Here is a 57671-nt window from a genome sequence, read left to right on the forward strand (position 1 = left end):
TTCGTCAGGGCTTCCTGGGCGACCCTGCGCACGGCCTGCGACGCCTCCGCGGGCAGCGGCCTGTGCTCACCCGTAACGGTGATCTCGGCACCGGCCGACGAACCGACGAGCGCCGTCAGGAAGTCCTCCAGCGGGGTGAGTTCACCGCGCAGCGCGGACAGCGCCTGCCGGGTCTCGTCGAGCCCGTCGCGGGCCATGCCGCGCGCCGCCACCACCCGCTCCAGGATCTTCTCCCGGTCGGCTCCCCGTTCGATGAGCAGCCTGGCCGCCTCCAGGTGCACGAGCTGCGCCGAGAGGCTGTGGGCGAGCACGTCGTGGATCTCGCGTGCGATCCTCGCCCGTTCCGCGAGCGCCGCCGACTCCGCCTCGGCGGCCCGCGCGGCGCGCTCCTGGGCGAGCAGCCGCTGAGTGTTGCCCCTGGCCTCGGAGTCGAGGCGCAGGGTGTATCCGGCGAGTGCCAGCCCGGCCGTCGTCGCCGCGGTGGTCAGCCACACGTCGTTGTTCACGGCGGCGTAGGCCGCGAGGGAGACCGACATCACGGGCACGGCGGCGGCCAGGGGCAGCCGCTCCAGGGCGCTGACGGCACAGCCGCACCACAGGACGAGAGCCGCGGTCCTGAAGCCGGCTGCCTCTCCGGCGACGGCGAGCCCCATAAGGGCGGCCATGAGCGTGAGGGAGGGCAGCAGCCGGTGGGCGAGGGTGGTGCGCCAGAATCCCCAGGCGACGGCACCGGCCAGGAGGACGCCCGATACGGCTCCGACCGCGCCCCAGCCGTGGACGTGGGTGTTGTCGTACGCGCCCCACAGCAGCATGCCGAGCACCAGCAGCCGTACGAGCCAGGCGAGCAGCCGCCGGGGCCGCGAGACTCCCTCGCGGCCCAGCGCCTCCCGGGAGGGCCAGTGGGTCCAGGAGTTCTCCGTCACACACGCTCCTTCGCGGCCGACCGGACCGTGTGGTCACCGTACGCCGGGGCCACGGCGGGTGCCGGGGAGACGGACTGGGACCGCCACAGGAGGATTCCGGAGCGGACCAGGAGCGTGGCCGCGAGGGCGAGGAGCAGGGCGGAGCTGTTCTGGTGCACACCGACTGCCGTGCCGAGCGCGAACAGGCCGACGCGCAAGGCTATGCCGACGATCCACACGGTCCCGCTCGCCTTGGTGCTCTTGCTCCACACCGTGCCGTCCGGCTCCGCCCATATGCGGGTGGTCCAGGCCCAGCCGGCTCCGGTGGCGAGGCCGATCAGCAGCTCGGCGCCGAGCAGGACGACGGACGCGATGCGGTGGTGGGCGTCGACGATGCCGGGCTCACGCACGGCGACGAAAGCGAGGACCACGGGAACGAGCCACCAGCGCCGTCCGGTGCCTATCGGCTGGGCGCGGAACTGGCGGACGATCACCAGAACCACCACGGCCGCGATCGCCAGCGCGTTGATCAGCCCGGACATCCTTGCCTCCGTGAGCGAAGAAGGGAGAGGCGACAGCGAGTGCTGTCGACGCCTTCGACGCTACGGAAATCCGCAGGCCGGCAGATCGGAGCAGGGGTGGACCGTGGGTGGATCGGCACAGGGCCGCGGACTCCACCCACGGGTGGAGAGCCCTGCCCACCACCCGAAACCGGGCGTGGGCAGGGCCAGGGGCCACGGGCCAGGGGCCAGCAGCCAGCAGCAGGTATGCCTACGCGTCGATGCGCGAGCGGTCCAGCGTCGCCGCGGAGCTGGAGATGAACTCCTTGCGCGGCGCCACGTCGTTGCCCATCAGCAGGTCGAAGACCGTCTCGGCCGCGTCCAGGTCGGAGAGGTTGATCCGGCGCAGGGTGCGGTGGCGGGGGTCCATGGTCGTCTCGGCCAGCTGGTCGGCGTCCATCTCACCGAGGCCCTTGTAGCGCTGGATGGAGTCCTTGTACCGGACGCCCTTGCTCTCGAATTCGAGCAGCTTGTCGCGAAGCTCCCGGTCCGAGTAGGTGTAGACGTACTTGTCCTGGCCCTTCTTCGGCTGGACCAGCTCGATGCGGTGCAGCGGCGGCACCGCGGCGAACACCCGGCCGGCCTCGACCATGGGCCGCATGTAGCGGTGGAAGAGGGTCAGGAGCAGCGTGCGGATGTGCGAGCCGTCGACGTCGGCGTCGGTCATCATGATGATCTTGCCGTAGCGGGCCGCGTCGATGTCGAAGGTACGACCGGAGCCGGCCCCTATGACCTGGATGATCGCGCCGCACTCGGCGTTCTTGAGCATGTCGGTCACGGACGACTTCTGGACGTTCAGGATCTTGCCGCGGATCGGCAGTAGCGCCTGGAACTCGGAGTTGCGGGCGAGCTTGGCGGTGCCGAGCGCCGAGTCGCCCTCGACGATGAAGAGCTCGCTGCGGTCCACGTCGTCGCTGCGGCAGTCGGCGAGCTTCGCCGGCAGCGAGGAGGACTCCAGGGCCGTCTTGCGGCGCTGGGCGTCCTTGTGCTGGCGGGCGGCGATGCGCGTACGAGCGGCGGCAACGGCCTTCTCCATGACGACGCGGGCCTGGGCCGCGGCGTCACGCTTGGTGGAGGTCAGGAACGCCTTGAGTTCCTTGTTGATCACGTTGTTCACGATCCGGCGGGCCGCCGAGGTGCCGAGGACCTCCTTGGTCTGACCCTCGAACTGCGGTTCGGCGAGCCGCACGGTGACGACGGCCGTCAGCCCCTCCAGGGCGTCGTCCTTGACGATGTCGTCCTCGGCCACGCGCAGCAGCTTCTTGGCGCGCAGGACCTCGTTGAGGGTGCCGGCGACGGCCGTCTCGAAGCCCGCGACATGGGTGCCGCCCTTGGGGGTGGCGATGATGTTCACGAACGACTTCAGGGTCGTGTCGTAGCCCGTGCCCCAGCGCATGGCGACGTCGACGTCGAGCTCGCGGGTGACCTGGGTGGGGGTCATCTGGCCGTGCTCGTCCAGGACCGGGACCGTCTCCCTGAAGGTGCCCTGACCGGAGAAGCGGAGGACGTCGCAGACCGGCTTGTCGCTCGCCAGGTACTCGCAGAACTCGCTGATGCCGCCGTCGAAACGGAACGACTCCTCGCCCTTGCTGCCGCCCTCGCCGAGACCGAACTCGTCACGGACGACGATGGTCAGGCCGGGCACCAGGAACGCCGTCTGGCGGGCCCGCTGGTGGAGGTTGTCCAGGGAGAGCTTGGCGTCCTTGAGGAAGATCTGGCGGTCGGCCCAGTAGCGCACGCGCGTGCCGCTGCGGGTCTTGGGGATCTTCTTGGTCTTGCGCAGGCCGCTGGCGGCCTCGAACTTGGCGTCCGGGCCGTTGCCCGCGAAGGCGCCGGGCACACCGCGGCGGAAGCTGATCGCGTGCGTGTGGCCGCCGCGGTCGACCTCGACGTCCAGGCGGGCCGACAGCGCGTTGACCACGGAGGCGCCCACGCCGTGCAGACCGCCGGACGCGGCGTACGAGCCGCCGCCGAACTTGCCGCCGGCGTGCAGCTTGGTCATGACGACCTCGACGCCGGACAGGCCGGTCTTGGGCTCGACGTCGACCGGAATGCCCCGGCCGTTGTCCCGGACCTCCACCGAGCCGTCGTCGTGGAGGATCACCTCGATGTGGTCGCAGTAGCCCCCGAGGGCCTCGTCGACGGAGTTGTCGATGATCTCCCACAGGCAGTGCATCAGACCGCGGCTGTCGGTCGATCCGATGTACATACCGGGACGCTTGCGCACGGCCTCGAGCCCCTCGAGGACGAGCAGGTGCCGCGCGGTGTAGTTGGAACCGTCCCGCTCTGCTCCTGCCAGCAGCGCTGTGGACGACACGGACGTTTCGGCGGTCACGCGGTTCGCTCCTCGCTGAATTTCAGATGGGGCCCTTTTGGGTAAGGGCGCGGCCTTGGTTGCCGTCAAGAGGGTACCGATGCCTGGTAGAGCCGTTGTCACGCCACCCTCGTGGGGAATCACAGCCTAGTCCAGGGTCGCATGCATGTTCGATCCCTCGATGGGGTGAAGTACACATCACGTTCCCTTGGAGGCATGAACCATTTAGGCTCCGGGCACGTCCTCATGAACAAACCGGCAAGCCAGCCGGGAGGACTGACGTTGACAGCCAGAGCGAACCCGTAAGACACACAGACACGTAATACGGCACATTCGCCGCCAACCGGCAACAGACGGCCGGCCTCGAAAGATTTTTTTCGAGGAAAAGCCCCGGGCGGGAACAGTTCGGGGCTGGTTGGATGTTGACCCTGGTACGACAGCTCGTCGAGCTAGAGAAGAGGCGACGTGACTACTGTTCTGACCCCCGCGAGCCCGCTGACGGCCGCCGATCGCTGCGACCGTTGCGGCGCGCAGGCCTACGTACGCGTTGTCCTGCTCAGCGGCGGAGAGCTGCTCTTCTGCGCCCACCACGGTCGCAAGTTCGAGCCGGAACTCAAGAAGATCGCCGCTGAGATACAGGACGAGACGGAGCGGCTGACCTCCGTTCCGGCGTCCGCAGTCGACGAAGAGCGCTGACACTTCGCGTTGACGACGAGCCGACATCCGGCACAGGCCGGCGGACGGGCGGCGCGGCCCCTGATTTCAGGGACCGCGCCGCCCGCGCTTGTGCGGGAGACCCCGCAAGGGCACCGTCAGCGGCTCTCCACGGCTCTTGGGGCGCCGCTCGCTCCCGGGGCCGCCCCGAGCGCCCGTACGACCTCGGACACGCGCGTGTAGACGCCCGGGCTGCCCGCCCGGCCGCAGCCGCTGCCCCAGGACACGAGCCCGATCAGCTTCCCCTGGGCCACCAGAGGGCCGCCGCTGTCTCCCTGGCAGGCGTCCCGGCCGCCCTGGGGCTCTCCGGCGCACAGCATGCTCCCGGCGACGTAGGTGCCCTCGTCGCGGCCCGGGTAGGCCTTCTCGCACTGTGCGTCGGGCAGTACGCGTACGCGTGCGGCGTGCAGAGTGCGCGCGTAGTCACCGCCTCCCGTGACGTCGCCCCAGCCGTAGACCACGGCGTCCGTGTCGGGCCGGTACGCCGGATCGCCGGCCGCGGCCATGGCGATGACCGGGCTTCCCGGCAGCGGCTCGGCGAGGGTGAGCAGGGCGAAGTCCCCCGCGTTGGTGGCGCTGTCGTAGCCCGGATTGACCTGTACGTCGCGCACCGCGATCTCCCGCCCCCGCTCCGCGAGCAGGTCCGTGCGGCCCGTGATGACCTTCAGGTCCCGTGCACGGTTCGGCGGCGACCCCAGGACCTCCTCGCCCATGCAGTGCGCCGCGGTGAGCACGGTCGTGGGTGCGATCGCCACGCCCCCGCAGAACTGTCCCGCGCGCGTACCCCCGAACCGGTCACGGCTGGACAGTGCCACCGTCCACGGGCTCTGGGAGATGTCGACCGGGAAGCCGCCCACGACGACGTCGGCGGGCGCGGGAGCGGCGGACAGCAGCGGTATTGCGGTCGCGGCAGCCGCCAGGATCAGCGGCCGGGTCAGCGCCCGGACAGACGGACGACGCATACACGTACCTCACTCTCGGTTGCCTTGGGAGACCCAGAGTGATCCAGCGCGTGGCGCGCCGCACCCGCGCGCCGACGCGACAAGGCCCGGTTCCGGGTGAGGAACCGGGCCTTGGGTGTCGTACAGGCGCGACCTAGTCGAGGTAGTCGCGCAGCACCTGGGAACGCGACGGGTGGCGCAGCTTCGACATGGTCTTGGACTCGATCTGGCGGATGCGCTCGCGCGTGACGCCGTAGACCTTGCCGATCTCGTCGAGGGTCTTCGGCTGACCGTCGGTGAGACCGAACCGCATGGAGACGACGCCCGCCTCGCGCTCGGACAGGGTGTCCAGGACGGAGTGCAGCTGCTCCTGCAGGAGCGTGAAGCTGACCGCGTCGGCCGGGACGACGGCCTCGGAGTCCTCGATGAGGTCACCGAACTCGCTGTCGCCGTCCTCGCCCAGCGGGGTGTGCAGGGAGATGGGCTCGCGGCCGTACTTCTGGACCTCGATGACCTTCTCCGGGGTCATGTCGAGTTCCTTGGCCAGCTCCTCCGGGGTGGGCTCGCGGCCCAGATCCTGGAGCATCTGGCGCTGCACGCGCGCGAGCTTGTTGATGACCTCGACCATGTGCACCGGGATACGGATGGTGCGGGCCTGGTCGGCCATGGCGCGGGTGATCGCCTGACGGATCCACCAGGTGGCGTACGTGGAGAACTTGTAGCCCTTGGTGTAGTCGAACTTCTCGACCGCGCGGATCAGACCGAGGTTGCCCTCCTGGATGAGGTCCAGGAAGAGCATGCCGCGGCCGGTGTAGCGCTTGGCCAGGGAGACCACCAGACGGAGGTTGGCCTCCAGGAGGTGGTTCTTGGCGCGGCGGCCGTCCTCGGCGATGATCTCCAGCTCGCGCTTGAGCTTGGGGGCCAGCTTGTCGGCGTTGGACAGCTTGTCCTCGGCGAACAGGCCCGCCTCGATGCGCTTGGCGAGTTCGACCTCCTGCTCGGCGTTGAGCAGGGGGACCTTGCCGATCTGCTTGAGGTAGTCCTTGACCGGGTCGGCGGTGGCACCGGCGGCGGCGACCTGCTGGGCAGGCGCGTCGTCCTCGTCCTCGTCGGACAGCACGAAGCCCGCGCTCTCGGTGCCCTCGGGCTCGTCGCCGGCCTTCGGGGTCTCCTCGAGAACCTCTTCCTCGATGACCTCGGCGTCGTCCTTCTTGGCGCTGGTCTTCTTGGCCGCCGTCTTCTTGGCGACCGTCTTCTTCGCGGCCGCCGTGGCCTTCTTGGCGGGCGCCTTCTTGGCCGCGGCGGCCGTCGGGGCGTCCTCCTCGACCGGCGCGTCGGCGGCGGGCGCCGCCGCGGGGGCGGTGGCGGTGGCCTTCTTGGTGGTCACCGTCTTCGCCGCGACCGTCTTGGTGGCGGTGCGCTTGGCCGGACTCTTCGCTGCGACGCTCTTTCGGGTGCGCTTGGGCTCTGCGGCACTGACCATCAGCGTCACACCCTCTTCCTCGAGGATCTGGTTGAGGCTGCGCAGTACGTTCTTCCACTGAGTGGCCGGAATCTGGTCAGCTTCGAAGGCCCGACGCACATCGTCGCCGGCGATCTGCCCCTCGGCCTTTCCCCGCTCGATGAGAGCCATGACAGAGACGGACTCGGCGATCTCCGGCGGGAGCGTACGGGATGTGCTGGCCGACACGAACAACCTCTCGGAACGTTGGAAAACGGCTTCCGGCCCCGTCCAGGACGGACAGGAGCCGACCGCCGGCTTGGGGGATTGGGCCGACGGCGCGGGCGGGGGCCGGGGAGATGCACAGCGCCGTGAACGGCGTCCGTATTCCCTCCTCGGCTGTCACCTCTTAGGTCATCGCGCTGTTCCCACGAGCGTTACGCCCAATCTGCGTGGCCCGAGTCACACCCCGTAACTGCTCAAAAACGGTCAGACAAGGGCAGAGACGGCCACTCATGCCTACTACCCGGGGTCGCGCCGTGAAACACACACCCCGTCGCACCGTCGGACCCCGCGGGATACCGGAGATCCCGCGGGGTCCGACGGGAGACGGTTCGCCGACCGGGCGACGCCCCAGGAGGGAGAGGCTTCCCCGGACGTGCCGTCCGCGGGTCGGCGCTCAGTGTTCACGCGGTGCGGGAACCACGCGCTCCACCTCGGGGTGGACGGTGAGCAGTTGACGCATGGCCGTCTCGGCCGCCGTGCCGTCGCCGGCGGCGAGCGCGTCGGCGATCCTGCCGTGGTGCGCCAAGGACACGTCGTTCGGCCGGTCACAGCCCGTGACGGGGGCGCCGGAAACCTGGAGGGCGGCCGACACGATCCCGGAGAGGTGCTCCAGCATGCGGTTGCCGGCGAGCTGGATGAGCAACGAGTGGAACTCGGCGTCGGCACGGGAGAACGTCAGGGCGTCGCCCTGCCCCATGGCGTGCCCCATGATCTCGACCATGTCCGCGAGCCGCTGCTGGACGTCCTCGCGCCCGTGTCCGGCGGCCAGGCGCGCGGCCAGCGGTTCGATGGTCCAGCGCAGCTCGCTCAGCTCGCGCCGCTGATCGTCGCGCTGCGGTCCGAAGGCCCGCCACTCGATGATGTCCGGGTCGAGAAGATTCCAGTCGCTGACCGGGCGCACACGGGTGCCGACGTTCGGGCGGGCGCTGACCAGGCCCTTGGCCTCCAGGACGCGGAGCGACTCGCGGACGACGGTGCGCGAGACCTCGAAACGCTGGCCGATCTCCTCGGGCACGAGCGGGCGGTCGGCACCCAGGTCGCCGGAGACGATCATCTGGCCGAGCTGCTGGACGAGTTGGCCGTGCAGCCCGCGCCCGCGGCTGCCCGCGGCACGCCGGCCCACACGGCCCAGCTCCTGGTCCGCGCTCTCCCATACGGGGGCTCCGACGCGGTCGGCCATCGAGGCCTCCGCGTAGGGGTAGCGGTCGAGTTCGCCCGGGCCGGCGAGACCGGAGTCTGCGGAGCGGGCGGCGGTCATCATGGTGTGCGCAAGGGTACTCACGGATCCTTTGTCGGCCTCGCCCTCAACTGCCTTGAGGTCTTTGGTGAAAAGCACACGAAAGGGTGATCGCTCACCCCGTCGCAATTGACGCCTTATCGGAAAGAAATGGGCTTTCCCTGGGGAGTTGTGCGCAGGGTGGGGCGAAAGCGTGCGAGATGGTCGTCATCGGGCCCTGCTGCGCAGGGTCGTGAGCAGATACGCGCAGAGCAGCGCGGTCAGCGACAACGTCAGAGCGCCGCCCACGGGTTGGACGAGCACCCGCGCCAGCACGGACAGATAGCGCTCTCCGCCGAAGGGCCACTGCAGCCAGAGCGTCTCGCGCAGCCGCAGCGGAAACCCAGCCGCGGTCCGCACTGACGATCCCTCCCAGACTTTTTGTACGAGGGGTACGACGACGACCGGTACGGCAAGCACGGCCGCGAGCCCCGCCGTGGTGGACCGGAAGATGCCCGCCGCCAGCACCCCGGCCCAGGCGCAGCCCACGAGAAGACCCATCCAACTCGCGCTCAGCGACGGCCAGTCCGCGGGAACCCGCGTGAGCTCCCGTCCGTATACGAGGTAGAGCACTTCGGCGTCGCAGCCGACCGTGAGGAAGGCCAGGGTCAGCGCGGTGACGGCGGCGACCAGGAGTTTCGCCGTGAGCAGCCCCAGCCGGCGGGGCACGGTGCCGCGGTCCGCCGCGAGTGCGGGGTGGCGGAACTCGTCGCCGAAGGCCAGCGCGCCGAGCAGTCCGGCGCCGAGCGCCGCGGGCGGCAGGGGCAGCTCCCGGGGCCAGGCGGCCAGCAGACGCGCCTGCGGCGTGTGTCCGATCCTGGCGAGCAGGACGGCGGTGACGGCGGACACGACGAGCACGACGGCCGCGGTGAGGAAGCCGGTGCTGATGCCGGTGGCTCGGCGGAGCTCGTAGCGCAGGGGGCGGAGGGGGCTGGGGGCGGATCGGACGGAGATGGGGGGCGGGAGGGGGGTGAGGGCGAGGCTCCGGGGGTCGGCGGTATGCGGCCTCGGCGCGGGGTCGGGGTCGGGGTCGGCGGCTGAGCGCGGGGTGAGGGTGAGACTCCGGGTGTCGGCGGTATGCGGCCTCGGTGCGGGGTCGGGGTCGGGGTCGGCGGCTGAGCGCGGGGTGAGGGTGAGACTCCGGGTGTCGGCGGTATGCGGCCTCGGTGCGGGGTCGGGGTCGGGGTCGGCGGCTGAGCGCGGGGTGAGGGTGAGACTCCGGGTGTCGGCGGTATGCGGCCTCGGTGCGGGGTCGGGGTCGGGGTCGGCGGCTGAGCGCGGGGTGAGGGTGCGGCTCCGGGTGTCGGCGGTACTCGGCGCGGGGTCGGGGTCGGCAGCCGAGTCGGTCGGCGCCGAGAGGGACGCTGCGGCTGCCGTTTCCTGAACTCGGTCGGGCCCGGCCGTGGCGTGCGGTGCGGTTTCGGGCTGACCGGTGACGGGGCGCTGAGCGGTCTTGTCGGTTCCGGTCGTGTCGTCGCCGCGTTGCGCGCGCGACCGCCCCGGCGCGTCCGCGGCATCCTGCTCCTCGGAGGTGGGCGCCCCCGCTCCGGGACCCATGTCACCGATCTCGTCGGCGAGTTGATGGACCAGGATGCTGTGGCGGAACGCCGTCTCGCCGATGTCGGCGCAGGTACTGCCGTACACGGAAAGGCGGTTGCCGCTCTCGCGGACGACCTCGACGGAGCGCCGCGCGGAGCGAGCCTCCTTGGCCAGGAGGGCGGCGAGGCGCGGGGCGTGCGGGCTGCGGACGGCGACCCGGGGGCGCAGCCGCGTGCGGGCGAACTCGGTGACGTTCTGGTCGGCGACGATTCTGCCGCGCTCCAGGGTGACGACCCGGTCGGCGTTGCGGGCGGCCTCCTTGGGGTCGGACAGGGTGAGCAGGACCGTGCCGCCCTGAGCCGCGTGGGCGCGGAGCGCGCCGTGCAGCCAGCGGGCCTCGCGGGCGGAGAGGTCGGCGGTCGGGTCGTCGAGCACGAGCGTGTGGGGGTCGGCGAGCAGGGCGCAGGCCAGGCCGAGGCGGCGGTCCATGCCCCGGGAGAGGGTGCCGAGGCGCTCGTCGCGCAGACTGACGAGGCCGACCGTCTCGAGGACTTCGTCGGCCCGGCGGACCGGAACGCCCGCGGCCGCGCACAGCATGCGCAGATGGCCGCGGACGGTGCGGACCGGGTGGCCCGGTACGTCGCCGAGCAGCACACCGACCTCACGCGACGGGTGGGCGATGCGGTGCAGTGGGCGGCCCCTGAAGTAGGTGAAGCCGCGGCCCTGTTGGAGTTCGAGCATCAGTCTGAGCACCGTCGTCCGGCCCGATCCCGGCGTGCCGAGAAGTGCGGTGACGTGGCCCGCACACGCCTCGAAGGAGACGTCGTCGACGGCGGGCGGAAGGTCCTTGCGGGGGTTGCTGGTCAGTCCGAAGGCCTGGATCACCCGCAGCAAGATAGCGCGCTATGTCCGTTTTTCCGGGCAGCGCGCGGCCACCCGACCAGCCGCGATCGGTCCGCTCGGAACCGTGTTCGCCGTTCGCTCCTCAGCCCGGTACCACGACGGCCGCCCCTGCAGGACGGACCTGCCGTAGGCGGGCCCGGTCTCACACTTCGGGGCGCAGCATCGGCGGGTTGAGCAACGTGGCACCGCCTGCCCGGAACAGCTGCGCCGGGCGGCCGCCCTGACGCGTGGTGGTACCGCCGGTGGGGACGAGGAAGCCCGGGGTTCCCGTCACCTTGCGGTGGAAGTTGCGCGGGTCGAGGGCCACGCCCCACACCGCCTCGTAGACCCTGCGCAGCTCGCCGACGGTGAACTCGGTGGGGCAGAACGCCGTGGCGAGGGACGAGTACTCGATCTTGGAGCGGGCGCGTTCCACCCCGTCGGAGAGGATCTGAGCGTGGTCGAAGGCGAGGGGTGCCACCGGTTCGCCGTCGCGGCCGTACCCGCCCTGCTGCAGCAGCTCCTCGACCGGCGCCCAGCGGGCGTTGCTGGCGTCGCCACCGGCGCGGGGTGCCGGCAGGTCGGGGGCCAGGGCGAGATGAGCGACGCTGACCACGCGCATCCGGGGGTCGCGCTTGGGGTCGCCGTAGGTCGCGAGCTGCTCGAGGTGGGCGCCGTTGTCCTGGGCGGGGACCGCGGGGTCGTGGGCGCGCAGCCCGGTCTCCTCGGCCAACTCGCGTGCTGCCGCCTGCGCCAGGTCCTCGTCCGCCCTCACGAATCCCCCGGGCAGTGCCCAGCGCCCCTGAAAGGGTGGTTCGCCCCTGCGCACCGCCAGCGCGCACAAGGCGTGGCGGCGCACGGTGAGCACGACCAGGTCCACGGTGACGGCGAAGGGCGGAAAGGCTGACGGGTCGTAGGGCATGCGGCGATCATAGTCGTCTGCCTGACGATAAACACTCCCTTCGTCGGCCGCTTCGGTGACTGATCCACTTCGTTCCGGTATGCGTCTCGCCGTCTGCTGCGGGCCGTGGCGCGGTGGCGCGATGACGTGTTCTTCGAGGTCACACCCCCAGTTGCAGTCCGTCGGCGGCTTCCTCGACCATCGCGAGGCCGAGCCGGCTGACCCTCACGGAGAAGGGGGCGCCGGTGATCCGCAGTCCCGTCAGAACGATCTCGCCGAGAGGCGCGCTGCGCACGGGCCGCAGCGTGACGGTGCCGGCCGGCGCATCGGGGCGGATACCGGCGAGCGTGGACAGCAGGAACACCCCGGCGGCGGCCGCGGTGGCCGCCGGGCGGCAGGCCGCCGGGTGCGGCAGGGGGGCACTGTCCTCGGTGCGCGCCACCCCCGCGTACATCTCGGGCAGGCGGTGGCCGAAGGTCTCGGCCGCCGCGAGAACGCCCCGGAGCAGGGCGTTCGCCTCCTTGTCGTATCCGGCGGCGGCCAGGCCGGCGACCGCCACCGCCGTGTCGTGGATCCGTACGGCACCGCTCCGGTGGCCGAACGGGTTGTACCCGGCCTCCTTCGCGCCCAGTGCGCGCAGCCCCCAGCCCGAGTCCATGGCCGGGCCGCCCAGCAACCGGGCGAGCTGTTCCGTCTGCACCCGGTCCAGGAGGCCGACGGCGAGCTCGCCCCCGCCGAGCAGGCCGGTGTCGAGGAGATGGGCGGCGCCCGACCCCAAGTACGCCATCGGGGTCCCGTCAGGGGCGCGGGCCGCCACCGGCCGGCCTCCGCCCAGGTCGTCGAACCAGAACTCCTCCCGGAACGCCCTGCGCAGCTCCCGCGCCCACTGCCGCAGTCCGGCGCCGCCCGGTCTGCCGCAGGCGTCGAGGAGATCGGCACCGAGCAGGGCCGCACGATGGGCGTGGGCCTGCGTCTCGCAGCGGACGGGGCCGCCGGGGTGGGGATCGCGCAGGTAGGTGCCGTCGCCGACGGTGTTCAGCAGCCAGGTCAGGCACCGCTCGGCCGCCGGTAGCAATTCCGTCGTGTCCCGCTCGGGGAGGCCCCAGCGTCGGGCCTCAGCCAGCAGTGTGGGGAAGAGCAGCGTTGCTTCGGTACCCGTGCAGCCCGGGGGCAGATGCGGCCCGGCGTCTCTGCGGGGCCCGGGAATCATGCCCGACTGCGCTCCGGAACTGGGGAGTTGGGTGCGTGCGAGGATCCGCAGGGTGCCCACTGCGAGCCTGGTGCCGAGGGGCAGCGTCATCCTGGCCGCGGCCAGCGCCTCGGCGGGGGCAAGACCGCAGCGCCACGGGGCTCCGGCCGCGAGATACGTGTCGGAGCGATGCGTCGGATCGCGCAGCAGCAGGGCCCGCAGATCCTCGATGCTGGTCCGCATGAGCCGGCCGATCCTGGGGTCGTCGCCCGACGCGCTCGCCGCCGCGAGCGGGCTCGTCGCGGCATAACCCGCGGCGCGGAGAGGTCCCGCCCCGTCGGGCCGCACCCGCAGCTCCACGCTGGTGCTGCCACCAGGCGGCAGCTCGAACTCCCAGCGCAGCAGCCCCGCGGAGGCCAGCGCGTCCGCGGGCGGCGGATCTGCGCTGACCGACGAGGTCCCGGTGGGGCAGGACCAGCGCAGGCCCGAGTCGTGGACGCTGGCGGGCAGCTCGGGGCCTCCGGTGCCGGACGCGATGGCGCTCAGATCGGCCAGGTCCGTGCCGAGGGCAACCTCCAGCGGGACGCGCAGGGGGCGCGGGGCCGCGCTGTGCAGCGTGATCCGCTCCGTCCCGTCGGCCTGCCGGACGCGCTCGACGACGACGTCCGGGTCGGGACCGGAGTGCGGGGAGACCCGCAGTGTGCCCACGAAGAGGGCCCGGTCGGCCGCGGTCATCCTGGCCTGGACGGCGAGTGGCTCACGACCGGCCACACGGACCTGGCAACGGGAGAGCACACGCCGGCCCGCACGGTAGAACCCGTCCAGCCCCTCGCCGTTCAGCTGCCCCTGCGCCGTGGAAATGGCGAGGCCCGGCAGGGCGATGCAGACGAGCGCGGCGTGGGTGGACGGCAGCTCACCCGAGCGGCGGGGCGGTGGAGTCACCGGCGCGGGGGCGCCTCGGTGCGCGGGTAATGCTGAGGCGGGCGTGCGTCGGGGACGGCCGGTCGGGGGTGGCGGGTTGCGTTCCAGTGGTGAAGGTGCTCGTGCGGGGTGGCCCTTGCCCGGCGGGAGGTCGCTGGTGAGGTCGGAGGGCGGGGGCCGGTCCTGGCGAGTGGACGGCGCGGCGGGGCCGTCGTGTCTGACATAGGACGAGGTCTGCAGATCCTCGCTCGTGAGCCGAGGCTCGTGCGGGCTGGGATGGTTCGAGGGCCTCGGCTGGTCGGCTGCGGTCCGGAGGACGGGCTCGGGCCCGCCCATGCGGGGACGATCGTCGGCGGTGGGCGGGGGCGGCTGGTGCATACGGTCGCTTCTTCTGCGCTCTGTGCCCCTTGGGCGTGTGCGGCGCCGGGTCGGGGCTCCGGACGGACGTGGGGCATGCGGCGGCGCGGCCCGTCCGGGCGCTCCGCCACTCAGGTGAACGGGACGGGACTCCCCCGGGTCACGGCCGCGTCGGACCGACCCAGCCGAATGGCGGTGCCCGCGCGAGGTGCCTCCGGTGCATCGCCTGTGCCGGCGGTATTTCGGTGTGCAGTTGCCCTCGTATCGGCAACTCGCGCCACCCGCATGTCTGTTGCTCATACCTCTGCCTCGCCGTCCCCATCCGCGAGGCGGGCGCTCCCCGGGTGGTCGTCGTACCCGCGTACGGTCCCCCTTCCGGATGTAGGCGGACGGGTGACACCCGTCGGCCCTGTGCGGGGACGGGTGACGCCGGTCGGGGCCTTGCCCGTCCGGGCGTCGTCCGTGGCAGGTGTCCTGGGGCGTGGAACCGTTGTGCCGCTGCCCCGGACAGCCGCCCTCGCCGAGCGCGGCCGGTTCACCGCCGTACGGCTGGACCGGGAGCGGCGTCGCGGAGGAGAGGCGTCCTCGTGGACCGGGGCCGGGCCGGTGGCCTCGGACACCGACTCTTTCGGGTCGTCGCCCTGCCGATGCGGAGCGGCGCCTCGGTCCCGGCGTTCCGCTCGCAGGCAGCGGCGGACCGATTCCGGGTCGAGACCCTCGTTGCACGCCTGGTGCAGAAGGCGGGCGAAGAGATAGTCGGGGTCCGCGCCCAGGGCCATGGCGAGGGCTTCGCGGGCCTCCAGATCGTCGCCGGTGGACCATGCGACCCAGCCGGCCAGAGTCAACGGGGCGGCCGCGTGTTCGCTGTAGGGGCCGACGCAGCGGCGGGCCAGAGCTCGCCAGAGCCGTAGGGCGGGGGCGGCTTCCTCACCCTCCATCCATTCGGCGGCACGGTCGCGGGTGGCGCGGTCCTGCAGGCCGAGGATCAGCGCCGCGGCCTCGTCATGGTCGAGCAGTCCGTCGTCGCGGAGGTCCGAGGTGAGCGCGCCGGTGACCGGTGGCGCCGCGGCCAGGCGGTGCATGATCAGCTCGGCCAGCCCGAGCGTCTCCTCGGCCACTGCGGCACGGTCGGCGGCGTCCAGGATCCTGGGCACCAGGCTCGTGCTCGCCGTGTCGAGTGCGATCTCCTGGGTCAGGGCGGCCCCTGTCTCCCAGGGCTGGAGCCTCGCGCGCAGTTCGCGCAGCGTGCCCCGGACCTGCAGGCCGGCGTAGGTGGCCGCGGCGGCGAGCACAGAGGTGCCGGGCAGGCCCATCGGCCGGCCTTCGGGCGGACAGCAGCCCTCGTCGACACAGCAGTACGACCAGAAGCGACCGTCGGAGATGCACAGGGCCTCGATCACCGGCACGTCGAGCTGTCCGCATTCGACACGCAGCTTCTGGGCCAGCGGGCGCAGCCGCTCCATGACCTGGCGGCCCGACTCGCCCTTCGCCGGTTCCTGGCAGAGGTAGGCGACCATCTGCTCGGGGCGGGCTCCTCGGCGCTCGCTTCCGGTCACCAGTCCGTGCGCCAGCTGCCGAGCGGCGGACGCCCAGTCGTCGACGCTGGTGGGAATGCCGAGCCGGGCGCGGCCGCCGAACCGGCCCCGGCCCTCCCTGTCGTGCAGGGCGACCAGGACGATGCTGTCCTCGGGTCGGTAGCCGAGGAGGTACGGCAACGCGTCGGCCAGTTCCGCCGGGGTGCGCAGGGTGACCTGGTGCTCGGCGCCGTGGCTGTCGTAGGCGGTCGGTCCGATGTGCGTTTCCGGCGGCAGCGGCCGACTGTGGGTGTCGTGCGGGGCGCGGTCCTCGTGTCCGGTCGCCCTGTCGTTTTCGGAGGATCCGGTGGTTTCGCCGTGGTTCGTCATGCGCAGACGATCTCGCGGATCACGAGGGTCCGCTTGACCCTGTGGATAAGTCCGACCAGGAACACGTCAACCCAACGCCAGAAACCCTCAACCCCACCGTCCCAACAACGAGTTGGCATCCCGCAGACAGTCATACCGGCCCTTCTCCGCACAGCCCCGCACCCGCTCGACCCCGCTTGTCAGTCCCGTCCTGTTTGATGGGACGCATGGAGCACACGAGCAACGCGGAACTCCGGGCCGCCGCCGACGCGGTCCTCGCCCGCCTGGTGGGGGACGCCGGTGGTACGGCCCGGCTGCGCGAGGATCAGTGGCGGGCGATCGAGGCGCTGGTCGCCGAGAAGCGCCGGGCGCTCGTCGTGCAGCGCACGGGGTGGGGCAAGTCGGCCGTCTATTTCGTGGCCACGTCGCTGCTGCGGGCCCAGGGCAGCGGCCCGACGGTGATCGTCTCCCCGCTGCTCGCGCTGATGCGCAACCAGGTCGAGGCCGCGGCCCGGGCGGGCATCCACGCCCGGACGATCAACTCCGCCAACACGGAGGAGTGGGGCACCGTCGAGGCCGAGATCGCCGCGGGCGAGGTCGACGTCCTGCTCGTGAGCCCGGAGCGGCTGAACAACCCGGACTTCCGGGACCAGGTGCTGCCCAAGCTGGCCGCCGCCACCGGACTGCTCGTGGTGGACGAGGCACACTGCATCTCCGACTGGGGGCACGACTTCCGTCCCGACTACCGCCGGCTGCGCACCATGCTCAGCGATCTTCCGGCCGGCGTCCCCGTACTGGCGACAACCGCCACGGCCAACGCCCGGGTGACCGCCGACGTGGCGGAACAGCTCGGTACGGGCGGCACGTCGGACGCCCTGGTGCTGCGCGGTCCGCTCGACCGGGAGAGCCTGAGTCTGAGCGTGCTGCGACTGCCGGACGCCGCGCACCGGATGGCCTGGCTCGCCGACCATCTCGACGAGTTGCCGGGCTCCGGGATCATCTACACGCTCACCGTGGCCGCCGCCGAGGAGGTCACCGCGTTCCTGCGGCACCGCGGGCACCCGGTGGCCTCGTACACCGGCAAGACGGAGAACGCGGACCGGCAGCAGGCCGAGGACGACCTGCTGGGCAACAGGGTGAAGGCCCTCGTGGCCACGTCCGCGCTCGGCATGGGCTTCGACAAACCGGACCTCGGCTTCGTGGTCCATCTCGGCTCGCCCTCCTCCCCCATCGCCTACTACCAGCAGGTGGGGCGCGCCGGGCGCGGTGTCGAGCACGCCGAGGTGCTTCTGCTTCCCGGCCAGGAGGACGAGGCGATCTGGGAGTACTTCGCCTCGCTCGCCTTCCCGCCGGAAGATCTGGTACGCCGCACCCTGGACGTCCTCGCGCAGGCGGACCGCCCGCTGTCCCTGCCCGCTCTGGAACCCTTGGTGGAGCTGCGCCGTTCGCGGCTGGAGAGCATGCTCAAGGTGCTCGACGTCGACGGAGCGGTCAGGCGGGTCAAGGGCGGTTGGACCGCCACCGGACAGCCCTGGAGGTACGAGGCGGAGCGGTACGCCTGGGTCGCGCGGCAGCGCAAGGCCGAGCAGCAGGCGATGCGCGAGTACGCGTCGACGACGGACTGCCGGATGGAGTTCCTGCAGCGTCAGCTGGACGACGAGGGCGCCAAGCCCTGCGGACGCTGCGACAACTGCGCGGGCGCGCGGTTCACCGCGGACATGTCCACGACGGCGGTGGACGCGGCGCGCGCCGATCTCGGCAGGGCGGGCGTCGAGGTGGAGCCGCGCCGGATGTGGCCGACGGGGCTGCCCGCGATCGGCGTCGATCTCAAGGGGCGCATCCCGGCCGGCGAACAGGCCGCCGCCGGGCGGGCGTTGGGCCGTCTGTCGGACATCGGCTGGGGCAACCGCCTGCGCCCCATGTTCACGCCCCAGGCCGCGGACGAACCGGTGCCGGACGACGTGGCGAAAGCCGTCGTGGGAGTACTGGCCGACTGGGCCAAGGGACCCGGCGGCTGGGCACCGGGCGTGGCGGACGCACAGCCCCGCCCGGTCGGCGTGGTCAGCGTCGCCTCACGCACCAGGCCCCGGCTGATCGGCTCTTTGGCCGCGCGTATCGCGGAGGTGGGCCGGCTGCCGCTGCTGGGCTCGGTGGAGTACACGGACGATGCGCCCCGACTCTCCCGCAGCAACAGCGCCCAGCGCCTCAAGGCCCTGGCCGGCGCGCTGACCGTGCCGTCCGCCCTGGCCGCCGCCCTTACGGAGGCCGGCGGTCCGGTCCTGCTCGTCGACGACTACACCGAGACGGGCTGGACGCTCGCGGTCGCGGCCCGCGCGCTTCGCCGGGCCGGTGCGCAGGGGGTGCTGCCCCTGGTGCTGGCGGTGCAGGGGTGACCCTCCGGGCACCGCGCATCGTGACGTACGCCCTTCCTCCTCACTGCCCGTGTCCGAACGATGCGCGAACGCGAGGTGAACGGTCGCCTCATGCGTCGCAGCCGTGAGCACGGGGTAGGGATATAAACCACGTACCGTCATCTTCCGGTCAGTGGCCCCAATTGCTCGTTGCCGCATCCAAGTTCGACAGGAAGAATTGAACTCCGCTCCCCGCACGGCTCGTCCGTGGTCCGGTAGGGCTCTGCTGCGGTGCGCGCTCCCCCGAATCCGACCTCGCCCTCAGTGTGGGCGCGTAGCCGAAGGGAGGACCGTGACCTTCGGATTCGCTCCGTCCTCCGCGGCGTCCACGTCGACGTCTGCCGACCTGTCCGCCGCATCCGCCAACCCTCTCGTCCGTATGCTCGAACCGGCCGAGTGGGCCGCCGCGGGCATCCCTCTGCTGCGCAGTCCCCGAGAGGTCGTCAGCGGACTGCACTCCCGGCATCGCCCCGGGCCAGCGACGGCGATCGTGGCCGTCCTCGACCAGGACGAACGGCTGTGCGCCAGCGCCTCGTTCACCCGCCGCCCGGCCCCGGCCGACGGCTGGATGTTCCGCAACGTGCTGCTCGCCCAGCTCCGTAGGGTCATCCCGCACGACCTGCGCCGCCGCACGCCGGTGCGCACCGCCGTGCTGCTGTACTGCCGTGACGGCGACGCGCGTTGGACCGAGGAGGACGGCGCGTGGATGTGGGGCCTGCGTGACGCGTGCACACTGCACGGGTTGCGTTGCGGGGCGTACATCACGTTGACCCGGGACGGCTGGCAGGTGCTCGGGGAGGGCCGTGGCGGGCGCCGCCCGAACGCCGATTCGGCACCGGAGCCCTTCGGGTTGTCCGAGGCGCCTCCTCCGCTGCCGCGTACCGGCGGCGTCGCCTCTGAGGTCCTGCGCCGCGCGGCGGCTCGCTGAAGCACGGGCCGGCACGGCCGCGCCATCGGTCGGCCGAACGCCCGCTCGGCGCGCTCGGCCACAGCACCGGCCGGCCCACTCGGCCGGCACGCCGCCTTCTCCATACGCCCCGACGGCGCCCGATCCCTCCGAGCGCCTCGGCGACAAGGACCCGTCCAGCCGTCCTACGAGCCCGGCCAACGCTGTTTCTCAGGGCACGACTTGACGGCACGCCGTCTCTTCGGACGCCCTGACCGCGCCCGACACGAGAACGCCCATCCGGTGGCAGCACCGAGGGCACGCCAGGGCAGAGGCACTCACGGAACAGCCCCCCAGGCAACCACGGAAAGCGCCCGGCGTGACGACGGACGACGGCACGCGCAGCTACGCACCCGCGCACCCGCGCACCCGCGCACCCGCAAGCAACCCGCGGATCACACGCCCCCGCACCCGCGCACCCACCGGGCCCCGCAGCAACAACCCTCAGCACGCACAGCGACAGCCCTCAAGCACCCACTGAACAAGCCCCACGGGCATCCCGGCCCCGACCCCGCCCCCGTGCACGCCAAGGGACACACCGTGCCGGTGCCGCCGTGGCGGCACAACCGTCACTCGGGGCGGCGTTGCCGACGTCCTCCGGACGGACCCGGACGGGGCCCGAGCGGGCTCAGACGCCCGCGCCGAGCACCGAGTTGATCTGCTGCGGGTCGCCGCAGACGATCAGCAGGGCACCTGCCCGGCCGTGGGCCAGCGGCAGCGCCGTCGCGGCGGTCGAGGTGTCTCCGCCGTTGACGGCGACCACGACGACCGGGCGCGCGGCGGCACGGGAAGCGACGGCGGCGTCCGCGTAGAAGACGTCGTCGCCCGCGTCGTGCTGGGCCCAGTAGGAGGCTTCACCGAAGGACAGTTCGTGGGCGGCCCACGGGTGCTGTTCGCCGGTGGTGATGACAAGTACGTCGCCGGGCGTCCGCCCCGAGTCCAGCAGCAGGTCCACGGCCTCTTCGGCGGCGTCGAGGGCGCCTTCGGGCGAGGCCGGGATCAGCTGGATCTGCGGGGACGCCGGAGCCGCGGCGGGGGCGGCCGGGGCCGAAGGCCCGGGCTTGGCCGCGGTCACGTCACGCGACGTACGCTGCGCCGGCGCGGTGGGCCGGAGCGGACCGGGGCGACCGGGCCGTGGCGGGGCCACGGGACGGGGACCGGGTACGGGGCGAGGGGTCGGCGCGGTACGGCCACTGGCCGAAGTGGCGCGGGGACCCTGGGCACTCTCGTGAATCTGAGGCTCCTCGGGAATGAGAGGCATGAGCTGATGTTTATCAAACGTTGGTACGGCTCGCGTCGGCGGGTGGCACATGAGTGCGAGCGGAATCGTCAGAAGTCGAAGCCGAGCTGACCCTCGATCTCCGGAACGCTTCCGTCCGCCCAACTGCGGACCTTCTTGAGGTGCCGCCACTGGGGCAGCGCATCAAGATACGCCCACGACAACCGGTGATACGGGGTGGGGCCCCGCACCTCCAGTGCGGCCTTGTGCACGGGCGACGGATACCCGGCGTTGTCCGCAAAACCGAAGTCTGCATGGTCGATACCCAGTTCGGCCATCATTTTGTCGCGCTGAACCTTGGCGATCACCGAGGCCGCGGCCACGGCGACGCACGACCGGTCGCCCTTGATCACCGTGCGGACCTTCCAGGGCACGCCCAGGTAGTCGTGCTTGCCGTCGAGGATCACCGCGTCCGGGCGGACCGGCAGAGCCTCCAGGGCACGCACCGCCGCCAGCCGCAGGGCTGCCGTCATCCCCATGGTGTCGATCTCCTCGTGCGAGGCATGACCGAGCGCGTAGGACGTCACCCACGTCCGCAGTTCCTCGGCGAGCGCGGTGCGCCGCTTCACGGTGAGGAGCTTGGAGTCGGTGAGGCCTTCGGGGGGACGGCGCAGTCCGGTGACCGCCGCGCAGACGGTGACGGGGCCGGCCCACGCGCCGCGCCCGACCTCGTCGACACCGGCAATGATCTTCGCTCCGGTCGTTGCGCGAAGGGAGCGCTCGACGGTGTGAGTGGGTGGTTCGTACGGCATGGCGCCCTTAGCGTACGCCTCGCGGATCACCGGCGACACCCCGGCTCCCCGAGCCGCCTCACGATCGCCGCCCGCTCCGCTCAGCCGCTGTTCGGCCGGAGCAGCGGAAGCATCAACTGGTCGACCATCTCTTCGAGATCGTGGTCGCTCCATTCACTTCCGCGTATCTTGGAGCGGTACATCATCATGGCCGGGATGGCGTCGAAGACATAGCCGTTGGCCGCGTCGGACCGCACCTCGTTCCGCGCTATGCCACGTGTGATGACCTCGCGGAGCAGCTTCAGCGTCGGCTCCACGATGCCGTCGAAGATCACGGTGTGGAACCGCTCCGCCTGCACCGGGTTGCACTCGTGAACCACGGAGCGGACGGCGTACCCGGGGCGCGAGAACATCGCGTCGCGTGCCTGGCGGCACAACTGGAGCAGATCCTCGCGCACGCTGCCCAGATCGGGCACTTCTTCGATAGGCGGCAGGGCCGCCTGCAGGGCGTCCGCGACGAGGTCCTCCTTGGAGGGCCAGCGGCGGTAGACCGCGGCCTTGCCGGTCTGGGCGCCGGCGGCGACGCCCTCCATGGTCAGGCCGTTCCAGCCGACCGTGCCGAGCTGATCCAGCGCGGCATCGAGGATGGCGCGTTCCAGCACGGCGCCGCGCCGACGGGGGGAGGCCGCCTGAGCGGGGGCGGCCGTCCAGCGCGAGGTAACCATCTGATCTGTCTCCAGCGAGCGGGTGAGCGGGGACGTACGGGACGGGGGATGCGTCACGCGACGACAGCGGGGGACGTGCCGCGCGACACACGATTTAAGTGAACGCTTGCGTTCACTATCGGGGACTCACTACCTTTGACGCGACAGTGAACGCGAGCGTTCACTAACGCTTCCGTGGGGGACCCATAGTGACAACCTCTCAGTTGATCAAAGATCAGAAGCCAGGTGCGGCTCGCCGGGGCGGCCGTCCCGGCGTCGCGCTCGCGGTCATCGCGGCCTGCCAACTCATGGTGGTACTCGACGCGACGATTGTGAACATCGCGCTCCCGCACATTCAAGACGCGCTCCAGTTCAGCACGACCGACCTCACCTGGGTCGTCAGCGCCTACACGCTCACCTTCGGCGGTCTGCTGCTCCTGGGCGGGCGGGCCGGCGACATCCTCGGCCGCCGCCGGGTCTTCATGACCGGCATCCTGCTGTTCACCCTCGCCTCGCTGCTCGGCGGCCTCGCCCAGGAGCCCTGGCAGCTGCTCGCCGCGCGGGTCCTGCAGGGCATGGGAGGCGCGATCGCGTCGCCCACCGCGCTGGCGCTCATCACCACCACGTTTCCCGAGGGGCCCGAGCGCAACCGGGCCTTCGGCGTCTTCGCGGCGGTCTCCGCGGGCGGCGGCGCCATCGGCCTGCTCGCGGGCGGCATGCTCACCGAGTGGCTCGACTGGCGCTGGGTGTTCTTCGTCAACGTGCCGATCGGCCTGGTGATCATCTTTCTCGCACCGGTCTACATCAACGAGTCCGAACGCCACTCGGGCCGCTTCGACATCGCCGGCGCCGTGACCTCGACGGCGGGCATGGCCTCGCTCGTCTACGGCTTCATCCGCGCGGCGGACGACGGCTGGCGGGACGGCCTCACCATCGGGTCCTTCGCGGCCGCCGTGGTCCTGCTGGCCTCCTTCGCGCTGATCGAGTCCCGGGCGAAGGAGCCGATCACCCCGCTGCGGATGTTCGCCGACCGCAACCGCTCGGGCACGTACGTGATCATGCTGAGCCTGGCCGCGGCGATGTTCGGCATGTTCTTCTACATCGTGCTCTTCGTGCAGAACGTGCTGGGGTACAGCCCGATCCAGGCCGGCCTCGCCTTCCTGCCGGTGACGGTCGTGATCGCGCTCGGTGCGGGGCTGTCCCAGCGCTTCCTGCCCCGGTTCGGCCCCAAGCCGTTCATGCTCACCGGCTCCGCGCTCGCGGTGATCGGCCTGACCTGGCAGGCCATGATCAGCTCCGACAGCTCCTACGCCGGCGGGGTGCTCGGTCCGATGCTGGTCTTCGGCTTCGGCATGGGCCTGAACTTCGTGACGCTGACGGTGACCGCCGTCTCCGGTGTCGCCCAGCACGAGGCGGGCGCGGCCTCCGGTCTGCTCAACGCCATGCAACAGGTGGGCGGTTCGCTCGGACTGTCCATCCTGACGACGGTGTTCGGCTCGGCCAGCAGGGACGAGGCGACGAAGCAGCTGCCGAAGTTCCTCGCCGGCGGATCGCCGGAGCAGAAGGCGGAGTTCGCCAAGACGCAGCAGCTGCCCGGTACGTGGGGGCACGCGGTGCTCGCCCAGGGCATCTCGGTGGGCTTCATCGCCGCTGCGGCCATGGCCGTACTGGCGCTCGCGACCGCCTGGCTGGTGATCCGGGTGCGGAAAAGCGACCTGGAAGCCCTCGCCGGAACGGCGGGCCCGGGCATCGGCTGAGCCGAACCCGCCCGCACAGGGACGGCCGGACCGGGTCCAGGGGACCGACGGCGAGGACGCCGGTCCGGCCGTCCGCACACGTGCGACGCCGCACGACAAAGACGCACACGCACACGCAGCCACTGTCACTGCCACAGCCACAGCCACAGCCACAGCCACAGCCACGAACAGCATGCCCACTCACCCCCGGGACCCGCGTGTGCCACCCACCTGACGTCGTCCCGTCACCAGCAGGGCCGACACCAGCACAACGGACAGTCCATCACGCAGAGTTCCCGGCGGACACGGAGAGTTTTCAGCCTGCCGTGTCGGCCGCTCAGGCCGAAGCCGCTCGCGCCGCCGGTGTCCAGGCCGGCAGGGCCTCGGTCCGCGCCGTCCACTCCGCCGGAGGCAGTCCGGCCCTGGCGGAGGCGACCACGCCGCCCACGATCGCGCAGGTGGTGTCCACGTCGCCGCCGACCTGGGCGGTCGTCCAGAAGGCGCGCTCGTAGTCGCCGAGGGCCCGCGCGGCCGACCACAGCGCGAAGGGCACGGTGTCATGGGCCGTCGTACGCCGTCCGCAGCCCAGGACGGCCGCGACGGTGCCCGGGTCGCCGTAGTCGAGCATGTCCCGGGCGCGCCGCAGGCCCGCACCGACGGCGCTCTTGGGGACGAGGGCGACGACGCCGTCGAGGAGCGCCTGGGGGCTCGGCGGCCCGGTGGGCGCGGCGGCCAGCGCGGCGGCGGCCGCCACGGCCATGGCGCCGACGACGGCTTCGCGGTGCTGGTGCGTGGGGTAGGCGGAGATCTCCGCCTGGTGCGTCGCCTGCTCCGGGTCGTCCGCGTACCAGGCGCCCAGGGGCGCGATGCGCATGGCCGCGCCGTTGCCCCAGGAGCCCTGGCCGTTGAAGAGCGCGGCGGCCAGTTCGCGCCAGTCGCCGCCTTCGCGGACGAGGCGCAGCAGACGGTTCACGGCGGGGCCGTAGCCCCGGTCGAAGTCGTGGTGGTGGGCGAAGGAGTGGGCGAGGGCGTCCTGGTCGATGCGGTCGTGGGCGGCGAGGACGGCGACCACGGAGCAGGCCATCTCCGTGTCGTCGGTCCACTGCCAGACGCCGGGCGGCAGCTCGCGGCGCTTGAGCAGCGGGTAGTTGGCCGGCACGAAGAACTGCGAGCCCAGGGCGTCTCCCACGGCCAGTCCGCGGAGGCTGGTCAGGGCGCGCTCCAGGCGCCCGGCGGAGGAGGAATCAGGGGTCATATGCGCGCCACTCTATCCGGTGATCCCGTACGGCTCCGGGTCCCGCCAGCGTTCGAAGGGCCGGTCGAGCTGGTACCTGCCGTCGTCGCCGAGAACGAGCATCCGCATCTCCGCGTTCCCGGGGTTCGACAGCGACTCGAACTCCGCGACCGTCCAGTGGAACCAGCGCATGCAGAACAGCCGCATGGCCAGGCCGTGGGTCACCAGCAGCACGTTCGGCGGGTGGTCGGGGTCCTCGAAGCTGCGGAAGAGGCTCTCCAGGAAGCCCCCGACGCGGTCGTAGACGTCGGCGCCGGACTCGCCCTGGGCGAAGCGGTAGAAGAAGTGGCCGTACGCGTCCCGGTAGGCCTTCTGGAGGCGTACGTCGTCGCGGTCCTGCCAGTTCCCCCAGTCCTGCTCGCGCAGCCGGGGCTCCTCGCGCACCCGGATGAGGTCGGGGTCGAGGTGGAAGGAGCGCAGGGTCTCGTGGGTGCGGCGGTACGGGGAGACGTACACGCTGACGCGCTCGCGGCCGAAGACCTCCCGCAGCCGTTTGCCGGTCTCCTCCGCCTGCTCCCGGCCGCGCTCGGTGAGTGCGAGCGCGTGATCGGGTTCGCGCTCGTACACGGTGTCATCAACATTGCCCGTTGACTCGCCGTGCCGGACAAGGACGATGCGCCGTGGTCGTGCCATGCGGAAACCCTAGATCGAGTGACGGCCGATCGTTCACTCGTACGGGCTCCATACGGCGTAGGTCACACAGTTCCCACACCACCAGCCGTGTCCGGACGGGTCGGGTTCTCACACCGTCCAGGTCGGTTCGAGCGCCACGATGTCCCCGCTGAGGGCCGCCACGTCCGCCTCGATCTGGGCCCGCAGGGCGAGCCGCTCGACGCGTTCGGCGCGGTACTTGCCGTGTTCCGCGGCCTGCCGCCACATCGAGAGCACCAGGAACTCGTGCCCGGGGGCCTCCCCGAACAGCCCGCGGATCATGCCCGGCGAGCCGGCCATGGCGGGGTTCCAGACCTTCTCCTGCATCAGGGTGAAGTGCTCGGCGCGCTCCTCGTGGACGCGGCACAGGGCCACGCGCACCAGGTCGGCGTCCGTGAAGCGCGGCTCGAAGCCGGTCTTCACGTCGAAGCGGTAGTCGAAGAGCTTGACCTGGGTGTCCTTGAACGTGCCGGACTGCGACGCGGCGAGCCGGTCGTGGGAACGCGCCATGAAGGAGTCGTAGAAGGAACGGCTCTCCCAGAAGGAGAAGATGTGCGCCACGCCCGGCCGCCCCCGGCTCCAGCCACCGCCCTGTCCCCGAAACCCCGGCTCCCCCAGAAGCCCCGCCCACTTTCGCTGCCCCCGCTCGAACCCGCGGCGGTCCACCACGGTGCAGCGAATCCACTTGACCAGCACCGCGCCATCGTAAGGCCAGGAGCGTGGCGCGGGTCACGCTCCGGCGGACTGCTCCGGAGCACGCCCGCCCGCTCGCGTGGCAGGATGGACAATCGGCCTTGTGCGCACGGCAGTTCGGGCCGGACTGGGTACACGCGGGAACGGGGAAGGGGAAACCTGGTGAACGCCCTCAACAAGGGGATCCGCAAGGTCGAGATCGCGATCAAGTGGGACCCGAGCCCGGCGGGGCAGCCGCCGACCGATCTGGACGTCGTCGCCGCCACCTACCCGTCGGGCGACCCGTACGGCGATCCCGCCTATGTGGTCCACTTCGACAGCCGTTCGCCCGACGGAACCATCTACCTCAACCGGGACAGCCGGGACGGCAAGGGTTTCGGCTGGGACGAGATCATGACGCTGGAGCTCGACCGTCTCAGCGAGCGGTACGCGCGCGTGGTGGTCGGCGTCCTCATCCAGCCGCAACCGGAGCAGCGGACCTTCGTCGGCGTGCTCAACCCGGGCCTGCGCATCCGGGAGGGGTACACCGTCCTGGCCGAGGACGACTTCGGTGACGTACTGGGCGCGACGGCGGCGACGGTCGCGGAGTTCGTCCGCGACGAGTCCGGCGCGTGGGACTTCCGTCCCGGGATCCACGGCCACGAGGACGACCCGGCGACCTTCACCCGGACCATGGGCCGCGCCCACCAGCCCTGATCCGCCTCAGCCCTCCCGCCAGCCCGGAACCGTCGGCAGTACCTTCTCGGCGACGCGGAACAGCGCCGCGTCGTCGGGGGTCGCGAAGTCCTGGCGCCAGAGGGAGACTTCGTAGAAGCCGCCGCCGTCCTTCGCGTCCCTGGCCACCAGCAGGCTCCTGGCGACGCCGCCGGGGCCGCTGCTGGCCTTGCCGCCGCCCAGGTTGAAGCTGAGGGCGATGGTCCGGTCCGAGTAGAGGACCGCGGGGTGTCCGAGGACGGTCCGCCGCTGCGCGGTGGCGCCGAGGAAGGCGGCCATGTCGGCCACGGGCACGTCGTCGTCGGACAGGGAGAGCCTCAGGGAGTACGTCTTCAGGTCGACGTCCGCCTCGGGAGTGCTGGTCTTGCCGCCGTCGGCGGAGGTCATGGTGCTCACGTTGCCGTTCGCGGTCTCCGCGTACTCGTCCGGGGTGCCGAGCAGCGCGGGCAGGTCCGGGCGGTTCAGGGCCGTGCACAGCTGGGTCCCGGTCACGCTCTTCGGTGTCTTGGCGTCGTGCGCGGCCTCGCAGGTGGCCGGCTCGCTCTTGCCGGGTCCCTGGTCCAAGGTCCCCCCGAGCGCCCACAGGGCCAGTGCCAGCCCTCCGACGACCACCACGGCGGCGACCGCCTGGGCCCCCGCGCTCATGCCCTTCTCGGGCTTGTTCACTGCTCTTTCGGAGTCGGCGAAACCGTCGACCATGTCCCCCACGTTCCCCACCCTGCCGTTCGCGCCGGTCGTGCGCCGGGGGAGCCTAACCTGTGCGCACTCGCCAGGGGAACAAGTTTTCGCCTTTCGACGAAAGAGGGCGGTGGAACCGGAAACCCGGTGCCACCGCCCTCTCACTCACGGCCGGATCAGCCGCGCTCGCCCGGCGTCAGCTGCAACCGCTGGTCGAGCCGCAGCCCTCGCAGATGTAGCAGGAACCGGCGCGCTGCATCTTCGTACCGCAGGAGAAGCAGAGCGGGGCGTCGGCCTGGATGCCCAGCTGCATCTCCACCAGTTCGGCACTGGTGTGCGCCTGCTTCGGGGCGGGCTTGGCCGCCTCAACCTCGGCACGCGGCGTGGCGACGGCCTTCAGCTCCTGGGCGCGCGGCGCCGACTGGGCCAGGCCCTCGACGTCGACCTCGTCCTCGTCGAGGGACTGCTCGTACGAGCCGGTCTCCAGGTGACGCTGGCGCTCCTCGGCGGAGTGGATGCCGAGCGCGGAGCGCGTCTCGAAGGGCAGGAAGTCCAGCGCCAGGCGGCGGAAGATGTAGTCGACGATCGACTGCGCCATCCGCACGTCCGGGTCGTCGGTCATGCCGGCCGGCTCGAAGCGCATGTTGGTGAACTTCGAGACGTACGTCTCCAGGGGCACGCCGTACTGGAGGCCGACGGAGACGGCGATGGAGAAGGCGTCCATCATGCCCGCGAGGGTGGAGCCCTGCTTGGACATCTTCAGGAAGACCTCGCCGAGACCGTCGTCCGGGTAGGAGTTGGCGGTCATGTAGCCCTCGGCGCCGCCGACGGTGAACGACGTCGTGATGCCGGGACGACCCTTCGGGAGGCGCTTGCGGACCGGGCGGTACTCGATGACCTTCTCGACCGTCTCGCGGATGGTCGCCTCGGCCTTCTCCGTGACCTCGGCCTTCTCCTTCTCCTTGGTCTTGGCGGAGAGGGGCTGGCCGACCTTGCAGTTGTCGCGGTAGATGGCGAGCGCCTTGACGCCCATCTTCCACGCCTCGAAGTAGACCTCCTCGACGTCCTCGACGGTCGCCGACTCCGGCAGGTTGACCGTCTTGGACAGGGCGCCGGAGATCCACGGCTGGATCGCGGCCATCATGCGGACGTGGCCCATCGCGGAGATGGAACGCTCGCCCATGGCGCAGTCGAACACCTCGTAGTGCTCGTGCTTGAGGCCCGGGGCGTCGATCACATTGCCGTGCTCGGCGATGTGGGCGACGATCGCCTCGATCTGCTCCTCCTGGTAGCCCAGGCGGCGCAGGGCCTGCGGGACGGTGCCGTTGACGATCTGCATCGAGCCGCCGCCGACCAGCTTCTTGAACTTGACCAGGGCGAGGTCGGGCTCGAGGCCGGTGGTGTCGCAGGACATCGCGAGACCGATGGTGCCGGTCGGGGCGATGACGGACGCCTGGGCGTTACGGAAACCGTTCTTCTCGCCGAGGCGCAGCACGTCCTGCCAGGCCTCCGTGGCGGCGGCCCAGATCGGCGTGTCGAGGTCGTCCATGCGGACGGCCACGGTGTTGGCGTCGGCGTGCTGCTTCATGACGCGGTTGTGCGCCGTCGCGTTGCGGGCGTAGCCGTCGTACGCGCCGACGACCGCGGCGAGTTCGGCCGAGCGCTTGTACGACGTGCCGGTCATCAGGGAGGTGATGGCACCGGCGAGGGCGCGGCCGCCGTCGGAGTCGTAGGCGTGGCCGGTCGCCATGAGCAGGGCGCCCAGGTTGGCGTAGCCGATGCCGAGCTGGCGGAACGCGCGCGTGTTCTCGCCGATCTTCTGCGTCGGGAAGTCCGCGAAGCAGATGGAGATGTCCATCGCGGTGATGACGAGCTCGACGACCTTGGCGAAGCGCTCGACCTCGAAGGACTGGTGGCCCTTGCCGTCGTCCTTGAGGAACTTCATCAGGTTCAGCGAGGCGAGGTTGCAGGACGTGTTGTCCAGGTGCATGTACTCGCTGCAGGGGTTCGAGCCGTTGATCCGGCCGGACTCCGGGCAGGTGTGCCAGCGGTTGATCGTGTCGTCGTACTGGATGCCCGGGTCGGCGCAGGCCCAGGCGGCCTCGGCCATCTTGCGGAACAGGGCCTTGGCCTCGACCTCTTCGATGACCTCGCCGGTCATCCGGGCGCGCAGGCCGAACTTGCCGCCCTGCTCGACGGCCTTCATGAACTCGTCGTTGACACGGACCGAGTTGTTGGCGTTCTGGTACTGGACGGACGTGATGTCGTCGCCGCCCAGGTCCATGTCGAAGCCCGCGTCGCGCAGCGCGCGGATCTTCTCCTCCTCCTTCACCTTGGTCTCGATGAAGTCCTCGATGTCGGGGTGGTCGACGTCGAGGATGACCATCTTGGCGGCGCGGCGGGTGGCGCCACCGGACTTGATGGTGCCGGCGGAGGCGTCGGCGCCGCGCATGAAGGAGACCGGGCCGGAGGCGTTGCCGCCGGAGGACAGCAGCTCCTTGGAGGAGCGGATGCGGGAGAGGTTCAGGCCGGCGCCGGAGCCGCCCTTGAAGATCATGCCCTCTTCCTTGTACCAGTCGAGGATCGACTCCATGGAGTCGTCGACGGACAGGATGAAGCAGGCGGAGACCTGCTGCGGCTGCGGGGTGCCCACGTTGAACCAGACGGGGCTGTTGAAGCTGAAGATCTGGTGCAGGAGGGCGTACGCCAGCTCGTGCTCGAAGATCTCGGCGTCCGCGGGAGAGGCGAAGTACTTGTAGTCCTCGCCGGCCTTCCGGTACGTCTTCACGATGCGGTCGATCAGCTGCTTGAGGCCGGTCTCGCGCTGCGGGGTGCCGACCGCGCCGCGGAAGTACTTGCTGGTGACGATGTTGACCGCGTTCACCGACCAGAAGTCGGGGAACTCGACGCCGCGCTGCTCGAAGTTGACCGAGCCGTCGCGCCAGTTGGTCATGACGACGTCACGGCGCTCCCAGTTCACCTCGTCGTACGGGTGCACGCCGGGGGTGGTGTGGATGCGCTCGATACGCAGGCCCTTGTTCGCTGCCGCCTTGGTGCCCTTGGCGCGGGAACTCCGTGCCGGACCGCTCGCCGTCTCTGTCATGCCGCCTCCCTGTACGGGCGAAAACGCCCTGAAGTGCCACGATGTTCCCGAGGCACGGTGTTCTGTCTGGTGTTGCGGGCACCCACTCGCTACCGCCCGCAACAGGTCTTCATCGCCGCCGAACCGCCGGATCCGGGCTCCCTGACCCTCTCCGGCACGCCGTTCAGTCGGCGGCGTGGGCGGGCTCGGGGACCTGCGCGGTCCCTCCTCCTGGCCCGCCGTCGTCTTCCTGGCTCCCCGCGACAGCGTCCTTGCGGTCCTCGTCGTCCGCGGTCGCGCTGCGCGCCCCGTCCCTCAGTTCCGCGATGGCCGCCTCGAAGTCCTCGAGCGAGTCGAACGCCCGGTAGACGGAGGCGAACCGCAGATAAGCGACGAGATCGAGTTCCTGCAACGGGCCGAGTATGGCCAGCCCCACGTCGTGGGTGGTCAGCTCGGCGCTCCCGGTGGCCCGCACCGCCTCCTCGACCCGTTGGCCGAGCTGGGCGAGCGCGTCCTCGGTGACAGGCCGTCCCTGGCATGCCTTGCGCACGCCGTTGATGACCTTCGTACGGCTGAAAGGCTCGGTGACTCCGGACCGCTTGACCACCATGAGCGAGCACGTCTCCACGGTCGTGAAACGACGGGAGCAGTCAGGGCACTGGCGGCGCCTGCGGATCGCCGTGCCGTCGTCGGTCGTACGACTGTCGACGACACGGCTGTCGGGGTGCCTGCAGAAGGGGCAGTGCATGAACTCCAACCCTCCTCACGGCACAGCAGACTCAATAGCCTCGCTGGGCCTCACGGGCCCCTCGAAGCAGCCCCAAGCATAGGCGATCTCGGAGGTGCCGAAGTCACCGGGGATCGCAAAAAACACAACTTGTGGGCTGCTGTAGCTATCCAACCACTAGATGTAGGGCCCGTTTCATAAACCCAGGCCATCCCGCGTGTCGCGTGCGAAGAGCCCGACACGGGGTACCCGGAAGCGTTCGGGACAACCCCGGAGGGCGGCGACACACAACCCGGCAGCGCACAGGCGTACCGTTCCGGCACATGCGGAGATACCGTGGGCGCCGCAAGGAGAGGGCGTGGGACTCCCGCACAGATGGGGGGCCGTTCCCGGTTGACGGGATACCGGATGGCAGACTGGTCGACGACCCGCGAGGCCATCGCCCCGGCGGTGAAGAGTACAACAATGCGCCTGTTTGTCCGCCAGGTGACGCGTTAGCCATACACCCAGACACATGATCAAGTCAGGCGATCCATACTTTTTCACTCGAACGTGTGTTTGGCGCAACCTTTCGAAAGCAACTACCGTTGTCCAGCAGGGAGACCATCGAGAGGGGCCGACGTGACCACCACCGCAGACAGTGCCACCATCACTGCCCAGGACCGCTCCCAGGGCCGACTCGAGCCGGTGCATGCGATGAACGAAGCCGCGAACCCAGAGGCGCACAAGCGGTCCCTGCCGGGCCGACCTCCAGGGATCCGGGCCGACAGCTCCGGGCTGACCGACCGGCAGCGCCGGGTGATCGAGGTCATCCGGGATTCGGTGCAGCGTCGCGGCTACCCGCCGTCGATGCGGGAGATCGGCCAGGCGGTCGGCCTGTCCAGCACCTCCTCCGTCGCACACCAGCTCATGGCACTGGAGCGCAAGGGCTTCCTGCGCCGTGACCCGCACCGCCCGCGCGCCTACGAGGTCCGCGGCTCCGACCAGGGCGCCACCGTGCAGCCCACCGACACCGCCGGCAAGCCCGCCGCGTCGTACGTCCCGCTGGTCGGCCGTATCGCCGCCGGTGGCCCCATCCTCGCCGAGGAGTCGGTCGAGGACGTCTTCCCTCTCCCCCGCCAGCTGGTCGGCGACGGCGAGCTGTTCGTCCTGAAGGTCGTCGGTGACTCGATGATCGAGGCGGCGATCTGCGACGGCGACTGGGTCACCGTCCGCCGTCAGCCCGTCGCGGAGAACGGCGACATCGTCGCCGCGATGCTAGACGGAGAGGCCACCGTGAAGCGCTTCAAGCGCGAGGACGGCCACGTGTGGCTGCTGCCGCACAACGCCGCCTACGAGCCGATCCCCGGCGACGACGCGACCATCCTCGGCAAGGTGGTGGCCGTGCTGCGGCGCGTCTGACCGCCGCGGCGGGCGGTTCCTCGTGGGTACCGCCCCCCTCAGACCGGGCCCCGGAACCCCTGCGCCGGTTCCGGGGCCCTGCACTGTCCGGGGCCGGTCCGTCAGGGCGTGACGACGGACCGGCCTTCGCTCATTCGGCTTCCGCCTGCTTCGCCACCGCGTCGATCGCCGCCAGCGACCTGCGGACCTGGTTGCGGTCCGTGGTGTACCAGAAGTCCGGCAGCGAAGCCTTCAGATAACTGCCGTACCGCGCGGTGGCCAGCCGCTGGTCCAGTACGGCGACCACGCCGCGGTCACCCGACGCCCGTACGAGGCGGCCGGCGCCCTGGGCCATGAGCAGTGCGGCGTGGGTGGCGGCGACCGCCATGAAGCCGTTGCCCCCCGCGTCCTCCACCGCCTTCTGCCGGGCGCTCATCAACGGGTCGTCGGGACGCGGGAACGGGATCTTGTCCATGACGACCAGCTGACAGCTGGGGCCGGGGACGTCGACGCCCTGCCAGAGGGACAGCGTGCCGAAGAGGCAGGTCTGCGGGTCGGCCGCGAAGTTCTTGATCAGCTCGCCCAGCGTCTCCTCCCCCTGGAGGAGGATCGGGAACTCCGGGATCCGGGACCGCAGTTCCTCGGCCGCGAGCTGCGCGCCCCGCATCGACGAGAACAGCCCCAGCGTGCGGCCGCCGGCCGCCTGGATCAGCTCCGTCAGCTCGTCCAGCATGTCCGCGCGGTCACCGTCGCGCGCGGGGCGCGAGAGGTGCTTGGCGACATAGAGGATGCCCTGCTTCGGGTAGTCGAAGGGGGAACCGACGTCGACGCCCTTCCACTGCGGAAGGTCCTCCCCCTCGGTGCCCTCCGGGGCGAGCCCCAGCGAGGCACCCACGCCGTTGAAGTCGCCGCCCAGCTTCAGCGTCGCGGAGGTCAGCACGACCGAGCGGTCCGCGAAGAGCTTCTCGCGCAGCAGACCCGAGACGGACATGGGGGCCACGCGCAGGGAGGCGCCGAAGCGGTCGTGGCGTTCGTACCAGACGACGTCCCACTCCGAGCCGTTCGTGATCCGCTCCGCCACGTCGTGCACCGACTCCACCGACGCCAGTGCCTGCTTGCGCACCGCGTCCTCGTCCTGCACCGACTTGTCGCGCGTCGCGCCGATCGCGGAGATCACCGTACGGCAGGCGTCGCGCAGCGCCATGAGGGCGTAGCCGAGGTCCTCGGGGATCTCCTCCAGGCGGCCCGGCAGGGCCAGCTCCATCAGCCGCTCGAAGCCCTCCGAGGCGGTCTGGAGCTGATCGGCGGCCTTCTCGTTGACCAGCTTGGCGGCACGGCGCACCGCGCGGTTGACCTGTCCGGGGGTGAGCTCGCCGGTGGCGACGCCCGTGACCCGGGAGACCAGTTCGTGCGCCTCGTCGACGATCAGGACCTCGTGCTGCGGCAGCACCGGGGCGCCCTCGATCGCGTCGATCGCGAGCAGCGCGTGGTTGGTGACGACGACCTCGGCGAGCTTGGCGCGCTCGCGGGCCATCTCGGCGAAGCACTCGGCGCCGTACGCGCACTTCGTGGCGCCCAGGCACTCGCGGGAGGAGACGGACACCTGGGCCCAGGCCCGGTCCGAGACGCCCGGGGTGAGGTCGTCGCGGTCACCCGACTCGGTCTCGTCGGCCCAGTCGCGCATCCGCAGCAGGTCCTGGCCCAGCTTGCTGGTGGGCGCGGCGGCCTCGAACTGGTCGAAGAGCCCTTCCTCCTCGTCCTGCGGGACGCCCTCGTGCAGGCGGTGCAGGCACAGGTAGTTCGACCGGCCCTTGAGCATCGCGAACTCCGGGCGGCGGCGCAGCAGGGGGTGCAGCGCGTCCACCGTGCGCGGCAGGTCCCGCTCCACCAGCTGGCGTTGCAGGGCGAGCGTGGCCGTCGCCACGACGACGCGCTCCCCGTGCGCGAGCGCGGGCACCAGGTAGCCCAGCGACTTACCCGTGCCGGTGCCGGCCTGGACCAGCAGATGGGAACCGTCGTCGATCGCCTCCGCGACGGCTTCGGCCATGGTCACCTGGCCGGGGCGCTCCGTACCGCCGACGGCAGTGACGGCAGCATGCAGGAGTTCGGGGAGTGAGGGCTTCGTCATAGCGCGACCACCCTACGACCCGGCACTGACAAACGGGTGATCACGGCGGGGACAAGGGGCGGGATCAAGACCGGAAGCCTCCCGTCGCGGTTTCGCATCGGATCGGGCCGGATCGGCGCCGCTCGGTCCGGACCGCTTCGGACCGCTCCGGATCGGTTGGGCCGGTCGATCGGGGCGGCGATGCGCCAAAAGCGATCAGTTCGCAGCCCCGTGTCACAGCAGATCGCGCAGGGAGCGGTCCCGGACCATCAGGGCGGCCCGTTTGTCGGGCAGGTCGATCTCGGCGGAGAACCGGAACCCGGCGGTCAGGAAGGCGGCGACGGACGGGGTGTTGCGCAGGGCGGGTTCCGCGACGACCCGTGCGCACGCGGGCCGCCTGTCCAGGGCGAGGTCGGCCACGGCCCGAAGCAGCGCGCTGCCGAGGCCTCGCCCCCGGTCGGCGACCTCGCCGACGAGCAGATGGATCCCGGTGTCGTGCGGCCGCGCGGGATAGTGCCGGGCCAGTGGATCGAGGTCCGCCCGGTAGATCTCCCAGTAGCTCATCGGGGTGCCGTCCAGGACGCCGACGCACGGCACGCTGCGTCCGTCGCCGTCGAGCTGGGCCCGCAGGTGCGCGCCGGTCACGCTCTGGGCGCCGGCGAGGTCCCAGAATTCGGCGACGGCGGGGTCGTTCATCCAGCGGCTGATCAGCGGCAGGTCCCGTTCGACGACCACCGGGACGAGATGGAAGGTACCGACGGGGGTGCCGACGGGTCCCCACTCGGCGACCCCGTCGAGAAGGCCGTGATCGATCGTGGCGGCGGAGAGGCGCGGAGCCGCGGCACCGTTCGACCTCGGCTTCGGCCCCGGATCCAGCCCCGGATCCGGCCCCAGCTCCAGCCCCAGCGCCAGCCCCGGCTCCTCGTCCGGGCCGGCCTGCTCCGCGAGGAGGGCGAGCAGCTCGTCGGGCAGGCGCAGGTCCAGCGTGTCCTCGCAGTCCGTGGCCGCCGTGTCCGCGGCCTCGCGGTCCGGGGCCACCGGCCGGGCCACCGGCTCGGGAGTCGTGAGCTCCGGGATCGCGGGCTCCGGAGTCATGGGCTCCGGGGCCGTGTCGATACCGCTGTCGGCCGGGCAGGTATCGGCGATCTCGCCTCTGTCGGCGGCGGGGGCTGCGTGGGCGCTGGCGTCGGTGGGAGGCACCGCGACGCTCCTCTCAGAAGGCGGGGTGGGTCATGTTCCTCGGGGACGACGGGTGGAGGGGGTTGGCGAAGGTGACGTACACGGACTGCGTGTCGACCGGGCCGACGAGTTCGTCCAGGCCGTGCAGCCGGGTCAGCAGGTTGGCCTTGCAGCGCAGGACGGGCGAGTCCAGCAGGCGGGCCGGCAGCGGGGTGCGCAACCGGTCGGGGCCGGAGGCGAGGTCACCGAGGAAGCGGCGGAAGGCCGCGAGCAGCAGCCGCTCGTCGGCCAGGCGCTGGGAGCCCAGGGCGCCGATGAGGCCGAAGACGTTGTTGATCGCCAGGTAGTAGGCGAAGCGCTCGTCGGTGACCTCGTCGGAGACGAAGGTGTCGCTGTGTGTCCCGATGCCGGGCAGCCGGGCGTCGAGTTCGGCGCGGCGGGATGCGCGGAAGTAGTAGCCCTGGTTGTCGCGGTAGCGGCCGCCCGTGGGCCAGCCGTCCGCGTCCAGCAGGAGCAGCGTGTTCTGCTGGTGCGCCTCCAGGGCGATCCCGGCCTCCGCGTCCAGCCACAGCACGGGACGGACGACCTGTTCCAGGTAACGCAGGAACCACTCGGCGGCGACGGCACCGCACGGGCGGCCCGTCCTGCCCGCGAGGCGGGTGATCAGCAGATCCAGCCGGGACCGCAGGGACGGATGGTCCGCCGGGTCGCCCGGCCGGCCGTACGGGCGGGGGGACACGAGTCCGGCGACGCAGGCAACGTCGTCCGCGGGGGTGAACGGGTTGTGCCGGATCACCACGTCGAGACCCGTCACCGGGTCGCCGTCCGGCCCGTCGACGGCGAGCCAGGCGGGGTCGCGGACGATGTCGAAGCCGGGGTGCGCGGCCCGCCACCGCCGGGCGAGGCCGGTGCGCAGCAGGCGGTGGACCTCGACGCCGCGGTGCAGTTCCTTGCGGAGGTTCTCGCGGCGGGAGTTGGTGATCTGCAGGCCCAGGGACAGCTTGAGCATGGCGGGCGCGCCGCTTCTGTGGACCGTGCGCACGGAGGAGGTGGGGCACCAGGCGGCGCCGTGGGCGCCGAGGTCGCGGAGCAGCCCGGCGTCGAACAGGGCCGCGGTCTCCGGCCGTTGCCGGACCGCACGGGCCTGCCAGGGGTGCAGCGGAAGCGCGGCGAAGCCGTCCGGCAGCGGCAACTCGGCTGCGGCGAGGCGGGCGGTGAGCACCGGAGCGGGCACGGGACGGCCGCGCTCGGTCCAGGCCGAGTCCGTGGCCAGCAGGGCGGGGGCGACCGCCAGCCAGTGCAGGGGGAAACGGCCGCGCGACTCCGGTGAGTACCGGCCGGCCTCGGCCTCGGAGAGACCTTCACGGCTCTTCGGGGTGGGGTGGAACGGGTGCCCGAGGAGCAGTGCCTGCTCTGCCGCGAGGAAGAGGTCGGGGCCGTCGGCGGGGTCGTCCCTGCGCTCCCGGACGAAGACGGTGGTGCGGCGGACGGAGTCGGCGACTCGGGCGACGAGATCGCACCCGGCGGCTGCCGACGCGGTCGGAGGCGCGGCCCCGGCGCCATCAAGGGCGGTCTCCCTGGCGAGGAGCGCGGCGACCGTGACGGCGTCGGCGGGCGGGACCCGGTCGGGGGCTCCGGCGAAGCGCGGGAGGCCGAAGCGATGCCATCCCGTCGGGGACCGGTGCCGGACCGGTACCCGCAACTCCGTGCCGCTGGCGGGCAGCGGCAGGCGCAGGACGCCGCCGTCCGGAACCGTCACGCCGGTCTCGCGCACCCAGCAGCGCAGCAGGCTCTCGACAGCCGCGGCGTCGGCCACGACCGAGGGGTCGCCGTGCTCCAGCGGGTCGTGATCGACTCCGGCCCCCTCCAGCGCGTCCACGGAATAGGCGCCTCCCGGGCCCCCCGCCTCCTCTGGCGGCCTGCCGTCGGCGGCCGGGGTCCGCTGTTCGGGGACTCGTTCGGTCGTCGGGTCGTCGGCGGGGGCCGGGCCGGGGGTGTGGGTGCCCGTGCCGGATACGGGGGTGGTGTTCACGTGGTCCTCTTCGGTGGTTCTGGCCCGCGCGGTGACGAGCCGGGTGCTGCCGCCCTGCCTGCCTCATCGGCCTGGTGGTACGAAGTCGCGTCGGTGGGCGCGGTTCACCGCCTGCACCGCGTCGCCGAGCCGGTCGAGGACGGCGGCCGCCTGTTCGTCGCTGATCGTCAGCGGCGGCAGCAGGCGTACGGCGTTCCGGTGCCGGCCGCCCAGGCCGACGATCAGGCCGCGCCGCAGGCACGCGCGCCGTACGGAGTCCGCCAGTTCGGAGGCGGGCGGCGGTGTGCCCGGCGGACGCGAGCCCGCGTCCGCCGAGGGGACCGGCCCCGCCGCTTCCGGGTCCGCGAACTCCACGCCGATCATCAGGCCCCGCCCCCGCACGTCCCGGACGCACGCGACGTCCCGTGCGAGATCGCGAAGCCGGTCGAGCATGCGGGCACCGAGGGTGGCCGCGCGGGGGGCGAGGGCGTTCTCGCGGACGTGGGCGAGGGTGGCCGTCCCGGCGGCCAGGGCGAGTTGGTTGCCGTGGAAGGTGCCGTGGTCGGTGCCGGGTCCCCCGGCGTTGAGGTCGTCGCGGTGGACCACCACGGACAGCGGGAGGCTGCCGCCGACGGCCTTGGAGAGCACCATCACGTCCGGAGTGATGCCGCTGTGCTCCACCGCCCAGAGGGTCCCCGTGCGGCCCACGCCCGTCTGGGTCTCGTCCGCGATCAGCGGGACGGATCGGGCGGCGGTGAGCCGGCGCACGCGCCGCGTCCAGGCGTCGCAGATCGGAGCGACGCCGTCGGCACCCCCGACGGGATCGAGGATCACCCCGGCCGGCCGTGGCGTACCCGGCTCGGGGCCGTCGAGGGCGGACTCGGCTCCGGGGGCGGCGAGTTCGGCGTTACGCCAGACTCCTTCGGCTCCTGCCGGGTCCTCGGCGGACGTGTCGTCGTGGGAACCGGTCAGGTGCAGCACCGCGGTACGGCCGGTCGCGGCGCGCACGAGCCGCAGCGCGGCCTCCATCGCGTCCGTCTCGCCGGGCCCGCAGAAGCGCACGCGCGCGTGGCCGGCGAATTCCGGCGGCAGGGTACGGAAGAGTTCGGCGACGAAGGCGTCCCGCACCGGTGTCGCGAGGTCGGGTGCGTGCAACGGCGCGCCGGAGTCCAGGACTTTGCGGATCGCCTCCAGCACCACGGGGTGGTTGTGCCCCAGGGCGAGCGCTCCCGCGCCGGAGAGGCAGTCCAGGTAACGGCGGCCGTCGGCCCCCTCGATGGTCAGCCCCCGGGCGCGGACGGGCACGATCGGCAGGGCCCGCGCATAGGTGCGCGCGGCCGGCTCGCGCGCCGGCTGCCGCCTCAAAAAGCCCAGGCGCACCGGGCGCTCAGGGTGCTCCGGGCCCTCGGCGTGCTCCGGGCCCTCGGGGTGCTCCGAACGCTCCGGGCCCACTGGATACGTCGGCTGCGCCGGATACACCGGATACACCGGATACGCGGAGTGCGCCGTCCGGAGCGGCACCGGCGTCCTCCCGGCGGCCGTCCGGCCCCCGGTCGCGCCCTCCGACGCACTCCCCTCGCACGCAGACTCGGCCACGACTCGCTGTCCTTCCGCCGCACAGGCACAGGGGACCGCCCATGAACAGCAGGACCCCCACCGCTACAACCCCCGGTCGCGCTACGGGTTACGGGTCGGTCCAAGATCCTTACCGTGACGGAACCGTTGCCGTACCGTCGGAAGTCCCCCACAGCGAGCGCATAGTGTGTGGTGCCGTTCCAAGGCACACGCCGAAGCAGCCCACGGGTACACGCCGGACCAGTCCAAGGCGCGTCTCCGGTAGGGCGGTTCGGCACCCGTTCGTTCTTCTCAGGGGGAGTCTCCGACCATGCGATCCATACGGCCGTCGTTCCGCATCCGGCGAGACGGGGGTGCGCGTCGCGGAACCTCCCGCGTTCTCACCGCTGTCGCCGTCACCTCGGCGCTGGCGCTCACCGCGACCGCCTGCGACTCCGGTGGCGACAAGGCCGACGGCCGGGCCTCGGCCTCCGCGACCTACACGGGGAGCGGCGGCGACGGCAAGATCAAGATCCCGGACGACCTCAGGAACAGGCTCAAAGAGCACGGGATCGACATCGACAAGTGGAAGCACGGCGAATGGAAGAACTGGAACAAGGACGACTGGCTGCGCGAGGCCGACGAGTTCATCAACCCGATCATCAAGGGCCTGTGGAACGCGAACCGGATGCGTCGCGCCGACGACCCGCAGAAGAACGTCGACAGCAACGACCTCTCCGGTGACCAGGGCGTGACCGACCCGACGCCCGCGCCGGTGACCGCGAGGGCCGTGGCGCCCAGGTACCACGCGAACGCGGCGACCGCCGGCAAGGTGTTCTTCGACTCCCCCGAGGGCACGATGGTCTGCTCGGCGACGGTGGTCGAGGACCCGGCCCACCCGGGCAAGTCCAACATGATCTGGACGGCCGGTCACTGCGTGCACGCGGGCAAGAAGGGCGGCTGGTACCGCAACATCGCCTTCGTGCCGTCGTACAACGACTCGGGCCGGACGGCCGCCCAGCTGCGGGGCGCCACCCGGGACGAGGTCGCCCCCTACGGCGTGTGGTGGGCGGACTGGGTCAAGACCTCCCAGCAGTGGATCGAGCAGGGCGGCGAGACGGGCGGTGACGGCGCCTCGTACGACTACGCCGTGCTCCATGTGACCCCGGAGAAGGGCGGCAACGGCAAGTCGCTGGAGGAGACGGTCGGTTCGGCGCTGCCGGTCGACTTCAACGCCCCGGCCGTGCCGAAGGTCTCCGGCATCACCGCGACCGGTTACCCGGCCGCCGCGCCCTACGACGGCCAACTGCTGTACCAGTGCACGGACAAGCCGGGCCGGCTGTCGCTCAACGCCACGGACCCGACGATGTACCGCATCGGCTGCACCATGACCGGCGGCTCCTCCGGCGGCGGCTGGGTGGAGACGGGCTCGGACGGCAAGCCGACGCTGGTCTCCAACACCTCGATCGGCCCGGTGAGTTCGGGCTGGCTGGCCGGTCCGCGGCTGGGCGACGTCGCCAAGGGCGTCTACGACTCGGTGAGCAAGAAGTTCGCCGGTCGGTGAGACAGGACCGACCCTGACACCGGAACGCCGAAGGCCCGCCCCCTGTGCGGGGGGCGGGCCTTCGGGCTTCGGGCTCGGGCCGGATGTCAGACCGTGGGAACCGGGACGTACGGCTGCAGGTCCGCGGCCAGTTCCTCGTGCACCCGCGCCTTGAGCAGGGTGCCCTCCGGGGTGTGCTCCGCGGAGATCACCTCGCCCTCGTCATGGGCCCGGGCGACCAGCTTGCCATGGGTGTAGGGCACCAGGGCCTCGATCTCCACGGACGGCCGGGGCAGCTCGTTGTCGATGAGTGCGAGCAGCTCCTGGATGCCCTGGCCGGTGCGGGCCGAGACGGCGATCGAACGCTTCTCGATCCGCATGAGCCGCTGAAGGGTCAGCGGGTCGGCCGCGTCCGCCTTGTTGATCACGACGATCTCGGGTACGTCGATGGCGCCGACGTCCCTGATCACCTCGCGCACGGCGGCCAGCTGCTCCTCCGGGTTCGGGTGCGAGCCGTCCACCACGTGCAGGATCAGGTCGGACTCGCCGACCTCCTCCATGGTGGAGCGGAACGCCTCGACCAGGTGGTGCGGCAGGTGCCGGACGAACCCGACGGTGTCGGCCAGCGTGTACAGGCGGCCGCTCGGGGTCTCGGCCCGGCGGACGGTCGGGTCCAGGGTCGCGAACAGGGCGTTCTCGACCAGGACACCGGCGCCGGTCAGACGGTTGAGCAGCGAGGACTTGCCCGCGTTGGTGTAGCCGGCGATGGCGACCGAGGGCACCTTGTTGCGCTTGCGCTCCTGGCGCTTGATCTCGCGGCCGGTCTTCATGTCCGCGATCTCCCGGCGCATCTTCGCCATCTTCTCGCGGATCCGACGCCGGTCGGTCTCGATCTTGGTCTCACCGGGACCACGGGTGGCGAGGCCGCCGCCCTTGCCGCCGCCCATCTGACGGGACAGCGACTGACCCCAGCCGCGCAGCCTGGGCAGCATGTACTGCATCTGCGCGAGCGCGACCTGCGCCTTGCCCTCGCGGGACTTGGCGTGCTGGGCGAAGATGTCGAGGATCAGGGCCGTACGGTCGATGACCTTGACCTTGACGACGTCTTCCAGGTGGATGAGCTGGCCCGGGCTGAGCTCACCGTCGCAGATGACGGTGTCGGCGCCGGTCTCCAGGACGATGTCCCTGAGCTCGACGGCCTTGCCGGAACCGATGTAGGTCGCCGCGTCGGGCTCGCTGCGGCGCTGGATCACGCCGTCGAGCACGAGCGCGCCGGCGGTCTCCGCGAGGGCGGCGAGCTCCGCGAGGGAGTTGTCCGCATCCTGTGCGGTCCCCGAGGTCCAGACGCCGACGAGCACGACCCGCTCCAGGCGGAGCTGGCGGTACTCGACCTCGGTGACGTCCTCGAGCTCGGTGGAGAGGCCGGCCACGCGGCGCAGGGCCGCGCGCTCGGAGCGGTCGAACTGCTCGCCGTCCCGGTCTCCGTCGATCTCGTGGCTCCAGGCGACGTCCTCTTCCATCAGGGCATCGGCCCGAAGACCTTCGGCGTACGAGTGCGCGAATCGCTGCGTGTCCTGGGAAGGGGATGAAGAGGAGGTCATTGGATCCTTACGTCGATGGGGATGCCGATACCGGCGGTCACAGTGGACAACGCTCGAGTACCCCGGGAGATTCCCGCGACCCGTGCGCCGCCGTCCCGGCCGTCCCGAAGATGGTCGCACGGTACGCCACGTCTCGTCACCGCCTTATTTCCGGGGCGCCGCCTTCTTAAGTCCGGGGCGCGGCCTTGGCGGGCGGGGTGGACTTCCAGTCCGGGTGACCCGGCATCGGCGGGGTCTTCGCGTCGTACAGCCAGGCCTGGAAGAAGCCGCTCAGGTCGCGGCCGGAGATCCGGGAAGCGAGGTGCTCGAAGTCGGCGGTGCCGGCCGTGCCGTCGCGGTGCAGGCGCACCCAGTCGCGCTCCAGGCGCTCGAAGGCGGGCCGGCCGATCTCCTGGCGCAGGGCGTACAGGACGAGCGCGGCGCCGTCGTAGACGTTGGGGCGGAAGATGCTGATCTTCTGGCCGGGCGCGGGGGCCTTGGGGGCGCCCGGGGGCCCTCCGGCGGCGCGCCAGCGGTCGGAGGCGCCGTACGCGGCCTTCATGCGCGTGTCCATGGGCCGGTGCGCGGTCTCCTCGGCGTACAGCTCCTCGTACCAGGTCGCGTGTCCCTCGTTCAGCCACAGGTCGGACCAGGTGCGCGGACTGACGCTGTCGCCGAACCACTGGTGGGACAGCTCGTGCACCATGATCGACTCGATGTACCACTTGGGGTAGGCCGGCTCGGTGAAGAGCTCCTTCTCGAAGAGGGAGAGCGTCTGCGTCTCCAGTTCGAAGCCGGTGGAGGCCTCGGCCATGAGCAGCCCGTAGGTCTCGAAGGGGTACGGGCCGACCTTGTTCTCCATCCAGGCGATCTGGTCGGGGGTCTTCGCGAGCCAGGGTTCGAGCGCCTTGACGTCCTTGGTGGGCACGACGTCGCGCACCGGCAGACCGTGCGGGCCCCTGCGGTGCAGCACGGTGGAGCGGCCGATGGAGACCTGGGCGAGCTCGGTGGCCATGGGGTGCTGCGTGCGGTACGTCCAGGTGGTCTTCCCGCCGACGTGGTCGACGCCGGTCGGCATTCCGTTGGCGACGGCGGTGTAGCCGTCGGGAGCGGTGATCCGGATGGTGAACATCGCCTTGTCGGAGGGGTGGTCGTTGCACGGGAAGACCAGGTGGGCGGCGTCGGCCTGGTTGGCCATGGCCAGGCCGTCGGCGGTGCGCACCCAGCCGCCGTCCTCGCCGCCGGGTGCCGTGGGGTCGCTGGTGTGCCGCACGGTGATGCGCGTCCAGTTGCCCTGCTGCAGCGGGTCCTCTGGGGTGACGACGAGGTCCTCGCCGGCGGTGGCGAAGCCGGCGGGCTCACCGTCGACCTCGACCGACTCGACCTTGCCGTGCGCGAAGTCGAGGTTGATCCGGTCCAGGTCCTCGGTCGTCCAGGCGTCGATCGTCGTGACGGCCTGCAGCGGCTTGTCGTGGGAGCCGGGATAGGTGAAGGACAGGTCGTACGACGCCACGTCGTAGCCGGGGTTGCCGAGGTACGGGAAGAGGCGGTCGCCGACGCCCAGGGGGGCCGGCGGGGCGCTCGCGGCGAGGAGGCAGACCGACACGGCCGAGGCGAGGAGCGCGGTCGCCTTCAGGCGGCGCCTGCGGGGGGTGAGGAGCATGCATCACCGCTATCAGCGCACGCGCGCGTGGCGGCGACGGCGCGCGACCGGCCCACCCGAAGGGGTGGTCCGGGCGTACGGCGGGTTTCAGGCGCCGGGGGTCTGCGGCTGCGCCCGGCTCACGTCGTACACGCCGGGTACGTTGCGCATGGCCCGCATGAGGCCCGGCAGGAGTGCCGCGTCCGGGAGGGTCACGGTGTACGAGTGCTTCACGCGCTGCCGGTCCGGCGGCTCGATGGTCGCCGACACGATCTCGGCGCCCTCCGCGGCCATGGCCTCGGTGAGGTCGGCGAGGAGATGGGGGCGGCCGAACGATTCGGCGAGCAGCGTGACCCGGCATTCGCTGGTGTCCCCCCAGCGCACGCCGACTTCCGCGCGCCCCCCGCTCTTCATGCGCGCCACCGCGGCGCACTCCACGCGGTGGACGGTGACCACGCCGCCGCGCACGGCGAAGCCGGTCACCTCGTCGGGCGGTACGGGGGTGCAGCAGCCGGCCAGGCGCGCGGTGGCCCCGGGCTGGTCGACGACGACGTCGGGGGTGGGCGGGGCGACGGCTCCTTCGGGAGCGGGCCGGGGGGCCGTCGAGCGGCGGTCTCTCTCCTGGGGTGCGTCCGCCTCGGGGTGGGTCGCCAGCCAGCGCTGGATGGCGATCCGGGCGGCGGGCGTGTGGGCGTGCTCCAGCCATTCCCTGGAGGGCTCGGAGGCCGGGTCCTGGCCCATGAGGAGCTGGACGGTGTCGCCGTCCTTCAGGACCGTGCTGAGGGTCGCCAGGCGGCCGTTGACGCGGGCGCCGATACAGGCGTGGGCGTCCTCGCCGTACTGCGCGTAGGCGGCGTCGACGCAGGTGGCGCCCTCGGGCAGGCCCAGGGTGCCGCCGTCGGGGCGGAAGACGGTGATCTCGCGGTCCTGGGCGAGGTCCTCGCGGAGCGTGGACCAGAAGGTGTCGGGGTCGGGCGCGGCCTCCTGCCAGTCCAGGAGGCGGGAGAGCCAGCCGGGCTTGGTGGGGTCGACGCGCTCGCCGTCGGCCGGGTCGTCGGCGGCGGGCGCGTACGGATTGCCGAGCGCGATGACGCCGGCCTCGGCGACCTTGTGCATCTGGTGGGTGCGGATGAGGACTTCGGCGACCTGCCCGTCCGCGCGGGCGACCGCCGTGTGCAGCGACTGGTACAGGTTGAACTTCGGTACGGCGATGAAGTCCTTGAACTCCGAGACGACGGGGGTCATGCAGGTGTGCAGCTCACCGAGGACGCCGTAACAGTCCGCGTCCTCGTTGACCAGCACCAGCAGCCGGCCGAAGTCGGCGCCGCGCAGCTCGCCGCGCTTGCGGGAGACGCGGTGGACGGAGACGAAGTGCCGTGGCCGGATGAGGACTTCGGCCGGGATGTCGGCCTCGCGCAGATGACCGCGGACCTCGTCGGCGATCTCGGCGAGCGGGTCGTCGGCGCGGGAGGCGTTGTCGACGATCAACTCGCGTGTGTGCTCGTACTCCTCGGGATGGAGGATGGCGAAGACCAGGTCCTCCAGCTCGGTCTTGAGCGCCTGGACCCCGAGCCGTTCGGCGAGCGGGATCAGGACATCCCGGGTGACCTTGGCGATGCGGGCCTGTTTCTCGGGGCGCATGACGCCGAGGGTGCGCATGTTGTGCAGGCGGTCGGCGAGTTTGATCGACATCACGCGGACGTCGCTGCCGGTGGCGACCAGCATCTTGCGGAAGGTCTCGGGCTCGGCGGCGGCGCCATAGTCGACCTTCTCCAGCTTCGTGACGCCGTCGACGAGGTAGCGCACCTCCTCGCCGAACTGCTCGCCCACCTGATCCAGCGTCACATCGGTGTCCTCGACGGTGTCGTGCAGCAGGGACGCTGTCAACGTGGTCGTCTCCGCCCCGAGTTCGGCGAGGATCAACGTCACCGCGAGGGGGTGCGTGATGTACGGCTCGCCGCTCTTGCGCATCTGGCCGCGGTGCGAGGACTCGGCGAGGACGTAGGCGCGGCGCAGGGGGTCGAGGTCGGCGCTGGGATGGTGCGCGCGGTGCGCGTCGACGACGTGGCCGATGGCGTCGGGCAGGCGGTCGCGGGCGGCGGGGCCGAGCAGCGCGGCACGGCCGAGGCGGCGCAGATCGATCCGCGCGCGCCAGCGGGCCGCCGGGCCTGCTACCGAACCTGGCGTCGCAGGGTTCGTGGCCTCCGCACTCATGGGCACCTCCGGCTGCGTGGACCGGCGGACGGGGTGCCCCAGGGCGGACACGGCTCAGGGGGCGGCAACGGTCCCCCGTCCGGGCCGGTGCTTGATGCTACCGAGCCCATCACGTGCGTCCGACCGCCTCTCGCCGAGCGTGAAACGGATCACCCATTCGAGCGACCGTTTCGAGGTTTACGGTTTCGCGCCAGGCGACGGGCGGGTGTCCGTGCAAGTGAACGCCGGACGGCCGCCCCGGTAGTTGACTCCTGCACCACTGGGCGCGTCGGCCTACGATCCCAAGCCTCACCCGTTCAGGAGGCGAACGTTTCCAGCCAGTCGGAATCGATCTCCCCTTCGGCGACGATCACCGCCGGACCCGTCATCTCGATCTCGCCGTCGGGCCGTTCGGTGATCACGAGCGTCCCGCCGGGCACGTCCACGGTGTACGTGGTCGGCGTCCCGGTGACCGTCGGGTCGACGCCGTCCCGGCGGGCGGCCGCCACGGCGACCGCGCACGCACCGGTGCCGCAGGAGCGGGTCTCGCCGGAACCGCGCTCGTGCACGCGCAGGGCGACGTGGCCGGGGCCGCGGTCGACCACGAACTCGACGTTCACCCCGTCCGGGTAGGCGGAGGCGGGGCTGAACGGCGGCGGGGAGAACAGGGGGCCCGCGTGCGCGAGGTCCTCGACGAACGCGACCGCGTGCGGGTTGCCCATGTTCACGTTCCGGGCGGGCCAACTGCGCTCGCCCACGCTGACTGTGACGTCCCCTTCGGGGAGCCGCGCCCTGCCCATTCCGACCGTGACGGCGCCGTCCTTGGCGATGTGCACGCGCTTCACGCCGCCGCGCGTGGCCACCGTGAGGTCGCCCTCGGCGACGTGGCCGGCGCGCTGCAGGTAGCGCGCGAACACGCGCACGCCGTTGCCGCACATCTCCGCGATCGAGCCGTCGCCGTTGCGGTAGTCCATGAACCACTCCGCCTCGGCCGCCATGTCCCGCGCCTCGGGGTGCGCGGCGGAGCGCACCACGTGCAGCAGGCCGTCACCGCCGATGCCCGCGCGACGGTCGCACAGGGCGGCGACGGCGGCCGGGGGCAGGTCGAGTGCGTTCTCGGGGTCCGGGACGATCACGAAGTCGTTCTCCGTGCCGTGCCCCTTGAGGAAGGCGATGGGCGTACGCGTGCTCATGTCCCGATCGTACGGGAGGGCCGCGTTCGCGCCGCGGGCCGGAGGGGCCGGTCGCTCGGGACCCCGCGGGCCGGTGGGGGCTGGTCGGGCGGATGTCCGCGGGCCGGTGGGGGGCTGGTCGGGCGGATGTCCGCGGGCCGGTGGGGGCTGGTCGCGCGAGGCCCCGCGGGCCCATGAGGGTGTTCGGGCAGAGTCCCGCGGGCCGGTGGGGGCTGGTAGCGCGGATGTCCGCCGGGCGGTGAGGGCCGATCGCGCGGATGTCCGCGGGCCCGTGGGGGCTGGTCGCGCAGTTCCCCGCGCCCCTTACGGGCGCGTCAGCGCAGCCTCGCCACGCGCCAGACCGCCAGGACGACCACCGCGGCGACCAGGACCACGTAGGCCAGGACGACCCGCCAGTCCGGTCTGCGGCCGGAGCCGCGCTGCGGGAGGCCGGGCCACGTGTAACCGACGCGGCGCGCGGCCATCATGCCCCAGCCCGCCGCGCAGGAGCAGATCAGGAGCCCCAGCATGGCGATCACGGCCCCGCTGTCGCCGAAGTCGAAGGCGAGCGGGAACGCGAACATCAGGGAGCCGACCGCGGCCAGGGCCACGATGGGCGCGAGCTGCCAGATGCGCAGCCGCCGCTGCGGACGCAGCTCGACCTCGACCTCCGGGCCGCCCGCGAACATCTCCTCGGGCTCGGGACCGTCGGCGGTCACACCGCCCTGGGTGTCGTCGGGCCCGTCGGGGCTCAGACGGTCCGCGTCCTGCTCCGGTGCACCGCCGACAGCGGTGCGGGGCTCGGTGCCTTGTGCGGTGTCGCGAGGGCCGGCCTCCATCGCCACGCGCCCTCCCAACTAGGACTCCACTTGGTCGATCGAAGCTCGATGATGGCACGGCGCCGGAGGCCCGGACGGCAGCCGGAGCGTCCCGATGCCATGACGTGATCAGGCTGTGACCGGTCGTTCGACCAACGCCAGTGCAAGGTCCGGAAGTTCTGTGAGATCCGCCGCACCCCCACTCAACCAGTGCACCCGCGGATCGCGCCTGAACCACGAATCCTGGCGGCGCGCGAAGCGTTTGGTGGCACGTACGGTCTCGGCCCGCGCCTCCTCCAGCGTGCACTCCCCCGCGAGCGCCGCGAGGACCTGCTGGTAGCCCAGCGCGCGGGAGGCCGTGCGCCCCTCGCGCAGGCCCCGCGCCTCCAGCGCGCGCACCTCGTCCACGAGCCCCTCGTCCCACATGCGGTCCACCCGGCGGGCGATGCGCTCGTCGAGTTCGGGGCGGGCGACGTCCACGCCGATCTGGACGGTGTCGTAGACCGAGTCGTGACCGGGCAGATTGGCGGTGAAGGGCTTGCCGGTGATCTCGATGACCTCCAGCGCCCGGACGATACGGCGGCCGTTGCTCGGCAGGATCGCCTGCGCGGCCCCGGGGTCGGCGGCGGCCAGGCGGGCGTGCAGCGCGCCGGAGCCGCGCAGCGTCAACTCGCCCTCCAGCCGGGCCCTGACCTCGGGGTCGGTGCCGGGGAACTCCAGGTTGTCGACGGCGCCGCGGACGTAGAGGCCGGAGCCGCCGACGAGGACCGGCCAGCGGCCCGCGGCGAGCAGGGCGTCGATGCGCTCACGGGCGAGCCGCTGGTACTCGGCGACGGACGCCGTGACCGTCACGTCCCAGATGTCCAGGAGGTGGTGCGGGATGCCGCCGCGCTCCTCGGGCGTCAGCTTGGCGGTGCCGATGTCCATCCCTCGGTACAACTGCATGGAGTCGGCGTTGACGACCTCGCCTCCCAGGCGCTGGGCTAGGAAGACGCCCAGATCGGACTTTCCGGCCGCGGTCGGTCCGACGACGGCGATGACCCGGGGGGCGTGGGGTGCGGTGCTCACCGGACCAGTCTCGCAAACCCTGAAGGGTCTCCTCGAACGAGTTGCGTGACGGTACGGGGCCGGGGTCGTTGCCCGTTGCATGGTTCTCGCCGCCGGTTTCCGGGAGGCGGCGCTCCCGGTGGCGCAATCGGACGCACCGGGCACCGCGGGATTTCCCCCGCACGAGTAGCGTATGGAGTGGATATGGGCGTTTTCGCACGACTTCTTCGGAGGTCGAAGGTCACGGAGGAGGCGTCGCCCGTCGAGGTGCCGGCCGATGCACGGGCGGCCGGGCCCGAGGCGGAGGAGGCGGCAGAGGCGAAGGGGCCGGCCGGCACCGAGGAGCGGACCGCCACGGAGCCCACGGAGCCCACGGTGGCCGAGGACGGCGAGGCCGGCGAGGGCGCGGGCGTCGAGATTCCTCAGCAGCAGTCCGCCGAGACGACGGCCGACAGCGAGGCCGGCGAGGGCGCCCGCACGTGACCGGGCCGCGCGCGAGTGTGCCGAGGGGCGCACCGGGCCCGGCCTGACGAGAAGGGCGGACCATGGGTCTCCTGCACCAGCTGAAGGTCAGACTGTCCCCGGCGAAGGACAAGGTCTCGGGGCTCGCGCAGCAGCACGGGGGCACGATCGCGCACGGTCTCGACAAGGCCGCCGAGGCGGTCGACGAGAAGACCAAGGGCCGGTACAGCGACCGGATCCGGACCGGGACCGGCAAGGCCAAGGACGCGGTGGACCGACTCGCGCGCCAGGGCGACGCGGGCGCGGGCGGCGGCACCACGCCGCCGGAGTCCCCCACCGAGCCGCACTCCTGAACGGCACGGCACACCGACGGACGGCCGCGGGCCCGAGGGGTCCCCGGCCGTCCGCCGTTTCCCGTCCGCCGCGCCGCCCTCACGACCGGGCGGCCGCCCTCACGACCAGGTCGCCACCATGTACCCCACCCCGTACGGCGCGTCCTCGTACAGCAGCGCCCCGGCGAGGTCCGCGCCCTCGGCCGCGCCGGCGAGGACCTGCCAGGGGGCGCGGCCCGAAGCCCGCAGCTCGTGCGCCAGGTCGGCGTCGAGCGTCTCGAGTGCCGCCACGTCGGCCGCGCCCAGCGCACGCGCCACCTCCGCGTCGAAGGGTGCCGCACGCTCGTCGATGTAGCCGGGCGCCTTCAGGGTGCGGCAGGCGCTGCCGTCGCCCATCACCAGCAGGGCGACCCGCCCGGCCCGGGCGGCGATCTCCCGTCCGGCCTCGACGCACCGGTCGGTCGCGAGCGGTTCTCCCACGCCGAGTCCCTCGATCGGGGCGTCGGACCACCCGGTCCGCTCCAGCAGCCAGGCGGCGACGGCGAGGGAGGGCGGAAGCTCACGCCCCGGCTCCCCGTCCCCCACTCCGCCCAGCCGTACGTCGACCTCGACGCCGAAGCCGCGGAAGGAGCCCGGCGTGCCCTCGGGGTGCGGGCCGCGCCCGCTGCGGTCGGCGGGCCCGATCACCACCAGCAGGTCGGGACGGGCGGCGGCGAGCACGCCGAGCGCGTCCGCGCACGCGGCACGCACGCGGTCCAGTTCCGGAGCGGCGCCCGCGGCCACCTCCGGCACGAGGAGGGGCGGGCAGGGGCAGATGGCTGCGGCGACAAGCATGATCGGCAGGGTAACGCCGCGGCGGCGACGTTCGTCGCTCCGCGGCGCACCGCGTCACCCCGAGGCAGCGGCGTTCGTCGGCGACCCCCGTCAGTCGCAGCCGCAGCCGCTGCCCGACGCCACCGGCAGCGGCTCGGGCGCGCCGATCCTCGGCAGGCCCAGCATCACGCCGGCGGGCTTGGCGGCCTCGGCGGCGTTGCGCTTCTCCCACGCGTCACCCGCGCGCGTGCGGCGCACGTCGAGGACGGCACCCTCGGCGAGGAGGTGGTGCGGGGCGGCGTAGGTGATCTCGACGGTGACGACGTCGCCGGGGCGGACGTCCTGGTCGGGCTTGGTGAAGTGGACCAGGCGGTTGTCGGGGGCCCGGCCGGAGAGGCGGTGGGTGGCGCCGTCCTTGCGGCCCTCGCCCTCGGCGACCATCAGTTCCAGGGTGCGGCCGACCTGCTTCTTGTTCTCCTCCCAGGAGATCTCCTCCTGGAGGGCGACGAGACGCTCGTAGCGCGCCTGGACGACCTCCTTGGGGATCTGGTCCTCCATGGTGGCGGCCGGGGTGCCGGGGCGCTTGGAGTACTGGAAGGTGAACGCCTGGGCGAAGCGGGCCTCGCGGACCACGTGCAGGGTCTGCTCGAAGTCCTCCTCGGTCTCGCCGGGGAAGCCCACGATGATGTCGGTGGTGATCGCCGCGTGCGGGATGGCGGCCCGCACCTTCTCGATGATGCCGAGGTAGCGCTCCTGCCGGTACGAGCGGCGCATCGCCTTCAGGACCGTGTCCGAGCCGGACTGCAGGGGCATGTGCAGCTGCGGCATGACGTTCGGCGTCTCGGCCATGGCGGCGATGACGTCGTCCGTGAAGTCGCGCGGGTGCGGGGAGGTGAAGCGGACGCGCTCCAGGCCCTCGATCGTCCCGCAGGCCCGCAGCAGCTTGCTGAACGCCTCGCGGTCGCCGATGTCGGAGCCGTAGGCGTTGACGTTCTGCCCGAGCAGGGTGATCTCGGAGACGCCCTCGCCGACCAGGGCCTCGATCTCGGCGAGGATGTCGCCGGTGCGGCGGTCCTTCTCCTTGCCGCGCAGGGCCGGGACGATGCAGAAGGTGCAGGTGTTGTTGCAGCCGACGGAGATCGACACCCACGCGGCGTACGCGCTCTCGCGCCGCGTCGGCAGGGTGGAGGGGAACGCCTCCAGCGACTCGGCGATCTCGACCTGCGCCTCTTCCTGCACGCGCGCGCGTTCCAGCAGCACCGGGAGCTTGCCGATGTTGTGCGTGCCGAAGACGACGTCCACCCAGGGCGCCTTCTTCACGATGGTGTCGCGGTCCTTCTGTGCCAGGCACCCGCCGACCGCGATCTGCATGCCGGGACGGGACGCCTTCCTGGGCGCGAGGCGGCCGAGGTTGCCGTACAGGCGGTTGTCGGCGTTCTCCCGGACCGCGCAGGTGTTGAAGACGACGACGTCGGCGTCGCCGTCGGAGCCCTCGGGGGCGCGCACGTAGCCGGCGTCCTCCAGCAGCCCGGACAACCGCTCGGAGTCGTGGACGTTCATCTGGCACCCGTAGGTGCGCACTTCGTAGGTCTTGGGTGACTGAACGTCCACTGCCGGGCTCCGGTCGCTGCTGCTGGTCATGCGTCAAGGGTAGGCGGTCCCCGGAGGCACCCGTCCGCCCCTTGCGCAGCCCGCCGGCCGGGACGCGCTCAGCCGACCTTGACGTCCGTCTTCATGCCCAGTTGCCGGTGTCCGTCCACAGGGCAGTAGAGCTCGTACGTTCCCTTCTTCAGCGTGACCGTCACGGACGTGTTCTGGCCGCTGGAGATGTTCTTGGTCCGCACGTCGGAGACGCCGGGGCCGTCCACCTCCAGGGCGTGCGTGGTCGTGCCGGCGTTGTCGGCGGTGAAGGTGTAGGTGCCCGGGGTGAAGGAGCTGCGGGAGAGTTTGAGGGCGAACTCGGTCTCCGTCACCGTGACCTTCGTCCCCGAGCCGGCCTTGGCCGCGCCGGTGCTGTCCGAGGCCTTCCCGCCACCGCCACCGCCGCTGGAACAGGCGGCGACGAGGAGGGCGGCGGAGAACGCCAGCGCCGTCGTGCGGAATGCCGTTCGTGCGGTCTTCTTCGCGATCACCATGTGGCTCATCCCCTTCGGAGTCGCCCGCCACTCGCCGGGCTTGTCCCGGTCTGGAGCGAGAGGACCCCTATGAGGGATACGCACCGATGGGTCGTGATGTTCAGGCGGTGGCCGTCCCGGAGAGACCCGTCGGCGGCCCGGCGACGGGAACCGGGCGTCAGGAATCACCGAAAGAGGTTTCGGACGAAAACGGGAACGATAAGTTCCCCTCATGAACGCGCGGCTCGCTCTTCTCGGCACGGTGGCTCCCGGAGTCACGGAGAGCGAGGTGTTCCGGCTGGCGCTCCAGCACGCGGTCGGTGAGCTGGGCGCTCTCGGCGGCGTCGTCCATCTGCGCGGCCCGATGTCCGCGCTGCGCCTGGTGTCCTCCGTCGGCCTTCCGGCCCCTCTGATCCGCCCGTGGGAGATCGTCGACCAGGAGGGCCCGCTCGCCCCGGCTCGCGCACTGCGGCAGGGCGGCGGTGTCTGGGTACCGCTGGAGTCCGCGGCCTCCCGGCCGCCGCAGGAGTGGCCCGGTACCGGTCACGCCGCCCTCCCCCTGTTCAGCGGGAGCCGCGGCATCGGCGCCCTGACGGTCCTGACGGGTGAGCGGGGTGCGCCCACACCGGAGCAGTGGGAGTTCCTGCGGGCCCTGGTCGCCTGGGCCGAGGACCGCATGGCCAAGGCTCCGCCGCCGAGCGGGCCCGACCGGCCCGAGCTGACCGGCGAGGGTCTGCGGGACGCCCTGAAGGAGGTGCGGGTCGGCTCCTGGGACTGGGACATCCGCACCGGCGCCCTGATCTGGGACGAGGCGGCGCTGGAGCTGTACGGCACCCGGCCGGCCGAGTTCACGGGCCGGATCGAGAACTGGATGCGGATCGTCCACCCCGACGACCTGGCCCCGACGCTGGCGGCCGCCCAGCGGGCCATCGCCGACGGCACGGTCTACGAGGCCGAGTACCGGGTACGGCGCCTGGACGGCACGTACGGCTGGACCCAGGCCCGCGGCCGGGCGACGTACGACGAACGCGGCGAGCCGCTGCGGATGGTCGGCGTGGGCTGGGAGAGCAACGAGTCGCGGCGGACCCGGGACGCGCTCAGCAGGGCCCTGCGGCACATGAGCGACGGCTTCCTCGCGGTGGACGACCAGTGGCGGATCACCTTCGCCAACCTGGAGGCCGAGCGGCTGCTGGGCTTCTCCGAGGAGCAGATGTTCGGCCGTCTGCTGTGGGCCCTGCCCTCCGTCCGCCGGATACCCGGCCTCAAGGCCCGCTGTCTGCGGGCCGCCGCCGAGGAGAGGCCGGCCGGCTTCGACGTGCACCTGCCGGAGACCGGGCAGCGGTTCCACCTGCGGCTGGTGCCCGGGCCGGACGGGCGCACGCTGTACTTCCAGGACGTCACCGAGAAGCGGCGGCTGACGGAGGAGCGCCAGTCGGCCGAGCGGTCCGCCTCCGAACGCGCCCTGCGCATCGCCGAGTTGACGGCGGAGCTCGCCAAGGCGACGACCTCCCAGGACGTGGTGGACGCGGTGGCCACACGCGTGCTGCCGCCGTTCGCCGCGACCGGGCTCATGGTGCAGGTCATCGAGGGCGACCGGCTCCACCACGTCGGGGCCGTCGGCTACCCGGACGACTTCCTCGCTTCCGTCGACGGCCGTCTCCGCTCGCCCATGGACCCCGGCTGGGACCCGGCCGAGTCCGACACCCCGCTGTTCCTGTCCTCCGTCGAGGAGTTCGTCACGCGCTACCCGGACATGGCCGACCTGCCGGGGCGGGCCGGCAAGCAGTCCTGGGCGTTCCTGCCGCTGACCGCGTCCGGGAACACCTTCGGCGTGTGCATCCTGTCCTTCGACCGGCCGCGGCGGCTCACCGACGAGGAGCGCGCGCTGCTGACCACGATCAGCGCGCTGGTGGCACAGTCCCTGGAGCGGGCCCGGCTCTACGACGCCGAGCACACCCGGTCCCGCGAACTACAGCGCAGCCTGCTCCCCCAGGAGCTGCCCGACCTGCCCGCGTGCACGGCCGCCGCCCGCTACCTCCCCGCCGGGCAGGGCGCCGACGTGGGCGGCGACTGGTACGACATCATCCCGCTGTCCGGTGGGCAGGTGGCGCTGGTCGTCGGCGACGTCATGGGCCACGGCCTGCCGGAGGCGGCCACCATGGGCCGGCTGCGCACCGCCGTGCACACCCTGGCCGACCTCGAACTGCCGCCGGGCGAGATCCTGGGCCACCTCAACGACATCGTCGCCGGGATGGGCGAGGCGTCGTACGCCACCTGCCTGTACGCCCTCTACGACTCCACCACCGGGCGCTGCTCGGTGGCCCGCGCCGGGCATCCGCCGCCCGCCCTGGTGCGTCCCGACGGCACCGTGCACTTCCCCGAGCCGGACGCCGATCCGCCGCTGGGGGCCGCGGAACCGCCCTTCGAGACGATCGAGCTGCAGGTGCCCGAGGGCAGCCTTCTGGTGCTGTACACCGACGGCCTGGTCGAGTCGGCGAAGCGGGAGATCGACGAGGGTATGGCGGAACTGGCCCGGCTGCTGGGCACCGCCCACCGGGACGGCACGGCCATGGATCTGGAGCGGCTGTGCGACACACTGACGGCCGGTCTGCTGCCGACCGCGCAGCAGGCGGCCGACGACGCGGCGTTCCTCGTGGCCCGGCTGCACGCCCTGCCGGCGGACCGGATGGCCTCCTGGCCGCTGCCCCAGGACCCGCGGGCGGCCGGTCTGGCCCGCCGGCACGTCCGCGAGCAGCTCGCCGCCTGGGAGCTGGACGACCTGGCCCCCACCACCGAACTCCTGGTCAGCGAGCTCGTCGGCAACGTCGTCCGGCACGCCAGGGGCCCGGTCCGGCTGCGTCTGCTGTACGGCGCCGAGCTGATCTGCGAGGTCTACGACGGCAGCCAGACGATGCCGCGCATCCGCCGGGCGTCGGAGACCGACGAGGGAGGCCGGGGACTGCAGCTGATCGCGGCGCTGACCGGCCGGTGGGGTGCGCGCTACACCCCGACCGGGAAGTGCATCTGGGCCGAGCAGCCGCTGTCCGCCCCCGGCGGACAGGGCGAGCGGTCACTCGACGCGACGGAGCTGCTGTTCCTGGACGCGGCCGGCCTCGACGGCGACTGGGACGCCTGATCCTGAACCCCGCGGCTCACTGACCGTCCGGTGTCCAGCCCTGCCGCCGCAGCACCCCGGACACGTCCGGCGCCCGGTAGTGCTCGCCTTTGAGGACCTTGCCGTCGGCGCGGCGGGCGACGCTGCCGTCGGGGCCCAGCTTGGTCATGTTGGAGCGGTGGATCTCGGCGATGACCGCGTCGAGGTCGATGCTGTGCACCAGGGCCGTGCCGTAGGCCACGTAGACCACGTCGGCCAGTTCGTGGGCGAGCCGGTCGAGGGGTCCGGTCACCGCGACCTCGGCGACCTCCGCGGCCTCCTCGGCCAGCAGCTCGCCGCGGTGGGCGGCGAGCGCGGGCGACACCTCGGTGGGCGTGGTGCGGGCGTCCAGGCCGAAGGCGAGGTGGAACCGGCGGACCAGGTCGGCGGGCGATGAGCTCATACGGCGACTGTAGCGATCGCCACTGACGGTCACGTCCGCTCCTGCGCCGGCTCCGCCCTGGTCAGCAGCGCGTCCCGGCTGGCAGGATCGCCCGCATGTCCCACGTCTTCCACCGCATCGGCAGGCACCGCGCCCTGCAGGGCGCGGCCGCCGGCCTCGTCGTCCTCGGGCTGCTGCTGTGGTGGCTGCTGCCGCTGGGCGAGGACCCGCCGAGCGGGACGATCAAGTTCAGCACCGGCGCGGAGGCCGGGGTCTACCAGCAGTACGGCGGGCTGCTGAGCAACGCGTTCGACCGGGACATGCCGCGGCTCAAGGTGCGGCTGCAGACCAGTGACGGCTCGCAGCAGAACGTCCGGCGGGTGGCGACCGGCGTCTCGGACTTCACGATCGCCCAGGCCGACGCGGTGGAGACCTAC

Annotated in this window: 44 protein-coding genes (1 of these 44 running past the window's edge); 11 read left to right on the forward strand and 33 right to left on the reverse strand. The window is 71.8% G+C overall.

The window, feature by feature from the left end; translation table 11 throughout:
* The 3 genes from M8J74_RS21775 to M8J74_RS21785 all read right to left on the reverse strand — a co-directional run.
* Positions 1-923, reverse strand: a 923-nt coding sequence (locus M8J74_RS21775; protein WP_249838049.1) for a sensor histidine kinase, incomplete at its 3' end; no start/stop codon positions are given.
* Entirely contained in the window at positions 920-1444 is a 525-nt protein-coding gene (locus tag M8J74_RS21780) for a DUF1453 domain-containing protein (RefSeq protein WP_249838050.1), read from the reverse strand. The genes M8J74_RS21775 and M8J74_RS21780, both read right to left, overlap by 4 nt.
* A gap of 229 nt (positions 1445-1673) precedes the next feature.
* Positions 1674-3797: a DNA gyrase/topoisomerase IV subunit B gene (locus tag M8J74_RS21785; protein WP_249838051.1), complete on the reverse strand. Its 2124-nt coding sequence runs from the start codon at positions 3795-3797 to the stop codon at positions 1674-1676.
* Positions 3798-4241: 444 nt separating this feature from the next.
* On the opposite strand from M8J74_RS21785, the gene M8J74_RS21790 reads away from it, so the two are divergent.
* Complete coding sequence (locus tag M8J74_RS21790; RefSeq protein WP_058922534.1) at positions 4242-4472, forward strand: DUF7455 domain-containing protein; 231 nt, start codon at positions 4242-4244, stop codon at positions 4470-4472.
* A gap of 116 nt (positions 4473-4588) precedes the next feature.
* Here M8J74_RS21790 and M8J74_RS21795 read toward each other — a convergent pair whose 3' ends face one another.
* The 7 genes from M8J74_RS21795 to M8J74_RS21825 all read right to left on the reverse strand — a co-directional run bounded on the left by M8J74_RS21795 (position 4589) and on the right by M8J74_RS21825 (position 16126).
* Complete coding sequence (locus M8J74_RS21795) at positions 4589-5452, reverse strand: serine protease (protein WP_249838052.1); 864 nt, start codon at positions 5450-5452, stop codon at positions 4589-4591.
* Positions 5453-5585: 133 nt separating this feature from the next.
* The gene (locus tag M8J74_RS21800) at positions 5586-7121 is read right to left on the reverse strand and encodes an RNA polymerase sigma factor (RefSeq protein ID WP_058928096.1); all 1536 of its coding nucleotides are present in this window, start codon (positions 7119-7121) and stop codon (positions 5586-5588) included.
* A gap of 430 nt (positions 7122-7551) precedes the next feature.
* A complete protein-coding gene (locus M8J74_RS21805; RefSeq protein WP_249838053.1) occupies positions 7552-8439 on the reverse strand; it encodes a FadR/GntR family transcriptional regulator in 888 nt (295 codons plus the stop codon).
* 162 nt (positions 8440-8601) lie between these two features.
* Entirely contained in the window at positions 8602-10857 is a 2256-nt protein-coding gene (locus M8J74_RS21810) for an ATP-binding cassette domain-containing protein (protein WP_249838054.1), read from the reverse strand.
* A gap of 160 nt (positions 10858-11017) precedes the next feature.
* Positions 11018-11776 (reverse strand): NUDIX hydrolase, encoded by a 759-nt coding sequence (locus M8J74_RS21815; protein ID WP_030939512.1) that lies wholly within the window; start codon positions 11774-11776, stop codon positions 11018-11020.
* A gap of 139 nt (positions 11777-11915) precedes the next feature.
* The gene (locus M8J74_RS21820) at positions 11916-13784 is read right to left on the reverse strand and encodes a glycogen debranching N-terminal domain-containing protein (RefSeq protein ID WP_249838108.1); all 1869 of its coding nucleotides are present in this window, start codon (positions 13782-13784) and stop codon (positions 11916-11918) included.
* A 734-nt stretch (positions 13785-14518) separates the two neighbouring features.
* Complete coding sequence (locus M8J74_RS21825; RefSeq protein WP_249838055.1) at positions 14519-16126, reverse strand: DUF4192 domain-containing protein; 1608 nt, start codon at positions 16124-16126, stop codon at positions 14519-14521.
* A 206-nt stretch (positions 16127-16332) separates the two neighbouring features.
* Here M8J74_RS21825 and M8J74_RS21830 point away from each other — a divergent pair, with 206 nt between their 5' ends.
* Both M8J74_RS21830 and M8J74_RS21835 read left to right on the forward strand, forming a co-directional pair.
* The gene (locus M8J74_RS21830) at positions 16333-18498 is read left to right on the forward strand and encodes a RecQ family ATP-dependent DNA helicase (protein WP_249838056.1); all 2166 of its coding nucleotides are present in this window, start codon (positions 16333-16335) and stop codon (positions 18496-18498) included.
* 310 nt (positions 18499-18808) lie between these two features.
* Entirely contained in the window at positions 18809-19444 is a 636-nt protein-coding gene (locus M8J74_RS21835) for a hypothetical protein (protein ID WP_249838057.1), read from the forward strand.
* Positions 19445-20090: 646 nt separating this feature from the next.
* Here the strand turns inward: M8J74_RS21835 and M8J74_RS21840 are convergent.
* The 3 genes from M8J74_RS21840 to M8J74_RS21850 all read right to left on the reverse strand — a co-directional run bounded on the left by M8J74_RS21840 (position 20091) and on the right by M8J74_RS21850 (position 22197).
* A complete protein-coding gene (locus tag M8J74_RS21840; RefSeq protein ID WP_249838058.1) occupies positions 20091-20723 on the reverse strand; it encodes a hypothetical protein in 633 nt (210 codons plus the stop codon).
* A gap of 68 nt (positions 20724-20791) precedes the next feature.
* Positions 20792-21493: a ribonuclease HII gene (rnhB, locus tag M8J74_RS21845; RefSeq protein WP_249838059.1), complete on the reverse strand. Its 702-nt coding sequence runs from the start codon at positions 21491-21493 to the stop codon at positions 20792-20794.
* A gap of 80 nt (positions 21494-21573) precedes the next feature.
* Positions 21574-22197, reverse strand: a complete 624-nt coding sequence (locus M8J74_RS21850; RefSeq protein ID WP_249838060.1) for a TetR/AcrR family transcriptional regulator — start codon at positions 22195-22197, stop codon at positions 21574-21576.
* 188 nt (positions 22198-22385) lie between these two features.
* Between M8J74_RS21850 and M8J74_RS21855 the strand changes: the two genes are divergently transcribed.
* Entirely contained in the window at positions 22386-23933 is a 1548-nt protein-coding gene (locus tag M8J74_RS21855) for an MFS transporter (protein WP_249838061.1), read from the forward strand.
* A gap of 316 nt (positions 23934-24249) precedes the next feature.
* On the opposite strand, the gene M8J74_RS21860 is transcribed toward M8J74_RS21855, so the two are convergent.
* The 3 genes from M8J74_RS21860 to M8J74_RS21870 form a co-directional block, all read right to left on the reverse strand.
* Positions 24250-25167 carry an ADP-ribosylglycohydrolase family protein gene (locus M8J74_RS21860; RefSeq protein ID WP_249838062.1) on the reverse strand — a complete coding sequence of 306 codons (918 nt, stop codon included), beginning with the start codon at positions 25165-25167 and terminating at the stop codon, positions 24250-24252.
* A gap of 12 nt (positions 25168-25179) precedes the next feature.
* Positions 25180-25839, reverse strand: coding sequence for a histidine phosphatase family protein (locus tag M8J74_RS21865; RefSeq protein ID WP_249838063.1), 660 nt, complete (start codon positions 25837-25839; stop codon positions 25180-25182).
* Positions 25840-25947: 108 nt separating this feature from the next.
* A complete protein-coding gene (locus M8J74_RS21870; RefSeq protein WP_249838064.1) occupies positions 25948-26553 on the reverse strand; it encodes a YdbC family protein in 606 nt (201 codons plus the stop codon).
* Positions 26554-26712: 159 nt separating this feature from the next.
* On the opposite strand from M8J74_RS21870, the gene M8J74_RS21875 reads away from it, so the two are divergent.
* Complete coding sequence (locus M8J74_RS21875) at positions 26713-27246, forward strand: TerD family protein (protein WP_249838065.1); 534 nt, start codon at positions 26713-26715, stop codon at positions 27244-27246.
* 6 nt (positions 27247-27252) lie between these two features.
* Here the strand turns inward: M8J74_RS21875 and M8J74_RS21880 are convergent, their stop codons facing one another.
* The 3 genes from M8J74_RS21880 to nrdR form a co-directional block, all read right to left on the reverse strand.
* Positions 27253-27963: a DUF6215 domain-containing protein gene (locus tag M8J74_RS21880; protein ID WP_249838109.1), complete on the reverse strand. Its 711-nt coding sequence runs from the start codon at positions 27961-27963 to the stop codon at positions 27253-27255.
* 175 nt (positions 27964-28138) lie between these two features.
* Positions 28139-31045, reverse strand: coding sequence for a vitamin B12-dependent ribonucleotide reductase (locus M8J74_RS21885; RefSeq protein ID WP_249838066.1), 2907 nt, complete (start codon positions 31043-31045; stop codon positions 28139-28141).
* A 163-nt stretch (positions 31046-31208) separates the two neighbouring features.
* Entirely contained in the window at positions 31209-31772 is a 564-nt protein-coding gene (gene nrdR, locus M8J74_RS21890; RefSeq protein ID WP_249838067.1) for a transcriptional regulator NrdR, read from the reverse strand.
* 600 nt (positions 31773-32372) lie between these two features.
* Here nrdR and lexA point away from each other — a divergent pair.
* Positions 32373-33152, forward strand: coding sequence for a transcriptional repressor LexA (lexA, locus tag M8J74_RS21895; protein ID WP_058922549.1), 780 nt, complete (start codon positions 32373-32375; stop codon positions 33150-33152).
* Positions 33153-33282: 130 nt separating this feature from the next.
* On the opposite strand, the gene M8J74_RS21900 is transcribed toward lexA, so the two are convergent.
* From M8J74_RS21900 to M8J74_RS21915, 4 genes are all read right to left on the reverse strand, one after another.
* Entirely contained in the window at positions 33283-35259 is a 1977-nt protein-coding gene (locus M8J74_RS21900) for an ATP-dependent DNA helicase (protein WP_058922550.1), read from the reverse strand.
* Between the two features lie 213 nt (positions 35260-35472).
* Positions 35473-36438, reverse strand: coding sequence for a GNAT family N-acetyltransferase (locus tag M8J74_RS21905; RefSeq protein ID WP_249838068.1), 966 nt, complete (start codon positions 36436-36438; stop codon positions 35473-35475).
* A gap of 13 nt (positions 36439-36451) precedes the next feature.
* On the reverse strand, positions 36452-38449 hold the full coding sequence (locus M8J74_RS21910; protein WP_372500229.1) for an IucA/IucC family protein: 1998 nt from the start codon (positions 38447-38449) through the stop codon (positions 36452-36454).
* 63 nt (positions 38450-38512) lie between these two features.
* Positions 38513-39808, reverse strand: a complete 1296-nt coding sequence (locus M8J74_RS21915) for an aminotransferase class III-fold pyridoxal phosphate-dependent enzyme (RefSeq protein ID WP_249838111.1) — start codon at positions 39806-39808, stop codon at positions 38513-38515.
* Positions 39809-40313: 505 nt separating this feature from the next.
* Between M8J74_RS21915 and M8J74_RS21920 the strand changes: the two genes are divergently transcribed.
* The gene (locus M8J74_RS21920) at positions 40314-41546 is read left to right on the forward strand and encodes a trypsin-like serine peptidase (RefSeq protein WP_249838069.1); all 1233 of its coding nucleotides are present in this window, start codon (positions 40314-40316) and stop codon (positions 41544-41546) included.
* Between the two features lie 86 nt (positions 41547-41632).
* Here the strand turns inward: M8J74_RS21920 and hflX are convergent, their stop codons facing one another.
* From hflX to miaA, 6 genes are all read right to left on the reverse strand, one after another.
* Positions 41633-43126 (reverse strand): GTPase HflX, encoded by a 1494-nt coding sequence (hflX, locus tag M8J74_RS21925; RefSeq protein ID WP_249838070.1) that lies wholly within the window; start codon positions 43124-43126, stop codon positions 41633-41635.
* 166 nt (positions 43127-43292) lie between these two features.
* Positions 43293-44768 (reverse strand): M1 family metallopeptidase, encoded by a 1476-nt coding sequence (locus tag M8J74_RS21930; RefSeq protein WP_249838071.1) that lies wholly within the window; start codon positions 44766-44768, stop codon positions 43293-43295.
* An 87-nt stretch (positions 44769-44855) separates the two neighbouring features.
* A complete protein-coding gene (locus M8J74_RS21935) occupies positions 44856-46961 on the reverse strand; it encodes a RelA/SpoT family protein (protein WP_249838072.1) in 2106 nt (701 codons plus the stop codon).
* 296 nt (positions 46962-47257) lie between these two features.
* Positions 47258-48133 (reverse strand): diaminopimelate epimerase, encoded by an 876-nt coding sequence (gene dapF, locus M8J74_RS21940; protein WP_249838073.1) that lies wholly within the window; start codon positions 48131-48133, stop codon positions 47258-47260.
* 314 nt (positions 48134-48447) lie between these two features.
* Complete coding sequence (locus M8J74_RS21945) at positions 48448-48951, reverse strand: hypothetical protein (RefSeq protein WP_249838074.1); 504 nt, start codon at positions 48949-48951, stop codon at positions 48448-48450.
* Positions 48952-49059: 108 nt separating this feature from the next.
* Positions 49060-49998: a tRNA (adenosine(37)-N6)-dimethylallyltransferase MiaA gene (gene miaA, locus M8J74_RS21950; RefSeq protein ID WP_249838075.1), complete on the reverse strand. Its 939-nt coding sequence runs from the start codon at positions 49996-49998 to the stop codon at positions 49060-49062.
* 183 nt (positions 49999-50181) lie between these two features.
* Between miaA and M8J74_RS21955 the strand changes: the two genes are divergently transcribed.
* Entirely contained in the window at positions 50182-50460 is a 279-nt protein-coding gene (locus tag M8J74_RS21955; RefSeq protein WP_249838076.1) for a hypothetical protein, read from the forward strand.
* A 62-nt stretch (positions 50461-50522) separates the two neighbouring features.
* The gene (locus tag M8J74_RS21960; RefSeq protein ID WP_249838077.1) at positions 50523-50792 is read left to right on the forward strand and encodes an antitoxin; all 270 of its coding nucleotides are present in this window, start codon (positions 50523-50525) and stop codon (positions 50790-50792) included.
* 99 nt (positions 50793-50891) lie between these two features.
* On the opposite strand, the gene M8J74_RS21965 is transcribed toward M8J74_RS21960, so the two are convergent.
* The 3 genes from M8J74_RS21965 to M8J74_RS21975 form a co-directional block, all read right to left on the reverse strand.
* Positions 50892-51605: a class III extradiol dioxygenase subunit B-like domain-containing protein gene (locus M8J74_RS21965; RefSeq protein WP_249838078.1), complete on the reverse strand. Its 714-nt coding sequence runs from the start codon at positions 51603-51605 to the stop codon at positions 50892-50894.
* A gap of 90 nt (positions 51606-51695) precedes the next feature.
* A complete protein-coding gene (gene miaB, locus M8J74_RS21970) occupies positions 51696-53225 on the reverse strand; it encodes a tRNA (N6-isopentenyl adenosine(37)-C2)-methylthiotransferase MiaB (RefSeq protein ID WP_249838079.1) in 1530 nt (509 codons plus the stop codon).
* A 68-nt stretch (positions 53226-53293) separates the two neighbouring features.
* Positions 53294-53719: a plastocyanin/azurin family copper-binding protein gene (locus tag M8J74_RS21975; protein ID WP_249838080.1), complete on the reverse strand. Its 426-nt coding sequence runs from the start codon at positions 53717-53719 to the stop codon at positions 53294-53296.
* 211 nt (positions 53720-53930) lie between these two features.
* Here M8J74_RS21975 and M8J74_RS21980 point away from each other — a divergent pair, with 211 nt between their 5' ends.
* Entirely contained in the window at positions 53931-56834 is a 2904-nt protein-coding gene (locus M8J74_RS21980) for a SpoIIE family protein phosphatase (protein ID WP_249838081.1), read from the forward strand.
* 16 nt (positions 56835-56850) lie between these two features.
* Here the strand turns inward: M8J74_RS21980 and M8J74_RS21985 are convergent, their stop codons facing one another.
* Positions 56851-57255 carry a pyrophosphohydrolase domain-containing protein gene (locus tag M8J74_RS21985; RefSeq protein ID WP_249838082.1) on the reverse strand — a complete coding sequence of 135 codons (405 nt, stop codon included), beginning with the start codon at positions 57253-57255 and terminating at the stop codon, positions 56851-56853.
* Between the two features lie 95 nt (positions 57256-57350).
* On the opposite strand from M8J74_RS21985, the gene M8J74_RS21990 reads away from it, so the two are divergent.
* Positions 57351-57671 carry the 5' portion of a TAXI family TRAP transporter solute-binding subunit gene (locus tag M8J74_RS21990; RefSeq protein ID WP_249838083.1) on the forward strand. 678 nt of this gene lie beyond the right edge of the window, so 321 of the gene's 999 nt are visible here — the first part of the coding sequence; its start codon is at positions 57351-57353; its stop codon lies off the right edge, out of view.

It is taken from the genome of Streptomyces panaciradicis (assembly GCF_023516615.1).
Classification (GTDB): domain Bacteria; phylum Actinomycetota; class Actinomycetes; order Streptomycetales; family Streptomycetaceae; genus Streptomyces; species Streptomyces panaciradicis.

What these genes read in the sequence shown, in the direction of transcription:
- rnhB (WP_249838059.1), bottom strand. Translation starts at nt 21,493, where the DNA reads ATGCCGTACGAACCACCCACTCACACCGTCGAGCGCTCCCTTCGCGCA.
- M8J74_RS21945 (WP_249838074.1), bottom strand. Translation starts at nt 48,951, where the DNA reads ATGGAGGCCGGCCCTCGCGACACCGCACAAGGCACCGAGCCCCGCACC.
- M8J74_RS21865 (WP_249838063.1), bottom strand. Translation starts at nt 25,839, where the DNA reads ATGGCACGACCACGGCGCATCGTCCTTGTCCGGCACGGCGAGTCAACG.
- M8J74_RS21830 (WP_249838056.1), top strand. Translation starts at nt 16,333, where the DNA reads ATGGAGCACACGAGCAACGCGGAACTCCGGGCCGCCGCCGACGCGGTC.
- hflX (WP_249838070.1), bottom strand. Translation starts at nt 43,126, where the DNA reads ATGACCTCCTCTTCATCCCCTTCCCAGGACACGCAGCGATTCGCGCAC.
- M8J74_RS21885 (WP_249838066.1), bottom strand. Translation starts at nt 31,045, where the DNA reads ATGACAGAGACGGCGAGCGGTCCGGCACGGAGTTCCCGCGCCAAGGGC.
- M8J74_RS21825 (WP_249838055.1), bottom strand. Translation starts at nt 16,126, where the DNA reads ATGACGAACCACGGCGAAACCACCGGATCCTCCGAAAACGACAGGGCG.
- M8J74_RS21930 (WP_249838071.1), bottom strand. Translation starts at nt 44,768, where the DNA reads ATGCTCCTCACCCCCCGCAGGCGCCGCCTGAAGGCGACCGCGCTCCTC.
- M8J74_RS21860 (WP_249838062.1), bottom strand. Translation starts at nt 25,167, where the DNA reads ATGACCCCTGATTCCTCCTCCGCCGGGCGCCTGGAGCGCGCCCTGACC.
- M8J74_RS21975 (WP_249838080.1), bottom strand. Translation starts at nt 53,719, where the DNA reads ATGGTGATCGCGAAGAAGACCGCACGAACGGCATTCCGCACGACGGCG.
- M8J74_RS21980 (WP_249838081.1), top strand. Translation starts at nt 53,931, where the DNA reads ATGAACGCGCGGCTCGCTCTTCTCGGCACGGTGGCTCCCGGAGTCACG.
- M8J74_RS21920 (WP_249838069.1), top strand. Translation starts at nt 40,314, where the DNA reads ATGCGATCCATACGGCCGTCGTTCCGCATCCGGCGAGACGGGGGTGCG.
- M8J74_RS21900 (WP_058922550.1), bottom strand. Translation starts at nt 35,259, where the DNA reads ATGACGAAGCCCTCACTCCCCGAACTCCTGCATGCTGCCGTCACTGCC.
- M8J74_RS21780 (WP_249838050.1), bottom strand. Translation starts at nt 1,444, where the DNA reads ATGTCCGGGCTGATCAACGCGCTGGCGATCGCGGCCGTGGTGGTTCTG.
- M8J74_RS21795 (WP_249838052.1), bottom strand. Translation starts at nt 5,452, where the DNA reads ATGCGTCGTCCGTCTGTCCGGGCGCTGACCCGGCCGCTGATCCTGGCG.
- M8J74_RS21960 (WP_249838077.1), top strand. Translation starts at nt 50,523, where the DNA reads ATGGGTCTCCTGCACCAGCTGAAGGTCAGACTGTCCCCGGCGAAGGAC.
- M8J74_RS21880 (WP_249838109.1), bottom strand. Translation starts at nt 27,963, where the DNA reads ATGGTCGACGGTTTCGCCGACTCCGAAAGAGCAGTGAACAAGCCCGAG.
- miaB (WP_249838079.1), bottom strand. Translation starts at nt 53,225, where the DNA reads ATGACCAGCAGCAGCGACCGGAGCCCGGCAGTGGACGTTCAGTCACCC.
- M8J74_RS21955 (WP_249838076.1), top strand. Translation starts at nt 50,182, where the DNA reads ATGGGCGTTTTCGCACGACTTCTTCGGAGGTCGAAGGTCACGGAGGAG.
- M8J74_RS21965 (WP_249838078.1), bottom strand. Translation starts at nt 51,605, where the DNA reads ATGCTTGTCGCCGCAGCCATCTGCCCCTGCCCGCCCCTCCTCGTGCCG.
- M8J74_RS21840 (WP_249838058.1), bottom strand. Translation starts at nt 20,723, where the DNA reads ATGCCTCTCATTCCCGAGGAGCCTCAGATTCACGAGAGTGCCCAGGGT.
- nrdR (WP_249838067.1), bottom strand. Translation starts at nt 31,772, where the DNA reads ATGCACTGCCCCTTCTGCAGGCACCCCGACAGCCGTGTCGTCGACAGT.
- M8J74_RS21985 (WP_249838082.1), bottom strand. Translation starts at nt 57,255, where the DNA reads ATGAGCTCATCGCCCGCCGACCTGGTCCGCCGGTTCCACCTCGCCTTC.
- dapF (WP_249838073.1), bottom strand. Translation starts at nt 48,133, where the DNA reads ATGAGCACGCGTACGCCCATCGCCTTCCTCAAGGGGCACGGCACGGAG.
- M8J74_RS21935 (WP_249838072.1), bottom strand. Translation starts at nt 46,961, where the DNA reads ATGAGTGCGGAGGCCACGAACCCTGCGACGCCAGGTTCGGTAGCAGGC.
- M8J74_RS21815 (WP_030939512.1), bottom strand. Translation starts at nt 11,776, where the DNA reads ATGCCCTACGACCCGTCAGCCTTTCCGCCCTTCGCCGTCACCGTGGAC.
- M8J74_RS21850 (WP_249838060.1), bottom strand. Translation starts at nt 22,197, where the DNA reads ATGGTTACCTCGCGCTGGACGGCCGCCCCCGCTCAGGCGGCCTCCCCC.